The organism is Agrobacterium sp. 22-223-1 (assembly GCF_053522385.1).
This window is the reverse complement of the sequence record NZ_JBNWCN010000004.1, coordinates 342059-399114: the sequence shown is the minus strand read 5'-3', so window position 1 is coordinate 399114 and position 57056 is coordinate 342059. Positions and strand designations below refer to the sequence as shown.

Sequence of the window (57056 nt, the reverse complement as noted above, 5' to 3'; positions counted from 1 at the left end):
GTGTAGATCCGGTGTCGCTGGAATTAGGAGGGAAGCCGAGGCTGACTACACACTATCTCGACGTCATCCTCGGCCTTGTGCCGAGGATCTGCCAGCGTCGCATAGAATCGATACGCAGCAGATGCTCGGGACAGGCCCGAGTATGACGAAGGTGAAGGTGTTAGTCACGAGCGCCCGCTCGCTGCGCGCCTTCATTACTTCCCCGAAGGCGATTGCCGGCGTACCTGAAATGTATGTTCAGGCCCGGGAAACGCCCCCGAGCGAACTTCATCGGCATAGGCCGCCGCTGCTTCGGAGACCGTCGGGCCAAGATCGGCGAAACGCTTGACGAATTTCGGCTTGAAATCGGTGAAAAGGCCAAGCATGTCGTCGGAAACGAGCACCTGCCCATCGCAGGCCGGCGATGCGCCGATGCCAACCGTGGGCGCTGCGAGTTTTTCGGTCAGTTCGCGGGCGAGCGGCTCGACCGTGCCTTCCACGACGATGGCGAAGGCGCCCGCCTGATCCACCGCAATCGCATCGCGCCAGATATTCTGCGTTTCCGCATCCGAATGCCCGAGCGAACGGAAGCCGCCGGCGGTGTGCACCAGCTGCGGCATCAGCCCGACATGGCCGAATACCGGAATGCCGCGCGCCACCAGAAAGGCGATGGTCTCCGCCATTTCCTCGCCGCCTTCCAGCTTCACGCCATCGCAGCCGGTTTCCTGCATCAGCCGCACGGCATTGCGGAACGCCTGTTCCTTGGATTCCTGATAGGTTCCGAAGGGAAGATCGACGATGACGCAGGCATGTTCGACGCTGCGCATGACGGCGCGGCCATGGGCGATCATCATATCCAGCGTGACGCCGACGGTCGTATCCATTCCGTAAAGCACCATGCCGAGGGAATCGCCGACCAGGAGCAGATCGCAATGCGGATCGAGAAGGCGGGCAATCGGCGTGGTATAGGCGGTGAGGCAGACGATGCGCGCCCCGCCTTTCATCTGCCGGATGGAGGCCGTCGTCAGCCGCTTGTGTTTTCCATGGGCGCTCATTCGGCCGCCTCCCGTTGATTGATCCTGTCGCGCCCGATGACGCGGTTGTCGAGGAGCCTCGTGCTGCCGAGGCGCACGAACAGCGCCACCAGCACCGGTCCCGCCTGCAATGAAGCAACGGGGGCGAGCGTATCAGGATCACGCACCGCGACGACTTCCGGTGAGGCCAGCGGCTCGGCGGCGATGAATTTTTCTATGGCCGCCTCGAATGCGGCGGGGTCGTCGAAGCCCTCGCCATAAAGCCGTTCCGCTTCGTCCAGCGCGCGCGGCACGATCACGGCGGCGGCGCGTTCCGCTTGGCTCAGATAGACGTTACGCGAGGAGCAGGCCAGCCCATCCGCCTCGCGCACGGTGGCGACGGGAACGACCCTGACCGGCTGGGCAAGGTCCTCGACCATGCGGCGGATCAGCGTTACCTGCTGATAATCCTTCTCGCCGAAATAGGCGGCATCCGGCTGGACGAGGTTAAAAAGCTTGGTCACCACCGTTGCCACACCGGCGAAATGCCCCGGCCGCACCGCGCCTTCCAACTGGCTGCCCAGTTCGGGCACGTCCACGACGGTCTGCATTGGGCGCGGATACATCTCGGAGACTTCCGGTGCGAAAAGAATGTCGATGCCCGCCTCTTCCAGCAATGCGCTGTCGCGGGCGAGATCGCGGGGGTAACGGGCCAGATCCTCATTCGCACCGAATTGCAATGGGTTAACGAAGATCGAAACCACCGTCACATCGTTTTCCGCCTTGGATTGGGCAACAAGCGTCAGATGGCCGATATGGAGAAAGCCCATGGTCGGCACGAAGCCGATGGTTTTGCCCGCACGGCGAAAAGCGGCGGTGGCATCCCGCAATTCGGCGACGGTTTTTACAAGCTGCATGGGTCTCCTCCGGCTTCCCCGATCACCGCCCGGCGAAAGGTGCTGGATAGAACTCGATTTGCCGAACGGGGTCAACGGACGCACCGGGATTATATCGATTAACCCTATGACGGCTTTTAAGAAAACCGGTGCTCGAACAGATGACGGCGATCACTCCAACCAGAGCGGTTTCCTTTTTTCGGCAAAGGCCAATCGCCCCTCCCGCGCCTCGGTGCTGCCGCTGATCGTGGCGATGACGCTTTCGGCAAAGGCGAGCCGCTCGCTGGAGGGCATATCGCGCATTTTCAGCAACGCCGCTTTTCCGGCCGCGATGGCGCCCGGCGCATTCTGCCGCAACCGTGCGAGAACATCCTCGACCACGACATCGAGTTCGGCCGACGGGACGACCCGATTGACGAGGCCAAGGCGCTCCGCATCAGCGGCGTTTATCGCAGCGCCGAGATAGGCCATTTCCTGAAGCTGGCTAAGGGGAATCTTTGCCAGAAGCTTCGCCGCCACCATGGCCGGGAAAAGCCCGACGCGGACTTCCGGCAGGCCGAATTCGGCATTGTCGGCGGCATAGGCGAGATCGCAGGCGGCGACGAGGCCAAGCCCGCCGGCCAGAACCCGGCCGTTGATGCGGGCGATGACGGGCCTGTCGCAGCCCTCGATGGCACGCATCACATCGGCGATAGGGTTGGTTCCATCCCGCGAGAGGAACATGCCGCCGGCGCTTTCCTTCAGATCGGCCCCGGAGCAGAAGCTGCGGTCTCCCGCGGCCGTTATCACCACGGCGCGCAGGGCGTGGTTGCCAGATGCCGCGCGGATGGCCGTCGTCAGGGCGTCCGTCATCGCGGCATTCAAGGCATTGTGCACCTCCGGCCGGTTAAGCGTCAGCCAGAGAACGTCCTTGCGTCTTTCGCTCAGCAACTCATCCGCCATGCGCGTCACCCTCCTGTCTTGCCGCAAGCAGCGCCTTGCCGGCGCGGGCCGCATTCGGTCTGCCGAGATGCCGGCTGATCCAGTCTCCGGTTTTCGCCACCGCCATCAGGTCGATACCGGTTTTAATGCCAAGCCCCTGCAGCAGATAAACGACATCTTCGGTGGCGACATTGCCGCTGGCGCCCGGCGCAAAGGGGCAACCGCCCAGCCCGGCCAACGAACTGTCGAAGACAGAGATACCTTCATCAAGCGAGGCCAGAACATTGGCGACGCCCTGCCCATAGGTATCGTGGAAATGCATGGCGAGTTTTTCACGCGGGATGCGGGCAGACACCCGCTTGATGAGACTACGAATCTGGTCCGCCGTGCCGACGCCGATCGTATCGCCGAGCGAGATTTCGTAACAGCCAAGCGCGATGAGCGCTTCGGCCATCGCCGCCACGTCATCAGGTACAACCGTACCGTCATAAGGGCAACCGGCTATGCAGGAGACGTAACCGCGCATAAGGATGTTTCGGCCGGCTGCGACTGATGCGACATCGCGCAGGCGCTCGAGGCTTTCCGCACGCGAGCAGGCGATATTGTGCTGGCTGAAGCCTTCCGAGGCGGACACGAAAACCGCGATCTCGGTGACGCCAGCCTCAATGGCGGCCTCGAAACCTTTCATATTGGGAACGAGCGCAGGATAGGCCGTGCCGGGTCGGCGTTGAATGCCCTGAAACACATCTTTGGAACCTGCCATTTGCGGAACTTTGTTGGGAGAAACAAAGGCTCCGGCCTCTACAGCCGTCAGTCCGGCCGTAGCCAGTCGCTCGACCAGCTCGATCTTGATGGCGGTGGAAACCTGCGCAGTTTCATTTTGCAGGCCATCACGCGCACCCACTTCGACGATTTTGACGGTTCGGGGCCGGCTCATCTCAACCGGCCTCCGGCTCGAAATCCACCAGCACCGCACCGGCCGCGACCATATCGCCCTCAATGCAATTGATGGCCATGACGGTGCCTTTCGCCGGTGCACGGATCGTGTGTTCCATTTTCATCGCCTCCATCACCACAAGCGCTTCGCCAGCTTCCACCGCAGCACCGCTGCTGCTCAGCAGGGCGCGGATGACGCCGGGCATGGGTGCTTCCAGACCGCCGGTATGGGTAGCGGAATCCGCGATATCGACGGGATCCGGCTGGCTGACGCGATAATGTTCGCCATCCAGAAAAAGCGCGTAACGGCCATCCTCCGCAAAGAAATAGCCCTGCCTTTTCCTGCCTTCCACGGTCGCTCGGAATTTGCCATCGTCCGAGAGGCCGCCATGGGCGCTGATCGCCCGTCCGTCGATCTCCAGCGAAAAACCCTCCGCCGCATGCGTGACGCCGACACTCAGCGGCTGGTTGTCAAACACGAAATACAGCGTTTCCCTTGCCGGCGCGTTGAGGCGGAAGGCAGCCGTCATGTTCCAAGGGCTATGGGGATCGGCCTGTGAACCCGGCTTTCCGTTTTTCTGCCGCGCAAGCAGCAGGCCAAGCGCGGCCATGGCTATCTCGTTCCCGTCCGTTGCTGCCGGAGCAAACAGTGCCGCTTCGTTATGGGCGATGAAACCGGTGTCGAGATCGGCGTTCGCGAAGGCCGCCAGTCCCGCAAGCCGCGTCAGAAAGGCGGCATTGCTGATGACGCCGCAGATCGCCAGATTTTCGAGCGCCAACCGCAGACGCCGTACCGCCGAGGGGCGATCATGGTCCCAGACGATCAGCTTAGCGACCATCGGATCGTAATGCACGGTGATGGCGTCGCCGGCGCGGATACCGCTGTCGATCCTGACGTGAGGGCCCTGATCGGGAAAAACAAAATGGCTGACCGTGCCGATCGACGGCAGGAAATCATGCGCCGGGTCTTCGGCATAAATCCGCGTCTCGATGGCGTGGCCGTTTATGCTGAGATTCGCCCAATCTTCCGGCAGGGCCTCTCCATTGGCGACGCGGATCTGCCATTCGACCAGATCGAGACCGGTAATATATTCCGTCACCGGATGTTCGACCTGGAGCCTCGTATTCATTTCCATGAAATAGAAGTCGCCGGAAGGGTCGAGCAGGAATTCCACCGTTCCCGCGCCGTGATAATCGATGGCGCGGGCGGCGGCGACCGCCGCTTCATACATGCGCTGCCGAAGCGTATCAGGCAGGCCGGGGGCAGGGGCTTCCTCTATGACCTTCTGATGCCGGCGCTGAATCGAGCAATCGCGCTCGAAAAGCGAAACACAATTGCCGTGGCCATCGGCAAACACCTGCACTTCCACATGGCGCGGCCGCTCGAGATATTTTTCGATCAGCATGCGGTCATTGCCGAAAGCGGCCAGCGCTTCGCGTTTTGCGCCCGCAAGCTCCGCCGCAAATTCGCGCTTTTTCCGGACGATGCGCATGCCCTTGCCGCCACCGCCGGCCGAGGCCTTGAGCAGAACGGGATAACCTATGGCGTCCGCTTCGTTGCCCAGCCGCTCCTGCGCCTGATCCTTACCGTGATAGCCGGGAACGACCGGAACGCCGGCCTTTGCCATCAGCGCCTTTGCCTCGCTTTTCCCACCCATGGCGCGGATTGCCGCTGCAGGCGGGCCAATGAAAACGAGCCCGGCGGCGGCGCAGGCGTCGGCGAAACCGGCATTTTCCGAAAGGAAACCGTAACCCGGATGAATGGCCTGCGCGCCGCAGGATTTTGCGGCGGCGATGATTTTTTCGCCGTCGAGATAGGAGGCCCGCGCCGGCGCCGCACCAATGGCGATGGCCTCGTCGGCAAGCGCCACATGCATGGCGTCACGGTCGGCGTCCGAATAAACGGCGACGGTGCGGATACCCATCTTGGCGGCGGTGCGGATGATGCGGCAGGCGATTTCGCCCCTGTTGGCGATCAGTATTTTCGAGAACATGGTCGCCTCACATCCTGAATATGCCGAAACGGGTGGGTTCAATCGGTGCATTGAGCGCGGCGGACAGGCCAAGGCCGAGCACGAAACGGGTGTCCTTCGGGTCTATGATGCCATCGTCCCAAAGTCTGGCGCTGGCATAATAGGGATGTCCCTCCCGCTCGTATTTTTCCCGGATCGGCTGCTTGAACGCCTCTTCGCCTTCCTTCGACCAGTGGCGGCCATCGGCCTCGATGCCATCGCGACGGATTTGCGCCAAGACGGACGCCGCCTGTTCGCCGCCCATCACGGAAATGCGGGCATTGGGCCACATCCACAAAAAGCGCGGCGAATAGGCGCGGCCGCACATGCCGTAATTGCCGGCCCCGAAGGAGCCGCCGATGATGACGGTGAATTTCGGCACTTTAGCCGATGCAACGGCGGTAACGAGCTTGGCGCCGTCCTTGGCGATGCCGCCGGCTTCATAGGCCTTGCCAACCATGAAGCCGGTGATGTTCTGGAGAAAGACCAGCGGAATGCCGCGCTGGCAGCAGAGTTCGATGAAATGTGCGCCTTTGAGCGCCGATTCCGAGAAAAGAATGCCGTTATTGGCGACGATGCCGACAGGATAGCCATGGATATGGGCGAAACCGCAGACCAAAGTCGTGCCGTAAAGCGCCTTGAATTCATCGAATTCGGAACCGTCCACCAGACGCGCGATGATCTCCCGCACCTCGAAAGGTTTTCGCGTATCGGCGGGTACGATGCCATAAAGTTCATCTGCCGGATAAAGCGGCTCCGTCGGCTCGCGAATATCCAGCTCCACCTGTTTGCGGCGGTTGAGGGTGGAAACGATCCGCCGGGTCAGCGCCAGCGCGTGGCGGTCGTCGCGGGCATAATGATCGGTGACGCCGGATTGCCGGGAATGCACATCCGCGCCGCCCAGCTCTTCCGCACTCACCACTTCGCCGGTCGCGGCCTTCACCAGCGGCGGGCCGCCGAGGAAGATCGTGCCCTGATTTTTGACGATGACGGACTGGTCGCTCATCGCGGGCACATAGGCCCCGCCCGCCGTGCAACTGCCCATCACCACGGCAATCTGGGCGATGCCGGCGGCCGACATATTGGCCTGATTGTAGAAGATGCGGCCGAAATGATCGCGGTCGGGAAACACCTCGTCCTGATTGGGCAGGTTCGCGCCGCCGGAATCCACCAGATAGATGCAGGGCAGGCGGTTCTCCGTGGCGATTTCCTGCGCGCGCAGATGTTTCTTCACCGTCAGCGGATAATAGGTGCCGCCTTTCACCGTCGCATCATTGGCGACGATCACACATTCGCGGCCGGAGACCCGACCGATGCCGGTGACGATGCCGGCGGCGGGAACGGGTTCGTCATAGACCTCGTAAGCCGCGAATTGCGAGAACTCCAGGAATGGACTGCCGGGATCGAGCAGGGCTTCGATCCGATCGCGCGCCAGCAATTTGCCGCGGGAAAGATGCCGTTCGCGGGCCTTGTCGCCGCCGCCTCTGGAGATTTTTTCGACGTGCTGCCGCAGGTCATCCACCAGACCCGACATGAAATCGACATTGGTAGTGAAGGTGGGGTCGCGGTTCAGACTGGATGTAAGCTTCATCGCGTGTCCTCACCCGTTGCCCTTGACCAGTTCTCGGCCGATCAGCATCCGGCGAATTTCGCTGGTGCCGGCACCGATCTCATAAAGCTTGGCGTCGCGCAGCAGCCGTCCGGCCGGGCTTTCATTGACATAACCGGAGCCGCCGAGAAGCTGGATGGCATCCAGGGCCACCTGTGTCGCCCGTTCGGCGGCGAACAGGATCGCGCCCGCCGCATCCTGTCTTGTGATGCGGCCATTGTCGCAAGCGCGGGCAACGGCATAGACATAGGCGCGCGATGCATTCATGGCCGAATAGATATCGGCGAGTTTGCCCTGCACCAGCTGGAATTCGCCGATTGGTTTGCCGAATTGCTTGCGTTCGCGGGCATAGGGCAGCACCAGATCGATGGCCGCCTGCATGATGCCGACCGGGCCTGCGGCCAGCACGGCGCGCTCGTAATCCAGTCCGCTCATCAGCACCGTCACGCCGTCATTGAGGCGTCCGAGAATGTTCTCTTCCGGCACCTCGCAATCCTCGAAAACCAGTTCTGACGTAGGAGAGCCGCGCATGCCAAGCTTGTCGAGTTTCTGGGCCGGGCGAAACCCCTTGAAGCCTTTTTCGATCAGGAAGGCGGTGATGCCGCGTGGGCCGGCGGACATATCCGTCTTGGCGTAGACCACCAGCGTATCGGCCTCGTGGCCATTGGTAATCCACATTTTCGCGCCGTTCAGCACGTAGCGGTCGCCCCTGCGCTCCGCCTTAAGCCTCATCGACACGACATCCGAACCGGCTTCCGTCTCGCTCATGGCGAGCGAACCGACATGTTCACCGGAGACGAGTTTCGGCAGATATCTGTGCTTCTGCCCTTGCGTTCCCCAGCGGTGAATCTGGTTGATGCAGAGGTTGGAATGAGCGCCATAAGAAAGGCCGATGGAAGCGGAAGCCCGGCTTATCTCTTCCATCGCGACGCAATGGGCGAGATAGCCCATGTCGGCACCGCCGAACTCCTCCGAAACCGTGATGCCGTGCAGACCGAGCTGGCCCATTTCCGGCCAGAGCTTGCGTGGAAAACGGTCGTCGCGGTCGATCTCCGCCGCCAAAGGGGCGATTTTATCGTCTGCGAATGCGCTTGCGCTGTCGCGCAATGCTGCGATTTCCGGGCCGAGATCGGCATCGAAAATGGCGGCGAGGTTCAAACTCATCGCGTCTCCTCCTCCGGACGGCCTTTGCCGCCGTCCCTTTTGTCAGCAGCCGGCACCTCCTCCGCGCCGGCAACCCTTGATTTACGGCGCGTCACCCCCGGTGAAGGCGGCGGAACGGCGCACGAATGTCTTGATGGCGAAATTGGACTGGATGCGCGACACGCCGGGCACCGTGGTCAGGAAATCCAGTAGTTCCTGATAATGCGGCAGATCCCGCACCATGGCGTGGATCAGATAATCCGAACTGCCGCTGGTCTGGTAACCGCCGACCACTTCGGGAATGGACGCGACATGGTGCTCGAAGGTCGTCAGCGCTTCCTTGATCTGCCGCTCCAGCGTGACGGAAATGAAGACGCCCATATTGCCGAGCAGCCGGTTCTCATCGAACACGGCGGTATAACCACGAATGATGCCTTCCTCTTCCAGCTTGCGCACGCGCCGCAGCGTCGGCGTGAAAGAAAGGCCTATCCGCGCCGCGAGATCGCGCCAGCTCACCCGCCCGTCATCGCCAAGCACATGCAGAATCTTCCGGTCGAAACTGTCGAGCTCAATCATGGATCATTTGCTCTATAATATGACTATTTATTGGATCAAAGATATCGCTAATCAAAAAACTGTCAATCAAAATAGCTTTGAAATGAATTCGAGTTGGTGATAGCGTTCATGTCAGTCGAGGTCTGGAGGAGATCTCGATGATGGTTGTTTTCTCAAGCGGGAGAATGGCCAAGGGAGGTGAATTTGGCTGTGCATGACCCTGTCGTGATCGTCGGGGCCGCCCGTACTGCTATGGGTGGGTTCCAGGGCGAATTCAAATCGGTGGCCGCGCCCGATCTCGGTGCGGCGGCGATCCGCGCGGCCGTCGAACGGGCTGCGGTTCCGCCTTCTGATATTGACGATGTGCTGATGGGCTGCGTGCTTACGGCCGGGCAGGGGCAGGCTCCGGCCAGACAGGCGGCCATTGCCGCCGGAATCCCTAACTCGGTTGGCGCGACGACCATCAACAAGATGTGCGGCTCTGGCATGAAAGCGATCATGCTGGGGCATGACCAGATTGCGGCGGGAAGCTCTTCCATCGTGCTTGCAGGGGGCATGGAAAGCATGAGCAATGCGCCCTATCTCCTGGACCGCGCCCGCAACGGCTATCGTCTCGGCCACGGCAAGCTCACCGACCACATGTTTCTGGATGGCCTGGAGGACGCCTATGACAAGGGCCGGCTGATGGGGACTTTCGCGGAAGATTGCGCCGAAGCTTACCAGTTCACCCGCGCCATGCAGGATGACTATGCGCTTACCTCGCTGGAGCGCGCCCGGCGTGCTATCGCTGAAGGGGCTTTCGAAGCGGAAATAGCGCCCGTCGCGGATATCTCGGTGGACGAGCAGCCGGGCAAGGCGAAGCCGGAAAAAATCTCGCAACTGAAGCCCGCCTTCCGCGATGGCGGAACGGTGACGGCTGCCAATTCCAGTTCGATTTCCGATGGTGCGGCCGCTCTCGTTCTCATGCGTCGCTCCGAAGCGGAAAGGCGGGGCCTTTCACCGCTGGCGACCGTTATCGGTCAAGCCTCCCATGCGGATGCACCCGCCGGATATCCAACGGCTCCCATCGGCGCGATGAAAAAGCTGTTCGAAAAAACCGGCTGGGCGGCGAAGGATGTCGATCTCTTCGAAATCAACGAGGCCTTTGCCGTGGTGGCGATGGCGGCGATGCGCGATCTCGATCTGCCGCATGACAAGGTGAATGTGCATGGCGGCGCCTGCGCGCTCGGCCATCCGATCGGCGCTTCCGGCGCGAGGATCGTCGTCACCCTGCTGGCCGCTTTGCAGAGTCATGGTTTGAAACGCGGCGTGGCCGCCGTCTGCATCGGCGGCGGTGAAGCAACCGCGCTCGGCATAGAGCGATATTAAGGGGAGGCGGCGATGATCCTGAACGGAGCCCAGCAGCAGATCAGGGACATGGCCCGCGATTTCGCCCGGGAGCGGCTTGCCCCCGGGGCTGCTTCGCGTGATCGGGAAAGCCGGTTTCCGAAAGACGAACTGAAGGAGATGGGAGACCTCGGCTTCCTTGGCATGCTTGTCTCCGAGGACTATGGCGGGTCGGAAACCGGCGCTGTGGCCTATGCTTTGGCGCTGGAGGAAATCGCCGCCGGTGATGGCGCCTGTTCCACCATCATGAGCGTCCATAATTCGGTTGGCTGCGTGCCGATCCTGAAATTCGGCACGGAAGACCAGAAACAGCGTTTCCTGCCGAAACTCGCTTCCGGCGAGTGGATCGGCGGTTTTGCGCTGACCGAACCGCAGGCCGGTTCCGATGCGTCCAACCTCAAGACCCGCGCCCGGCGCGATGGCGACCGATACATTCTCGACGGCGCAAAGCAATTCATCACATCAGGCAAAAATGGTGATGTCGTCATCGTTTTTGCCGTTACCGATGCGGCGGCGGGCAAGAAGGGCATCACCGCCTTCATCGTGCCGACTGATACGCCGGGTTACGAGGTGATCAGGGTCGAGGAAAAACTCGGCCTGCATTCGTCCGATACCTGCCAGATTGCCTTTACCGACATGGCGGTGCCGGCCGAATTGCGGCTGGGCGAAGAGGGGCAGGGGTATCGCATCGCGCTTGCCAATCTGGAAGGCGGCCGCATCGGCATCGCCGCGCAGGCGGTCGGCATGGCGCAGGCCGCCTTCGAGGCGGCACGGGATTATGCCCGCGAGCGCAAGGCCTTCGGGCAGGCAATCGTGGAGCATCAGGCGGTGGCGTTTCGCCTCGCGGACATGGCGACGCGCATTGAGGCGGCACGGCAGCTGGTGCTGCATGCGGCGGCGCTGAAGGAAGCGGGTGAGCCCTGTCTTTCGGAGGCCTCGATGGCGAAGCTCTTCGCCTCGGAGATGGCCGAGCGTGTCTGCTCGGACGCCATCCAGATTCACGGCGGTTACGGCTACATGGCGGATTATCCGGTGGAGCGGATCTATCGCGATGTGCGCATCTGCCAGATTTACGAGGGGACTAGCGATGTCCAGCGGATGGTGATCGCGCGGAACCTTTGAGAGTTGTTTCGCGGTCTGGAGGAGACCGCGACGGGAGGAGTAGAATGGATATAACCGAAACGCCACGTCTCAGCCTGCATGTTCCCGAACCTGCGGTGCGGCCCGGCGGGGAGCCGGATTTCTCCAATGTGAAAATACCGAAGGCCGGCTCGGTGCCGCGCCCGGAGGTTGACGCCGCGCCGGAAAGCATGCGCGATCTTGCCTATTCGATCATCCGTGTCCTCAACCACCAGGGCGAGGCCGTCGGGCCATGGGCAGGGCTGCTCTCGGACGAGGAATTGCTCGTAGGCCTCAAAAACATGATGCGGCTTCGGGCTTTCGATGCGCGCATGCTGATGGCGCAGCGGCAGGGCAAGACCTCCTTCTACATGCAGCATCTGGGTGAAGAGGCGGTGAGCTGCGCCTTCCGCAAGGCGCTTTCCAAAGGCGACATGAATTTCCCGACCTACCGGCAGGCGGGTCTGCTGATCGCTGACGATTACCCGCTCGTCACCATGATGAACCAGATCTATTCCAACGAACTGGATCCGCTGCATGGGCGGCAGTTGCCGGTGCTTTATTCCTCGAAGGAGCATGGTTTCTTCACCGTCTCCGGCAATCTCGCCACGCAATATGTGCAGGCGGTCGGCTGGGCGATGGCGTCGGCCATCAAGGGCGATACGAAGATCGCAGCCGCCTGGATCGGCGACGGCTCGACGGCGGAGTCCGATTTTCACTCGGCGATGGTCTTTGCCTCCACCTACAAGGCTCCGGTGGTCCTCAATATCGTCAATAACCAATGGGCCATTTCCACCTTTCAGGGCATCGCGCGCGGCGGCTCCGGCACCTTTGCGGCACGCGGGCTGGGCTTCGGCATTCCCGCGCTCCGGGTCGACGGCAATGATTATCTCGCCGTTTATGCCGTGGCGCGCTGGGCGGTGGAGCGGGCGCGCCGCAATCTCGGCCCGACGCTGATCGAATATGTCACCTATCGTGTCGGCGCCCATTCCACCTCCGACGATCCGAGCGCTTACCGCCCCAAGACGGAGTCCGAGGCATGGCCGCTGGGCGATCCGGTTCTGAGGCTCAAAAAACACCTCATCCTGCGTGGCGTCTGGTCGGAGGAACGGCACCGGCAGACGGAGGCGGAAATCGCCGATGAGGTGCTTGAGGCGCAGCGCGAGGCAGAAAGCCACGGCACGCTGCATGAGGGCGGCAAACCGCCGAAAAAGGATATTTTCGAAGGCGTCTACGCCGAGATGCCGCCGCATCTCGCCCGCCAGCGCCAGAAGGCAGGGTGGTGACCATGGCAAGAATGACGATGATCGAAGCCGTCCGCAGCGCCATGGATGTGTCCATGGAGCGCAGCGATGACGTGGTGGTGTTCGGCGAGGATGTGGGTTATTTCGGCGGCGTGTTCCGCGCCACGCAGGGGTTGCAGGGAAAATACGGCAAGACCCGCTGTTTCGATGCGCCGATCAGTGAATCCGGCATTGTCGGCACGGCCATCGGCATGGCCGCTTATGGCCTTCGCCCCTGTGTCGAAATCCAGTTCGCCGATTACATGTATCCCGCCTATGATCAGATTACCCAGGAGGCGGCGCGTATCCGCTATCGCTCCAATGGCGATTTCACCTGCCCCATCGTTCTCAGAATGCCGACCGGCGGGGGCATTTTTGGCGGGCAGACGCACAGCCAGAGCCCGGAAGCGCTTTTCACCCACGTCTGCGGGCTGAAGGTGGTGGTTCCTTCCAATCCCTATGACGCCAAGGGGCTGCTGATCGCATCCATCGAAGACCCCGACCCGGTGATGTTTCTGGAGCCGAAGCGGCTTTATAACGGTCCCTTCGACGGCCATCACGACCGGCCGGTGACGCCCTGGTCCAAACACGAGATGGGGGAGGTACCGGAAGGGCACTACACCATTCCCATCGGCAAGGCCGAGATACGCCGGCCCGGAAACGCTGTCACCGTCATCGCTTATGGCACCATGGTGCATGTGGCGCTGGCGGCGGCGGAAGAGACGGGCGTGGATGCCGAGATCATCGATCTGCGCAGCCTGCTGCCGCTCGATCTCGATACCATCGTGAAGTCCGTTTCGAAGACCGGCCGCTGCGTCATGGTGCATGAGGCGACGCTGACCTCCGGCTTCGGGGCCGAAGTCGTGTCGCTGGTGCAGGAACATTGTTTTTATCACCTCGAGGCCCCCGTCGTCCGCGTTGCGGGCTGGGATACGCCTTATCCCCATGCGCAGGAGTGGGACTATTTTCCGGGACCTGCCCGTGTCGGGCGCGCCCTTGTCGAAGTCATGGAGGCCTGATTATGGCGGAATTTGTTCTCACGATGCCCGATGTCGGTGAAGGTGTGGCGGAAGCCGAACTGGTGGAATGGAACGTCAAACCGGGCGATCTCGTCCATGAGGACATGGTGCTGGCCGCGGTGATGACCGACAAGGCGACGGTGGAAATCCCATCCCCGGTGGCGGGCGTCGTCACGTGGCTCGCCGTGACGGTCGGAAATACCGTACCGGTGAAGGCGCCGCTCCTGCGCATCGAAACCGATGTCGCGGCCGCCGCTCCCAATGGCAGCGTGCCGGAAGCGGAAGCGCCGACCCAGATGACGGAAGCGCCTGCCGACATGACGGACACGCCGCCACCCGTTGAAGCCCAGCCGACGGTGCGAGAGGCCGAGGAAGCGCCGCCGGCGCCCGCCGCCGAACCGCATCATAAACCGTTGGCGTCTCCCGCCGTTCGCCAGCGCGCCGACGATCTCGATATCGATCTCACCAAGGTCAAGGGAACGGGGCCGGACGGGCATATCACCCATGCCGATCTCGACGGGTTTTTAACCGTGCGGGGACGGCCGGAACGCCCCGAGCCGATAGCGCCCCACGATAGCGCTGTCGAGGAGGTGAAGGTGACCGGGCTCAGGCGCAAGATTGCCGAGAAGATGGTGCTTTCCGCCTCCCGCATTCCCCACATCACCTATGTCGAGGAAGTCGACGTGACCGATCTGGAGGATTTGCGCGCGACCATGAACGGCAATCGCCGTTCCGGGCAGCCGAAGCTGACGATCCTGCCGTTCCTGATGCGCGCGCTGGTGAAAGCCGTTGCCGATCATCCCGGCATGAATGCCACCTTTGACGACGACAAAGGGGTCGTCAGCCACTATGAAGCGGTTCATATCGGCATCGCCACGCAGACGCCGTCGGGTCTCACCGTTCCGGTCGTGCGCCACACGGAAACGCTCGGTCTTTGGGAATGTGCGGACAAAGTCGCACGCGTCGCCGAAGCCGCCCGCACCGGCACGGCGCATCGGGAAGAGCTGATGGGCTCCACCATCACCATCAGTTCGCTGGGAGCCTTGGGCGGTGTGGTCTCGACACCCATCATCAATTACCCGGAGGTGGCGATCATCGGCGTCAACAAGATCATGACGCGGCCGGTGTGGGATGGGACGCGGTTTGTGCCGCGCAAGATGATGAACCTCTCATCGAGCTTCGATCACCGGGTTGTCGATGGGTGGGATGCGGCGGTCTTCATCCAGGCCGTCAAGGCATTGCTGGAGAAGCCCGCGCTTATTTTCATCGAGTGAAGGCGATCCGTGCTCCCTCATCCCTGTGCTCGTCACAGGGATCCAGCCCGCCCAAGTCTTTGGGCTGAAAGGGCTCTCTCCACCGCGCAGACGCGCGTCGGCCGGATTCCTGTGATGAGCACAGGAATGAGGGCGTATGCGTGTCATGCCCGCATTTCTTAGCCCGCGTTTTCGACCTTCACGGAACTGTTTCGCTGTCGGTATAGGCTTGCGTTCGTCATCTTCGGGTATAGAAGAGAAGAACGAGAAGCATGTTTTCTCATCATGATCATAGTGGCGGAAGAGGGCGCTCCGGTGCCCGGCGGTCCGCCCTCCGCCGGCAACCGAATGAAGAAGAAGGTCCTCCCATGCGCACTCCCAAACCCGTTGTCCTGACTATTCTCGATGGCTGGGGCCTGAACGAGGACACATCCAGCAATGCGCCGGTGCTGGCGAATACGCCCACCATGGACCGGCTTTTCGCCAGCTGCCCGAATGCGAGGCTCACCACCTTCGGCCCGAATGTCGGCCTGCCCACCGGGCAGATGGGCAATTCGGAAGTCGGCCACACCAATATCGGCGCCGGCCGCATCGTCGCCATGGATCTCGGCCAGATCGATCTGGCGATCGAGGATGGCAGCTTTTTCCGCAATGCGGCGATGCTTGATTTCGCCGCCACGGTGAAGGCCGCGGGCGGTGTGGCGCATCTGATGTGCGTCGTTTCCGATGGCGGCGTCCATGGCCATATTCTCCACGGCCAGGCGGCGGTGAGGCTGATGATCAGCCACGGTCTGAAGGTGGTGGTACATGCCATCACCGACGGCCGCGATGTCGCGCCGCAATCGGCTGAAGAATTTGTGGCGGCGCTGGTGGCAAGCCTGCCGCAGGGAGCAAGCATCGGCACGGTGATCGGCCGCTATTATGCGATGGATCGCGACAATCGCTGGGAGCGCGTTGAGAAAGCCTACGACGCCATGGTTCTGGCGAAAGGCGAACACGCGCGGGATGCGGTGAGCGCCGTTGCCCAGAGCTACAAAAGCAATGTCACCGACGAATTCATCCTGCCGACGGTGATCGACGGCTATGAGGGCTTCAAGGCCGGCGACGGCCTGTTCTGCCTGAATTTTCGCGCCGACCGTGCCCGTGAAATCCTGCTCGCCATCGGGGCGGACGATTTCGATGGTTTTTCGCGCGAAAAGCCAGTCCTTTCGGCGCTGCTTGGCATGGTGGAATATTCCACCCGGCACAATGACTTCATGACCACGGCCTATCCCAAGCGCGATATCGTCAATACGCTGGGCGCATGGGTGGCGAAGCAGGGGCTCACGCAGTTCCGCCTTGCCGAGACGGAAAAATATCCGCATGTCACCTTCTTCCTGAATGGCGGCAAGGAAGAGCCGGAAGTGGGCGAAGACCGCTTCATGCCGAAATCCCCGAAGGTTGCGACCTACGATCTGCAGCCGGAGATGAGTGCGCCGGAAGTGACGGAAAAATTCGTCGAGGCGATCGGCAAGGGTTACGATCTGATCGTCACCAATTACGCCAACCCCGATATGGTCGGCCATACCGGCGATCTGCAGGCCGCAATCAAGGCCTGTGAAGCGGTGGATCGTGGGCTTGGTGCGGTCGTTGCCGCCCTCGAAAAAGTGGGTGGCGCGATGCTTGTCATTGCGGATCATGGCAATTGCGAAACCATGGTCGACCCGGTGACCGGTGGCCCGCATACGGCGCACACCACCAATCCGGTGCCGGTGATCCTTTTCGGTGGCCCTGAAGGTGCCAAGCTGCATGACGGCATTCTCGCCGATGTCGCCCCCACCCTGCTGCAACTGATGAATGTGCCGCTGCCGCCGGAAATGACGGGCAAAAGCCTGATCGACCTCTAATCACACGCCGTCGCGCGGGAGCGTTCCAGCCCCGCGCGACTGCCCGTTCCCCGCGCGCTGAACGAGCGTTTGCGTTATGGCTGCTTTGCGTAGAGGCGGTCGTGGACCAGCATGCCGGCAATCATGGCGCTGACGAAAAGAACGACCGACATCAGCCCGAGGGCGAGAGCCGATAGTGCCGGGCCGGGGCAGAAACCGGCAAGCCCCCAGCCGACGCCGAAAATGGCCGAGCCTGTTATGAGCGGCCGGTCGATACGGGTTTTTGCCGGAAGACTGAAACCTTCTGCGAGGACCGGTTTGGCGAGACGTCGGCTGAGGAGCACACCCGGCACGGCGACCATCACCGCGCCGCCAAGAACGAACATCAGGCTCGGGTCCCAATGGCCGCTCGCCACGTCGAGAAAACCGGAAACGCGAGCCGGATCGACCATGCCGGAGAGCGAGAGGCCGAAGCCGAACAGCGCTCCCGCGACCAATGCCAGGACAACACGCGCCACGGCTGGATTTTTCATGACAGGGCTCCCACTATCGTCGCGGCGCAAATACCGGTGATCAGGAAGGTGGCGGTCGCGGCGATGGAGCGCCGGGAAAATCGCGCCAGACCCATGATGCCATGGCCGGATGTGCAGCCGGAGCCCATGCGCGTGCCAAAACCCACCAGCAGGCCGGCAATGAGGATGAGCGGCCATGGTGAAACTATGGTGACGGCAGGCAGCCGGCCGAATGCAGCGGCATGGATATAAGGCCCGGCCAGCAAGCCGGCGACGAAGGCGAGATCGGCAAGACGCCGCTCCCTGCCGAGCATTTTGCCCATTATCCCGCTGATGCCGGAAATACGGCCGTTGAAAAGAAACAGCAGAATGCAGGCAAGACCGAGCAGCATGCCGCCGAAAAGAGAGGGCCAGTAGGGGCTCACGGGGTCTCCTCCGGCGCGCAGAATATGGTGTAAAGGGCCTCGATCAGTTGCGCCGCTTTCGCTTCGCTCAGTTGGTAGAAGATTTGCTTGGCATCGCGCCGGGTTTCGACCACACCGGCTTCCCGCAGAACGCCCAGCTGCTGGGAAAGCGTCGGCTGGCGAATATCCAGCTTGACCTCCAGCTCACCGACGGAAAATTCCCCCTGCGCCAGTGTGCAGGCGAGCATCAGCCGCGCGGGATGGGCAAGCGTTTTCAGAAGCAGCGCGACCTCGACAGCCCGCTCCTCCATGGCGTGGAGAGGGATTTCTGCAATATGCGGGGGCTTTTCCAGCTCCTTTTCCTTTACCATATGCTGCCCTCCAGCACGTCGAGCGGAAGTTTCAGGTAACGCTTGCCATTCGCTTCGGGCTCCGGCAGGCGGCCGCCGCGAATATTGACCTGCAGGGCGTGGAGAATGAGCTTCGGCATCGGCAATGTGCGATCCCGCGCTTCTCTGAGGCGGATGAAGCCCTCCTCCGTCATGCCGGCAAGATGCGGATTGCTGCGTTTCTGTTCGCCGACCGTGCTTTCCCATTTAGGCGCGCGGCCGCCGGGCTGATAATCGTGGCCGGTGAAAAGCCGTGTTTCGTCGGGAAGGGCGAGAATGTCCTGGATCGACGCCCAGAGTTCCCTGGCGCTGCCGCCGGGGAAATCGGCGCGCGCGGTGCCGGAATCGGGCATGAAAAGCGTATCGTGCACAAAGGCGGCATTACCTACCACATAGGTCACGGAGGCGAGCGTGTGGCCGGGCGAAAACAGCACGCGCGCTTCAAGGGAGCCGATATTGAACCTGTCGTCCGCCTCGAACAGCCGGTCCCATTGCGAGCCGTCGGTTTTGAGATCCGGCCAGTTGTATTTCTCCTGCCAGAGCTTCTGCACGCCGGTGACTTTCGCGCCGATCGCCGTCTGCGCGCCGGTCTTCTGCTTCAGATAGTGGGCGGCGGAAAAATGGTCGGCATGCGGATGAGTATCGAGAATCCATTCCACCGACAGGCCCTGGCTCTCCACATAGTCCAGAATGGCGTCGGCATTCATCGTTCCGGTTGCGCCGGATTTCTCATCGAAATCATAGACCGGGTCGATAATGGCGCAGCGCCAGGTCGAGGGATCGGACACGACATATTGCACGCTCCATGTGCGCGGATCGAAGAATGCCTTGACGTGCGGAACCGCCGCAGCGCGCCGTTCCAGCCAGCGGGCGGCGCCGGAAAGGTCAAAGCCATGCGCCTTGCCGAAAGCCTCGATATCGTCCCTTTCGATGCGCCCATCCAGCGCTTCTCCGAGAACATGAAGCGTGAGCGCGCGGGTGCCGCCCTTGCAATGGGCAAAAACGGGGCCTTCCGCTTCCGCCATTTTCTGCTGGAAGGCGCGGATATCGGCTTCGGTAATGGTAGGGCCGCTGACCGGGATGAAACCATAATCCATGCCCGCCGCGCTGGCGGCGCTTTTTTCCTGCGCATTGCCCGGCTGACCGGGCTCTTCACCATCAGGCCGGGCGTTGATGATGCTTTTATAACCCTGGGCGGAGAGCGATGGGAAATCGGCGATCATCGGCTGGCCCGCAACTGTCAGACGCTCGTTGATCTTCACGGCATTCATCGGCATCTCCTGTTGTAATAATTTAATATATATTATCATATAATGTATATTGTATGTTTGCAAGGGCGCGAACCGCCTTCGTTTCCGAATGCCTCCTGCTGTATTTTCAGGAAAGGTTCGGAAGGAAATCCTAGAGACGGGATTTCTTCGTTTTGTGACGGGTGGGCGGAGATTGCCTGTATTTGATATGCAAAAACATGCCTTGCGCCCAAAATATTGGGGCACAAGGCATGTTTGCGAAAAGCGTTTCGAATTCAGGCTCGCTTCAGACGGCGAGCCTGCGGCGTGTCGCCTTCCAGCCAAGACAGATGGCTGCAACAAGCAGAACCGTCTGGGCGACCACGAAGGGCGGTTCATTGCCGTTCGGCGCCAGGTTGTTGAGTGTTTCGACCTTGAGAAAAGCCTGAACGATCAACACGAACATATTGAGATAAAGGCTGATCGTGGCGGTGATCGTATAAATGATGCGCGCCCTGCCATTCAGACCGTATCCATAAAGCGCAACCAGTGCGATTGCCAGAACAAGGGTAGAGATGATGCCGACGCCGAGTGCCGGTGTGAAATTTCCGATTGGAAACAGGAAGCCGGTAAGTGTGGTGGCGAGCGTGGTGACGAGGAAAATCGCCATCATGCGGGGCATCCACCGCCCCGCCGCATAAGCGGGCAGGGCGATCAGTCCGGTGGCAATGCCGATGAAGCTTAAGCCCACATGCAATGCAGTGAATTGGGGAATGGTCAGTCCGAGGATCATGATACGTCTCCCTCTATTCGGTTTTGGCTGCACGATACCGGCTGGCGGCAAGTGCATGCGACAGATTGGGCCTTAACGCCGCACGCGCTGCAAGGAAATTTTCGAGATCGGCCGTATCCGGCAGGGAAGGAATGGTCAGCGCTTCGCCGAGGTCGAGACCGGCAAGGGCCGCATCCACCATCTCGTAAACATCCATGACCATGGCGGCCGGAATGGCATCGAGCCGTTCCTCTTCCCAGATCGCCGTGCGGGTGATGCCCGGCAGGACGCCCTGAACCCGCACGCCGGAGGGCGAAAGCTGCGCCTGCAGCGCCTCGGTGAAGGCGAGCACGAAGGCCTTGGTGGCCGGGTAGACGGCGGTGAACGCCGCCGGCATCAGCGCCGTGACCGAAGTGATGTTGATGATCGTGCCCTTGCCATCGGCCGCAAGGCGCGGTGCGATGGCCGCCGCAAGCCGGGTAACGGCAAGAATGTTGAGGTTGATCATCGTCGTCACATAGGCCGGGTCCAGCGCCGTGATCGCGCCTTCACCGGCAATGCCGGCATTGTTGACGAGGCCGGTAATCCGTCGGTCCTCACGCAACCGTGCCTCTACCTTTTCGAGGTCTTCCGCCCTGGAAAGATCGGCGGAGAGAACCTCGACCGCGATGCGATGATCCTTTTCCAGCTGTGCGGCGAGCGCCTTCAGCTTTTCGGCACGCCGCGCCACGAGAATGAGATCATGGCCGCGTTTTGCCAGACGTTCGGCATAGACCGCGCCGATGCCATCCGATGCGCCGGTGATGAGAAATGTATTCTGTGTCATGTCCGTGTTTCCTTTGTGCGGCGGTTTCAGGCGTTGATGAAGGCGAGAAGGTCGGCGTTGAACCGGTCCTGATGGGTCTGCGTCAGGCCATGGTCGGCGCCCTCATAGATTTTGAGGACCGCGTGTTTGACGATTTTGACCGTGGAAAGCGCGGATGCGCCGACCGGCACGATCTGGTCGTCATCGCCATGCAGAACCAGCGTCGGTTTGTCGAAGGCCTTCAGGTCCTGATGGAAATCGCTTTCCGAAAAGGCGCGAATGCTGTCGAGCTGACCTTTCAGGCCGCCCATCATGCCCTGCCGCCAGAATTCGTCGCGGATGCCTTCGGATATCACCGCACCTTCGCGGTTGTAGCCGTAAAAGGGAATGGTCAGGTCCTTGAAGAACTGGCTGCGATTGTCATAGGTGCCCTTGCGGATACCGTCGAAAACACCGATCGGCAGGCCGATGGCATTGCTTTCCGTCTTCAGCATCAGCGGCGGCACCGCGCCGATGAGGGCGATTTTCGCGACGCGGGCCGTGCCGTGACGGCCGATATAGCGGGTGACCTCGCCGCCGCCGGTGGAATGGCCGACCAGAATGATGTCGTGAAGATCGAGCTGTTCGATCAGCTCGGCCAGATCGTCGGCATATTGATCCATGGTATTGTTGTGCCAGACCTGATCGGAGCGACCGTGGCTGCGGCGATCATGGGCGATGGTGCGGAAACCGTTGTTAGCGAAGAACACCATCTGCGCATCCCAGGCATCGGCGCTGAGCGGCCAGCCATGGGAGAAGATGATGGGCTGGCCGTCTTTCGGGCCCCAGTCCTTGTAGAAAATATGCGTTCCGTCTCTGGTGGTGATCGTTGTCATGGCTCTCTCTCCTGTTGCAGGGGGCTTGCTTGCGTCCCGTGGGAATAGAGATACTCTGGAGGCTGCCGGGGCTGGATTGGCGCCTCTGACAGAAAACGAGCCGAAACTGACAAAACGGGGTGTGGAGCGCATGGCAGGTGTAACGGGAAGCGCGCTGGAAGTGGGGCTGGTCCTCTATCGGGACTGTCAGATCGCCATGGTACATGGCATCACCGATCTTTTCGCCATCGCGTCGGTATTTTCACAGGATCGCGGCGGGCCGAAATTGCGGGTCAGCCACTGGAGCATGGGCGAGGGCGGTGAATTTTCTCGCTGTCATGATACCGAGCCCGACAGGCCGGGACATCCCGATATCTTCGTCGTGCCCGGCCGACTGACCGGGCCTGCCGAAATCGATGAGGCCGAGCCCTATGCCCGCTGGCTGCTGGATCGGCATGCGCAGGGCGCGACGCTGGCCGCCAGTTGCGGCGGTTCCTTCATCATCGCCGCAACGGGTCTTTTGTCCGGCCGCCCGGCCACCACCCACTGGCTGTTTGCCGAGCGGTTCCGCGACCGTTTTCCCGATATCCGGCTGGAGATCGACAAGATCGTCATCGAGGATGGAGATATCATCACGGCAGGCGGGCTGATGGCGTGGACCGATCTCGGCCTGCGCATCGTCGACCGGCTGCTCGGACCTTCGGTGATGATCGAGACCGGAAAGTTCCTGCTGATCGACCCTTCGGGGCGTGAACAGCGCCATTATAGCAGTTTCGCCCCGAGGCTGACGCATGGCGATGAGCCGATCCTGAAGGTGCAGCACTGGCTGCAGGCCCGCGCCGGGCGGGCGACGAGCGTTACCGACATGGCCGGCCATGCCGGGCTGGAGGAGCGGACCTTCCTGCGCCGCTTCAAGGCGGCGACCGGCATGAAGCCCATCGAATATGTCCAGCATCTGCGGGTCGGCAAGGCGCGGGAATTGCTGGAATTCACCCGCCGTTCGGTCGACCAGATCGCCTGGTCGGTGGGTTATGAGGATTCAGCCGCCTTTCGCCGGGTGTTCCACCGCATTCTCGGTCTCTCACCGGGTGAATATAGGAGCCGCTTTTCCAGCAGTTCGGCCATGGCTGCAGCGTGAGGGCGGCCAACCGTCCCGGCGGCGCGGAGGCCCGGCCCTTGCAATGTAGCGGGTGTTTGCTAACATGCCAGACAAGTTTAAAACAGGTGGGCCGGAATGGACGTTGAGAGCAGCACGAAGCAGGGGGTATCGCTCGCGGCGAAAATCAGTTCGGCGTTGCGGCGGGATCTGTCGGAGGGTGTGTTCCGCCCCGGCGACCGTCTTCCGAGCGAAAGCGAACTGACGCGTGAATATTCCGTCAGCCGAACGGTGGTGCGCGAGGCCATCGCCATTCTGCGCGCCGATGGCCTCGTTGAAGCCCGCAAGGGTGCGGGCGTTTTTGCCGTCGAAGTAAAACCGGCCAAGGAACTGCCTTTTAACGATCTGGCCGTGGGGCGAATTTCCTCGGTGATCGAATTGCTGGAATTGCGCACCGTTTTCGAGGTCGAATCCGCCGGGCTTGCGGCATCGCGCCGTTCCGCCGTGCAGGTGGAGGCGATTGTGGATGCGCATCGGCGTGTCGGCGATTGTCTCGCCGCCGGCCTGCCGACGCGGGACGCCGATTTCGAGTTCCATCTGGCCATTGCACAGGCGACGCAGAACAGGCGTTTCCCGGAATTCCTTCAGCTCATTCGCTCCGGCATCATTCCCCGCGGCGAATTGCAGGGTGCGGCACCCGGGTCGCGTCCCAAGGACTACAACCTGCATCTCCAGGAGGAGCATGCGAAGATCGTCGACGCCATCATCGAAGGCGATGCCGATGCCGCCCGCCAATATATGGCGGCGCATCTGCGCGGCAGCCTTGAGCGCTACAAGGTGCTTCTGCGCTCCCGCACCGCGGTGGAGTGATCCAGAAATGGCCTATAGGCCAATGGTTTACGCAGTTGCCCGCCGATAGAAGGCCAGCGAGGCGGCGAGCGTCAGAAGCGCGCCGCCGCAAATCCGGTCGAGCCACAGGGCTCCGGATTTCCGCAACAGCCGGACGGCCTGCGAGCCGAACAGGGCATATCCGAACATCACGATGAAATCGATGCCGGCGAAGATCAGCGCAAGCGCCGCATATTGCTGGAGCTGCGGCGCTGAGGGATCGATGAATTGCGGCAGGAAAGCCGAAAAGAACAGATATCCCTTGGGGTTGGTCGCCGCCACGAGAAAGCTCTTGAGAAAAATCGAGCGGGCGGAGGCGGCATTGCTGGCTTCTGCCGATTGAAGGACGCCATCGAGCGTGCCTCTGGAGCGCAAGAGCATGACGCCGAGGAAAGCAAGATAACAGACGCCCACCCATTTGACGACGCCGAACCAGAATTCGGAGGCCGCAAGCAGGGCGCCCAGTCCCAGTGCAACCGCGCCGATCAGGACGAAATCCGAGAGAACAGCGCCAGCCATGCCGATCATGGCGCGGCGTATTCCGAATCTCGAGCCATTGGCAAGCGCCAGCAAAACGGTGGGGCCGGGTGTCGCAATGCCAATAAAGGCGACGACGGCAAATGCCAGAAGCGTCATCTCAGCCATATTTTCCTCACCCTGAAGGCACGGACGTCATCGGCATCATAGCCGGGGGACAGGTATCCGCGCATTCTGCAAGACGGAGAATACAGGCTTTTGCGGTTGCGGCAACGCAGGCACCTTTCTCCAAAACAAAAACGAAAGCCGGGTGAGCCCGGTCTGAAATTTCCACCCCGGACACATATTTCGGAACCTCGGCCAATGCGGATTTCGCTGGCATGCGCTTGACAGCCTCCAACACCTGTGACAACTTGCGGATAGTTGTCAGACAGGATTGCGCCTTGGTCACTTGCGCGGTCGATCTCTGGCAAGGGAGGAATCATGTCAAAAAGACGCCTTTCGCTGTATGGCCTGTCCGGCCAGATCGGAAGTATTGCGGTTACGCTGCTTGGATTGCTGTTGCTGACCTTTTTTATCGGTCGCCTGATGCCCGCCGATCCCGTGCGCGCGATTGTGGGCGAGGATGCGACGCGCGAAACCTATGAACAGGTCTATCACACGCTCGGTTTCGACCGTCCGCTGTGGCAACAGTTCTTCTATTATCTCGGAGACGTGTTCACCGGCGATTTCGGAACCTCGATCCGCACCGGCCGTCCGGTCATCGAAGACATCATCAGGGTCATGCCGGCGACGATGGAGCTGGCGACCTTCGCGATCCTGATCGGTGCCGGCCTCGGCATTCCCATGGGCGTTTATGCCGCCGTCAACAAGGATCGCTGGCAGGACCATCTGGTGCGGGTGCTCAGCCTGTTCGGCCATTCCATGCCGATCTTCTGGACGGGCATGATCGCGCTGATCGTTTTTTACGCCCATCTCGGCCTTGTCGGCGGCGGCGGACGCATGGACCAGTTCTATATCGGTCTGGTCGAGGAGCGGACGGGCTTTCTGTTGATTGACAGTCTGCTCGCGGGTGACATGGAGGTCTTCTGGTCGGCGATCAACCACCTCATCCTTCCCGCCGCTTTGCTCGGTTATTCCTCCTCGGCCTATATCACCCGCATGACGCGCAGCTTCATGCTGGACCAGCTGGGCCAGGAATATGTAACGACCGCCCGCGTCAAAGGCCTGTCGCAGCGACAGACGGTATGGCTGCATGCCTTCGGCAATATTCGCGTGCAGCTCGTCACCATTATCGCGCTTGCTTACGGCTCGCTGCTGGAAGGGGCGGTTCTAATCGAGACCGTCTTCGCCTGGCCGGGTTTCGGGCAATATCTCACCAGCAATCTTATCATCGGCGACATGAATGCGGTGATGACCTGCGTTTTGATCGTCGGCGTCATCTTCATCGGACTCAATCTCCTGTCCGACATTCTCTACCGCTTTTTCGATCCGAGGACCCGCTGATGACGGCCCGTACAGAAACCTCCTTCCGCCTTCCCGTGCCCTTGAACGCGCTGAAGAACATCGTCGTTTTCCTCCTGAAAAGCCCGACATCGGCCTTCGGTCTGGCTGTGCTGCTGCTTCTGGTCATCGCCGCGATTTTCGCGCCCTGGCTTGCGACGCATGACCCCTACGCACAGGATCTCGCCAATACGCTGAAGGCCCCGGGTAATGGCCACGTCTTCGGCACCGATGAGCTGGGACGCGATATATATAGCCGTCTTCTCTGGGGCGCACGCATCACACTCACCATCATCTCGCTGGTGTCGATCATCGTCGGCCCCGTCGGCCTTCTGGTCGGCACGGCTTCCGGTTATCTCGGCGGCAAGTTCGATACGGTGATGATGCGCATCACGGATATCTTCCTGTCGTTTCCGAGCCTCATTCTGTCGCTCGCCTTCGTCGCAGCGCTCGGGCCCAGCCTCAACAATGCGATCATCGCGATTGCGCTCACCTCCTGGCCGCCGATTGCGCGCCTTGCCCGTGCCGAAGCCATGACCTTTCGAAAGGCAGATTACATTGCCGCCGCGCGGCTTCAGGGCGCGTCGCCGCTGCGCATCATCGTCAAGTCGATCATGCCCATGTGCCTGCCTTCTGTCCTCATCCGCCTGACGCTGAACATGGCGACCGTCATCCTCACTGCCGCCGGCCTCGGCTTCCTCGGCCTCGGCGCGCAGCCGCCGCTGCCGGAATGGGGGGCGATGATCGCCACCGGCCGGCGTTACATGCTGGATAGCTGGTGGCTCGTCACCTTCCCCGGCATCGCGATCCTCTCCGTCAGCCTCGCCTTCAATCTTCTGGGTGATGGCCTGCGGGATGCGCTCGATCCGAAGCAGATGAACCGGAGATAGGGCCATGGAAAAATCAATCCTCGACGTCGAAAATCTCCGCATCCGTTACGGTGGCTCGCCTACTGAGGCGGTGCGCGGCATCTCCTTCACACTCGGGCGTGAACGGCTCGGCATCGTCGGCGAAAGCGGCTCGGGCAAATCCACCGTCGGCCGCGCCCTGCTGCGCCTTCTGCCATCGGCGACGATCACCGCCGACAGGCTGGATTTCGATGGTCTCGATCTTCTCAAGCTCGATGAGAAGGAGATGCTGAAGGTTCGCGGCCGGCGCATGTCGATGATCCTTCAGGATCCGAAATTCTCCCTCAACCCCATCCGCCGGGTCGGCGACCAGGTGACGGAGACTTATCTGCGCCACTTCAAGGCTTCGAAAGCCGAGGCCCGGGAAAAGGCGCTGGCCATGCTCGATGCGGTGAAAATCCGCGATGCCGCCCGGGTTTACGAGCAATATCCGCATGAGATTTCCGGCGGCATGGGCCAGCGTGTCATGATCGCCATGATGCTGCTCGCCGACCCCGATCTCGTCATTGCCGATGAGCCGACCTCGGCGCTTGACGTGACGGTGCGGCTGCAGGTGCTGAATATTCTCGACGGTCTGGTGCGGGATCGCGGCATCGGCCTCATCATGATCAGCCACGACCTCAATCTCGTGCGCAATTTCTGCGACCGGGTGCTCATCATGTATTCCGGCCGGGTGGTGGAAACGCTCGCCGCACGCGATCTCGATCAGGCACAGCACCCCTATACGCGCGGCCTTTTGGCGGCGCAGCCGCGCATCGGCGGCACGCGCTCACCGCTCGCGGTGCTGGATCGCCGCCCCGAATGGCTGGAGGAGAACGTATAATGGCCGTTTCCGTTGAAACCCGCGATCTCTCCATAACCTTCGGCAGCGGCCATACGGCGCTGAAGGTGCTGCCTTCCGTATCCTTCCGTGTCGAGCCGGGCGAATGTTTCGGGCTGGTCGGTGAAAGCGGCTCGGGCAAATCCACCGTGCTGCGTTGTGTGTCGATGCTCAACGATTTCTGGACCGGCGATATTCTCATCGATGGCAGGTCGGTGCGCGATATGCCGCTGATCGAGCGGTGCCGCATGCTGCAGATGGTGTTTCAGGATCCCTACGGGTCGCTGCATCCGCGCCAGTCGGTGCGCACTGTGCTTTCTGAATCGCTTGCGATCCATAAGCTCGGCGACCGGGAAGAGCGCATGCGCAAGGTCATCACGGATGTCGGCCTGCCCGTCGCCTTTCTGGATCGTTTCCCGCACCAGCTTTCCGGCGGCCAGCGGCAGCGCGTGGCGATTGCCCGGGCGCTGATCCTCGAACCGTCACTGTTGCTGCTCGATGAGCCGACGTCTGCGCTCGATGTCTCGGTGCAGGCGGAAATCCTCAACCTCCTCCAGCGCCTGCGGGAAGAGCGCGGCTTCACCTATATCATGGTGACCCACGATCTCGCCGTGGTCGATCATATGTGCGACCGTTTCGCCGTGATGCTGCGTGGCGAAATCACCGAAATCCTGCCGCGCGACGCCATCGCCGGCAATGGCGCGACGCATCCCTATGCGCGCGAATTGATCGGCGCCTCGCTGGAATATGAAGGCGCGTGACGGCTCCAAGAACGTGATCGTCCTCCTCCGGGGCCTCACGGATAATAACATCCTCCTTCCTTGCCCGGCCTCCCTGCCGGGCATTTTTTTGGGATGGCTTGAGAGGGGCAGGCCGGCAACTGCGCCATCGGGTATTGACGTAATGATGAAGCAGGAACGGGCGATGTTTTGCTGAGCTCCCTCCAACCGTCATACCGGCCTTGAGCCGGTATCCAGCCAGCCCAAGTCCTTGGGCTGAAAGGCCTCTTTCCGCCGTGCAGACGCATGTCGGCTGGTTCCGGCTCAAGGCCGGAATGACGGAAGCGATATGTTTTCACCAGTCGGAGCCGTTCTGTGCAGTCTTGCCGCAAACAAAAAGGCGCGGGGGTAAGCCGCGCCTTTTCCTGAGTAACCGCTGTGTCGGCGAATTACCGCTCCTTGCTCACTTCTTCAAACCGCGAAAGCCAGGGGCTGACGATCATGCCCTTGACGTCACTGCGGAAGGCGGCGGTGTCGATGACCTCGGAGAAGGGCTGAATGGACATGACGATCTCGTCCATATAGCCCTGCAGGTCCTCATAAAGCTTCGTCTGTTTCGCCACGTCGCGCTCGACCAGCGCCTCCTCGATCATCTTGTTCAGCTTCTCATCGAAGAAACTGGTGCGCCAGCTCTGGTAATTGGTGAGCTTGGCGTCATCGGCATTGTTGGGGTTATAGGCGATGGAGCGCAGGTTGTTGTCCGGATGCGGCTGCTGGCCGCCGCCGCCGCGGCCGAGCAGCAGTTCGAAATTCCGCTCGCGCATGGCGCCGTAGATCTGGTCGCCGGAGCCGCTGATCAGTTCGGCCTGAATGCCGGCCTGAGCCAGCGTATTCTGGATCGCCGTTGCCGCCTTCATGAAAGGATCTTCCGAAAGCACGCGCAGCGTGGTCTTGAAACCGTTGGGATAACCGGCCTCAGCCAGAAGCGCCTTGGCTTTTTCGATGTCGAGCTTGTAGCCCTGATCCGGCAGCGCGCCCATGACGCCGGTGCTGAGGGAGCGCTGATGCAGCTTGCCGTAATAGGGCATGACCGCCTTGTCGAGACCGTCGTAATCGATCAGGTAACGCAGGGCCTCGCGCACCTTCTTGTTTGCGAATTTCTCATCCTTCATCGAAACGCTGAGGTAATAAAAACCGGAGCCGGGTGTGGATTCGATGGTGACGGCCTTGTCGGCCTCTAGCGATTTCAGGTCCGGGGCCTGCAGGGAATAGGCAACGTCGATATCGCCTTTTTCCAGCATCAGCCGCTGCGATTGCGATTCCGGCAGATGGCGCATCAGGATGCGCTTCATCTTGGCCTTCTCACCCCAATAATCGTCGTTGCGGGTGAGGATGATATATTCGTTGGATTTCCATTGCGTCAGCTTGAAGGGGCCGGAGCCGGCGGAATTCAGCGTCAGCCATGCGCCGCCAAGATCGCCGTCCTTTTCATTCTCAAGCGCCGTCTTGCTGTCGATGATCGAGCCGGGGCCGTTCTGTGCAAGGATCATCAGGAGCAGATTGGGATCGTCGGGCTTCGGAATATTCAGCACGAAGGTCTGGTCGTTTTCAGCGACGAAGAGCTTGTCGGCCTCTTCCAGCTTGAAGCCGCGGGTTTTGAGGAAAGACGATTGCGCCAGGTTGCGGGCGAGCAGCCGCTTCAGGCTCCACGCCACGTCCTTGGCCGTTACGGCATTGCCGGACGCGAATTTGGCATCGGCGCGCAGATGGAAACGGATGGATTTCCGGTCCTCGGCAATTTCCCAGCGTTCGGCAAGGCGTGGCTGAACGCTGCGATCTTTCGGGGAAAGCACGACCAGCGTGTCATAGACATTGTTCAGCACCTGCACGGTCTCGCGGCCGGTAATGGCGGCCGGATCGAGGGTGAGGATATTGCTCATGGTCGTGGCGACGATGAGCTGGTCCTTCGGCGTTTCGGCAAAGGCGCTGAGCGGCATGGCGCCGATCAGCAGGGCGCCAAGTGCTGCGGTTGCAAGAAAATGTTTCATCTTTCCTCCCAATACGGCCGGTTCATACGGCCTTTCCACGTTTTGATCCACACGCCCGGTTCCTCCTCGGGTGTTGCAGGATCAGCCAAGAATCTCTCTGACCGGAGCTGCGAGCGCCCGGCCGATTGCCGCCGTTGCCGGCGCATCCAGATGCACGCCATCCACCGGTGAGGCGCTGGCCACCGATCCGGCATCGAAAAAGGCATGTCCGAGTTCGGCGGCGAGCTTGCGATAAAGCGGCGCAAGCCTGAGCGATTGCCCTACATCCCGCCCGCCGGCAGGTTCGCCGCCCGGGCCTGCGACGCAGGGCGGCGGGGCGACGATCAGCAGTTTCGGCACGGCCTCGCGCGGTTTGTAAATGAAGGTCTCGACGATCTGCGCCAGCCGCCGCATGCCGGAAACCGCCGCTTCCGCCCGCCCGCCATGCACCGGCTTGATGTCGTTGGTGCCGAGCATGATGATGACGAGATCGAGCGGCATGTGGCAGGACAGCGCGACTTCAAGCGCCCGTGCGCCATTGCGGCAGGCCGGGCCGGCGTGGTCGTCGTAACAGGTGGTGCGCCCGCCAAGCCCCTCGGGGTGAACCTTAGCCTTCCCGGCAAGCGCGGCCTCCAGCACCTCCGGCCAGCGGTGTTCGGCGGGGTGTCGCAGACCCGTGGCGGGGTCCGCGCCCCAGGTGAGGCTGTCTCCGAAGGCGAGCACCGTTTTCATCGCCCGTTACCTCACCCGGTTGTTGTCGATGAAGGTAAAATCGATGTCCTCGCCAAGGCCGGGCCGATCAGGGACATGGACGAAGCCGTCGCGGTCCATCGGGTCGGACAGCGACTTCAGATAATCGTGGCCGTCATCATATTCGAGGAAGGGGTGCAACAGGCCGCGCTCATACCAGCGGCAATTCTTGGTGGCGGCGACAACATGCAGGTTCATGGCCGTATTGCCATGCACTTCGCATTCCATGCCGAAGGCTTCGGCCAGATGCATGGTCTTCAGCGCCGGGGTGATGCCACCGACATCGTTGACGCCGGTGCGCAGAATATCACAGGCGCCGGCCTTGATCCATTCGGCGCGATGCCAATGCTTGCCGGCAGCGCTTTCCGGGCCGACGACCGGAATATCGAGATTGTCGGAAAGCCATCTGTAGGAAGACAGCGACTGCTCATCCATCGGCTCCTCAATCCAGTCGAAACCGAGTTTTTCAAGGCCACGGCCCAGCGCCAGCGCATCGGTGCGGGAGTACCAGTGGAAGGCGTCGATCATCAGGCGAATATCGGGGCCGACCGCCTCGCGCACGGCCGCGCAGGCCTTGAGGTCCATCTTCACATCCGGCGCCCAGCTGACGGGCGGCATCCAGGTGTGCAGCTTGATGCCCTTATAGCCGCGCTTCACCAGCGTTTCGGCAAAGCGGCCGTAGTCTTCCGGCGTCGCCAGCCCGCCCTCTAGCTCGTCGCCGCACATGATGGAGCCATAGGCCAGCACTTTGTCACGATAACCACCGATCAACTTGTATACAGGTTGGTTGAGCGAGCGCCCGGCAAGGTCCCACAGGGCGCAGTCCACCACCGCCAGCGTGCGGTCGGTCAGCTGCGCGGCCGATCCGCGCTGCCAATGGGCAAGGTCCTGCCATAGCCGTTCGCGGTCGCGATGATCCTCACCGATCAGAACTTTCTTGACGAATTTTTCGATGACATGCGGGCGAACGATCTCCGGCGCGGTGAAGGAATGGCCTTCCTGACCGTCTTCGGTGCGGATGGTCAGCATGGCCTGTTCCACCTGATGCGCCGGACCCGGATGCGCGTGACCGGCACTGTCCGAGTGCCGACGGGTCGTCGTGCGGAAAACACGGACCTCGACGTCGGTGATGATCATAATTCCTCCCTAATGCAGGTATGGCAGCGTTTGTGATTGCTGCAATGTCATACATGTATGCGTTATTTGTCAACATGTATGATAATCTGTATTACATGTTGGTGCGGAAAATCAAGACCATTTGCGCACCGTGTTGCACAGCTCTTCAATGTGAGAGGGCGACTGAGGGATATCTTGCCTTTCGGAGAAGAAGGTCCGACGGGAGGCGTGAGCGCGGCCTATTCCAAAGGAGGGGTGTTAATCCATAATTTTAGTAGATTATTGAATCGCGCAATGATCTTTCAACAAAGGCCGGGACTATAAACGAACATGCCGTGCCAGCCGTGCCTGTCATCATGCATTCTGCGTGGGTATGCGCCGCATTGAACGGCTGTCCGGAACGGGGATGGCTGCATCTGCGCTGCTGAGCTTCAACACTCATTTCCGGACCTTACAGCCATGCCCCTTTCCCATATCTCCCACTTCGCCTTTCTGGTTCCCGGCAATTATCACGATGATGATCCTGCCGAGGGGCTGGAAGAAACTCTGCAGCTTTTCGAAGCCGGAGAGGCGCTGGGTTATCACAGTGCCTGGGTTCGCCAGCGCCATCTGGAACGGGGCGTGTCATCGGCGGCAACTTTCCTCGCGGCGGCATCGCAGCGCACGAAACGGATCGGCCTCGGCACCGCCGTCATTCAGCTTGGTTATGAAAATCCCTTCAGGCTGGCTGAGGATTTGGCCACCGTGGATGTCCTGTCGCGCGGGCGGCTGAATGTCGGGGTTTCGGTGGGCGCGCCGCCCTTCGCCCATCTTGTTTCGGATTATGTCGATACGGTTCACGATGCGGATTACAGCCACGCCCGCGCCGAAAAGCTGGCGAGGGCCTTGAGATCGGAACCGCTGTCCAGCGAGACGGAAGCGGGCAATGCGGCGGGCGCGCAGGTGCCGCGCCTGCGTCCAGTCGCCGAGGGGCTGACGGATCGGTTATGGTACGGCGGCGGATCGCAGAATTCCGCGCGCTGGGCTGGCAAGGCAGGGTTCAATCTTCTGACGGGCAATATCGTCAGCGGCGAAAATACCGATGATTTTTTGACCGCGCAGGCGGCGCTGGTCAGCCGCCTCCGGCAGGAATGGGCGCTTGAGCGCCAGCCGCGCGTCGCTCTTGGCCGCGTGATCCTGCCGACCGATAGCGCGAGCCCCGCGACCCGCCGCCGTTATCAGGAATTCGCCGCCGAGCGTGACAGGCGCACGACCACGCCGCATGGCGCGCGCCGCACGCTTTTCCTGCCCGATATCGTCGGGACGACCAACGAGATTCTGGAGAAACTGTCGCGCGATCCCGTTCTGCCGCACGTCTCGGAATTCCGCCTCGAACTACCCTATGAATTCCAGCCGGAAGATTATCGCCAGATCGTCACGGATTTCGCCTCCGTCCTGCCGCAGCTTTCCGGCGGGCGGCCGGTTTTGAAAGTGGCGACGGGCCAATAATATGTTCCGCTCCCGCTATTCCCGCCTCCAGCGGGACTAGCGGGAGGACACCTTCAACAGTGCCATATCTGCCGTTCAATCTGGATAAGGCAGGCCATAGCGGTCGCGGATCGTCGAACCTTCATATTCGCGCGGGTAAACTCCCCGATCCTGCAGCACCGGCACGACCTTTTCGACAAATTCAGCAATGTCGTCCGGCGCGCGCGGCGGCTGCAGGGTATAGCCGTCCACCGTGCCGTCCTGCCAGAGGTCGATAATGCCATCCGCCACCTCTTCCGGCATGCCGAGCAGCAGCCGATGGTGTCCCTCCGAGCGGCGCACGGCCTCGCGGGCGGTGAGTTTTTCATGGCTCAACAGGTCAGAAAGGCCAAGCCCCATGCCCACCGCCCATTGCCGGTTCTGGTCCGGGATGAAACGTTCCGCATCGAGTTTCACATCGGGATTGAAATCGCGGGGATCGATGCCGTTTTCCTTGGCGAAGCGCGCCAGCAGACCGTCTTCGGAGCCCGTTCCGCTATACAGTTCGTGTTTGCGCAACGCTTCTTCCCGGGTCTCGCCGAGAATGACGACAAGGCCGGGAACGATGCGGATGCCGGAGGGATCGCGACCGAGGGAGACGGCGCGGTCACGGACCTTCTTGCCGAAGGCCTGGCCCGCCGGGCGGGACAGGATGTTGCAATAGATGATCTCGCCATGGCGTGCCGCCAGATCGATGCCTCCTTCGGAGGCGCCGGCCTGTGCGATGACGGGATGTCCCTGCGGCCCACGCGGAACGTTGAGCGGGCCTTTCACATGGAAATATTGCCCCTCGTGATCGATGGTCTCGGCCGTCGCCGCATCCCAGAAGCGCTCTTCCGGCACTTCGCCTTCGCGGCGCGGATCCCAGCTCGACCAGAGTTTTTTCGCCACATCGAGAAATTCGGTGGCCTTGGCATATCTCTCGCTGCGCGGCGGCAGCGGATCGTTGCCGAAATTGGCGGCGACATTGGGATTGAAGGAAGAAACGATATTGACGATCAGTCGTCCGCCGGTAACGAGATCGATGGATTGGGTTCGTCTGGCGAAATTATAGGGCGAATTATAGGTGGAGGATATCGTTGCCACAAAGCCGATATCCGGCACCTGTGCGGCAAGCGATGTCGAGAGAATAAGTGGATCGATGGTGTGAAACGGGCGGCTTGCCGGGTCGGTCAGCAGCGCCGGGTGGTCGGAGAGGAAAACGGCGTCGAACCGGCCCTTATGGGCCAGCTCCGTCAGCCGCCGATAATAGCCGATATCGTTAATGTCGTGCCGGTCTCCGCTCCGGTATCTCCAGGCATTGGCGAGGTATCCGGTGGTGTTGATGCCGACATTGAGATTGAGCCGGCGTTTGGTCTTGCTCATGCTGCCACGTTTCTTTCAGGTCTGTTGGATTGCCGGCCTGTATGACCGGCGCAATTGCGGGAAGCGTAACAGCCGGAGGTCCGGTCGCGAGTTAAAAATCCTTGCTGCTCGGAGAAGAAAAACTTTCATCCGCAGTAGCACCCAAGCTGTGGTTGAAAGGGAGATAACGGGTGAGGCGGGGTGGGGGATGCGACCCGAAATCTTGCCATTCTCGAAAGGGTATTCCGTCGTCTTGGCGAAGCACTCACAAGATGGAAACGAATTTCCCCAATCGCGCCTGAAATAGTACACTTTATCTATAGAAAATATTTTATGGCGTGTAGCGTGCCGTTCAGATCGCAATTTCGAGGACGAACGCCATGGCTGATGCCGCCCTTCGCCAGATAACCCAACCCGTAACCGTGTGGTACACACGCTGCCCGGCGCCCACGCCGCTTTCCATCGCGGCGCAACTGGGCTGGATCGAGGACAGTTTCGGCGCCCACGGTATCTCTGTTTCCTCCATTCGCGATGCGGCCGATCCGGCCATTCGCCAGAGCCATTTCGATCATCGTCTGGACTGGTCCTTCCGTCAGGGCGGCAATATCCCGCCGATCTGGGCGAAATCAGGCGGCCGGAAAACACGGCTGGTGGGGCTGACGAGGACCGACGAGTTTCAGGCCATCATCGCCTTGCCAGCCAGTGGAATAAGCAGGGGCAGCGACTTGAAGGGGCGGCGCATCGGCCTGCCTAAACGACCGAATGAAACCATCGATTTCCAGCGTGCGACATCGCTGAAGGGCATCGTGTCGGCGCTGACGGTCTCGGGCCTCGCCGTCGCGGATGTCGAGCTTGTCGATCTCACGGCGAAAGAGCCGGTGTTGCTCGATCCTTCTGACGACAGGTTCCATGGTCTGCGCCGGCGGTTTCCTTATGGCGAGGAGATTGCAGCGCTGCATCGGGGCCAGATCGATGCGTTTTTCGTCAAGGGCGCGGAAGGCGTCACCGTCACCAATCTGATCGGTGCGCAGGTCGTGGTGTCGACAGGTTTCCACCCCGATCCGAAAATCCGCATCAACAACGGCACGCCGCGCCCCTTGACGGTGGACGCCACCTTCGCCGATGAGCGGCCCGATCTGGTGGCGGAACTCGTCGCCACCGTACAGCGGGTTGCCCAATGGGCAAATGACAATCCGGCGGAAGCCGTGCGTTTCATCGCCCGTGAGATCGGCGTCAGCGAGGAGGCGGTTCTGGCTGCGAATGGTCCGGATGTATACCGCAATCTGAGGCTTGATCTCGATCCGGCCGAGCTGGATGCACTGAGCCACTTCAAGGATTTCCTGCTGGAATGGAAATTCATTCCGGCGGATTTCGATGCGCAGGACTGGGCCGATCCACGCGCCCTTTCTCTACAGCAAGATGCTGCGCAACGCAGTGCGGGAAAGTGAGGGCGTCATGACAGCCACCATTCTTGTAACGGGCGCAACCGGCAAGCTCGGCAAACGTGTCGTCAGCCGTCTTTTGCAGAGAGAGGCGAAGGTTCGGGTGCTGACCCGCAGGAGCGAGGATGCGCTCAAGCTCTGGGGCAACAGGGTTGAGATTGCGGAGGGAAATTTCTCCGACCCGGCCAGCCTGAAGGAGGCCTCGCGCGGTATCGAGACCGTCTTTCTGCTTTCCCCCATCGGTGAAACGCTGGCGGCGGACCAGAATGCGGTCATCGATGCCGCCCTCTCAGCCGGTGCGTCGCGGATCGTGAAAATCTCCGGCTCCGACTGGACCATTGAGAATGCCGGATATTCCATTTCGGGGGCGGCGCATGCTGAGGTGGAACGGCATCTGGCCGCAAGCGGTATCGCGCATACCGTGCTGCGGCCGAATGCGTGGATGCAGGTTGCGCTGGAACCCGTTGTCGCCGCGCTGCGCAAGGGAGAGGATGTGCCCGCCCGCTTTGGCGACGCGGCTGTCTCCTTCATCGATGCGGACGATATTGCCGATGTCGCGGTTCATGCGCTCACCACAAGCGCACCTGTTTCCGGCACCCTGGTGCTGACCGGTGGTGAAGCCCTGTCGGCGCTGGAAATCGCCCGCATCGCGGCACGCATCCAGCATCGGCCCGTGGGAATTTCGGACAATACCGCCCCGGCCTTGCCGCCGCATATAGGCGCGTTTGAACAGAAGGCGATCGGCGAATTCGGCCAACTCATCCGCAACGGCCTTGCGGCATCCGTCAACAATACCGTCCAGCAGATTACCGGCCGGTCGCCCCGCAGCGTGGAGTACTATCTGCGTGTCCGGCTGGCAACCACCCCGCAGGATCATTCCGAGGGAGAAAAGACATGGCGTTGACTGTTCCGCTGCCTGAAGGTTCCGAGCTGAAAGGTCTCGACCTAAAAAGCCCGGTCGATTTCGAAGACAGCCCGCTTAGCCGGGCGGTGAAACAGCCGCTGATGCTGGGCCTGTTCCTCAATCTGCAGGACATCAATTTCTCCAGCCTGCCGACCAGCAACAGCTGGACCTTCGATTATAATGTCGAACTGGTGAAGCGCGCAGAGGAGCTTGGTTTCGAAATCGCCTTCAGCCGCACGCAATGGCTGCCCAAGGGCGGTTATGACGGTGAATCCTCGCTCGACAGTTTTATCGCGCTTGGCGCCATGGCGGCGGTCACGAAGAACATTCTGCTGATCTCCACCATCCATGTGCTTTATGGGCCGCTGCATCCGCTACATCTCGCCAAATATGGCGCGACGCTGGATCATATCGCCAAGGGACGCTGGGGCATCAATATCGTCACCGGCCACCGTGCCATCGAGCATGAAATGTTCGGCTGGCAGCGTATCGACCACGACAAGCGTTACGACATGGCCGGCGAATTGTTCGATGTGTTGCATCGCCTGTGGGGTGAGACTGAGAACTTTTCCTACGAGGGAAAACTCAATCCCTGGGCGATCAACAATGGCTGGATCACGCCGAAACCCGCTTTCGGACGCCCGCCGCTGGTGACGGCGACTGGATCACCTGCGGGTATCGATTTCGCCGCCCGTCATTCCGATCTGGTTTTCGTCACTTCGCCCGGCGGCGCGCATATAGACAGCGCGCTGGAAACGCTTCCCGATCATGTCACAAATATTAAAAACCGCGCAAAGGCCTATGGCCGGCAGGTGAAGACGATCATCAATCCGATCATCGTTAGCCGCGATACGGAGAAGGAGGCGATCGCCTATGCCGATGCCATCGAGGCTGGAAAACCGCAGCCCGGCACCCGAGCCTTCGCCACCAATAATTACAGCAGCGATGCCCATGCCTGGCGCGGCCGTGGCGATGCGCGCCACAAGCAGGGCCGCAATCTTGGTGGCAATATTGAGATCATCGGTTCGCCGGAGCAGGTAGTAGAGCAGCTTGTCGGTCTGAAAAAGGCCGGGATCGATGGGGTTCAGCTGAATTTCTACGATTTCCGCGAAGACCTCGATTATTTCGCCGAGCGCATTCTGCCCCTGATGAAGGAGGCGGGCCTGAGGCTCTGACGCCTCTCCCGCTGCATTTTCCAGTTCCGAAACCCACACTTCGCAATCGCCTGATTGCGGAAACGATATTTTTTGCCCTGAGGAGATACCGTGAATATCGCCGTCGATCCCGTCAAAACGCCCGCACCTAAAATCCTGGATCGGATCGGGACCTATGTTCCCGAACTCGTCTCCATCCGCCACGATCTGCACCAGCATCCGGAAATCGGTTTCGAGGAGGTCCGCACCTCCGGCATCGTCGCCGAAAAGCTCGCCTCCTGGGGCATTGAGGTGCATCGCGGTTATGGCAAGACCGGCGTGGTCGGCGTGCTGCGTGGCCGCCATGCGGGCAATCGCTCCATCGGGCTGCGGGCGGATATGGATGCCCTGCCGATGCCGGAGGAAACCGGTCTGCCCTATGCGTCGGTCTATCCCGGCAAATTCCACGGCTGCGGGCATGATGTGCACACCACCATCCTGCTCGGCACCGCCCGTTATCTGGCGGAAACCCGCGATTTTGCCGGCACGGTGGTGTTCATTTTCCAGCCGGCCGAGGAAGGTCTCGGCGGGGCGCGCGCCATGATCGCCGACGGGCTGTTCAAGGACTTCCCCGTTGACGAGATTTACGGGCTGCACAATTCCTCCCATGCCGCGCCCAATCATCTGAAGGTTTCACCCGGCACCATTCTGGCGGGGGCGGATTTCTTCGATATCCGGCTTAAGGGCAGGGGTGCCCACGCCGCTCACCCCGATGTTTCGCGTGATCCGGTGCCGGCGACGGGTGAACTGATCCAGGCACTGCAAACCATCGTCAGCCGCAACGTGCCGCCAACCGATCCTGCCGTCCTGTCGATCACGCGTATCGAGGCGGGATCGGCCTATAACGTCATTCCCGAAACGTCAGCGATTGCCGGGACGGTGCGGGCCTTCTCCGACAGCGTGCGCGAAACCATAAGAGAGCGCATCCGCACGATTTCCGATCATATTGCCGCAGCACATGGCCTCACCGCCGAGGTGGATATTCGCGACATATTCTCGGTTCTTACCAATGACGATGCATCTGTGGGGATCGTCGCCGGCGTGGCGCGCGAGGTTCTGGGAGACGAGCGCGTTTCCACCGAGCCCGGCCGCTTCATGGGTAGCGAGGATTTTGCCGATCTCCTGAAACACGCGCCCGGCGCGTTTTTCACCCTCGGCCATTCCGGCACGGTGCCCGCCCATAATCCCGGTTTCATCGTCGACGACGCCATCCTGCCGGTTGGCGCCACTCTGTTTGCCCGGCTGGTGGAAACCCGGCTGAAACCTGCGTGAAAATTTAAAAACAAGCCTGCAAGAGGAAACATCCATGAATATTACAAGACGTAAAACATTGCTTTTGAGTGCAGCGCTAACCGGGGCAATGCTGTTGCCCTCCCTGCCGGCTCTGGCGGCGGAAACGCCGAAAAAAGGCGGCATAGTCACTCTTGCGGGTCTCGGCGAGCCGACGACGCTGGTGCCGCTTTCCGATTCCAATACGCGCACCCGCGCCATTTCCACGAAAATCCTCGAAGGGCTGGTGCGGTTCGACAGCGAATTCAAACCGCACCCGGTTCTGGCCGAAAGCTGGGAAACATCGGCCGACGGGCTGCGCCACACTTTCAGGCTGCGCAAGGGCGTCAAATGGCATGACGGCAAGGATTTCACGTCGCAGGACGTCAAATTTTCCCTGCTGGCCTTCAAGAAGGTCGGTCCACGCGGGCGCATCACCTTCGCCAATGTTGCCGATATCGAAACGCCCGATCCGCTGACGGCCGTGGTGGTGCTTTCCAAGCCCGCGCCCTATCTCCTGCGGGCGCTGACCGGTGGCGAAACACCCATCCTGCCGGCCCATGCCTATGCTTCGGAAAATTACAATGAAAGCCCGAATGGGAACGCGCCAGTCGGCACCGGCCCCTTCGTCTTCGAGGAATGGAAGCGCGGCAGCTATGTGAAGCTGAAGAAGAACCCGAACTACTGGCAGGCCGATCTTCCCTATCTCGACGGTTTCGTGGCCCGTTTCGTCGCCGATTCGGCTTCCACCACCATTTCCGTGGAGACGGGCGAGGCGGATTATACCGCCGATGTGTCCTACAGCGATCTGGAGCGTCTGCGGCAAAATCCGAAGCTTGCGGTGGAGGTCTATACCGACTCCTATCTCAACAATGCCGCCGTCTTCGAATTCAATCTCGAAAATCCGATCCTTGCCAAAAAGGAGGTCCGGCACGCGCTGGCACATGCCATTGATCGCAATTTCATCAACGACGCCATTTTCTTCGGGACGGCGAAACCCGCCGGTTCGAACATTCCGGCTGTTTTCACCGCCTATAATGACGAGAAGCCTTTCACCTATCCCTTCGATCTCGCCAAAGCGAACGAATTGCTGGACAAGGCCGGCTACCCGAAGGGCGCGGATGGCACCCGTTTTTCGTTGCGACTGGCCTTTCTACCTTCCGACGTCTTCCGTAAAACCTCCGAATATCTACGCTCGTCCTTCGGCAAACTCGGCGTGAAGGTGGATATTGTCGAAGGCGATCTCGCCACCTTCATCAAGCGGGTCTATACGGAGCGCGGTTTTGACCTGACGGTGAATGGCATCAGTCGGCTGTTCGATCCGACGGCGGGCGTGCAGCGCCTCTATTGGTCCGACGGGATCAAGAAACCTGCGCCCTATGTCAACGCCGCTCACTACAATAATCCAAAGGTGGATGATCTTTTCCGTGCCGCCGCGATTGAAGTGGACGAAACGAAACGGGCGGAGCAGTTCCACGATATCCAGAAAATCACCGGCGACGATCTGCCGAATTTCTCTATCGTAGCCCTGCCGACCGTCATTCTGCGAAATACCAGCCTGAAATCGCTCGTGACGACCATCGATATTGCTTATGGCGATCTGGCGACGGCCTGGAAAGGCGAGTGAGGACAGAAATCCGGCGATCCTGCGGTGCGAGAGTTATGACGAATTTTTCTCCGCATTCGACGTCATCCTCGGTCTTGTACCGAGGATCTGCCAAGGCATCCTCGCCTTGTAGGTTGCAGATGCTCGGGACAGGCCCGAGCATGACGAAGGAGAGGTTTTACGCCAACAGCATCTCCCCAGAACCCGGCAATTCTGCCGGGTTTTTTATTGCCGAAATCCGCCTTTCATCCCTTTTTGCACCTTCGCGCCGCACGCCCGTTTCACGGAAAAACTTTGCGCATGAAACAGGTCGGGCGAAACAGCGATGCCATCTGCGAAAATTTCAAAAAAATAAGTTTCATCAATAATTTAGCGCAAAGGAATTCTTCGTTTCAAAGCAAGAATTGCTTTCTGGACCCGCGCTCTGGCCGCCTGCACTGTGAGCTGGAAATCTCACCCTCACATGACGGATGCCATGGCCAAGGATACACTTTTTTTGATCGCCCCCGGTTTTGAGGACCCCAAGCACCCCGGTGTCCGCTTCGTCTGCCCGCATTGCAACCAGATCGAAGGCCTGCTTGCCGCCTTTCCGGATCTTGCCGCCGGGATCGATATCCGCCGCGTCGGTTTCCAGCGCCCGCGTGAGGCTGTCATCGCCGCTGTGGGTGAGGAAAACCAGTCGCTGCCGCTGTTCATCTTTGCCGGCGACGCACCCAGCGACGCTACGGCCAAGGGCGAGACACATTTCATTCAGGATACCAAACGCATTTTGCAAATCCTCGCCGAGCGCCACGGTTTCCCGCAGCTGCACTGAATTACCGCGCCCGCTATCGGATTTTTTCGGAGACAGACATGACCATTTCCAGACGCCAGTTTCACAAAATTGCACTTGCCGCCGGCGCTTTCGTCGCCCTTCCGGGCGGTTCCTTTGCGGCTGCCGAAGAGCCGGTTTCGGGCGGCACGCTCAAGATTGTTTATTTTCCCGAGCCGACCCAGCTCGTGGCGATCAATACCAGTGCGGGCGGTCCGCAGTTTATCGGTTCGAAGATTTATGACGGGCTTTTGACCTATGATTACGAGCTTTTGCCCAAGCCGAGCCTCGCCAGGGAATGGAGCGTTTCGGCCGATGGGCTGGAATATGTCTTCCACCTGCAGCCGAAGGCGAAGTTTCACGATGGCAAACCGGTGACATCGGCAGATGTGGAATTTTCCATTCTGCGGCTGAAGGAAGCCCATCCGCGCGGCCGCGCTACTTTCTCGCATGTTGAAAGTGTCGATGCCTCCGATCCGCTGGTCGCGAAAGTGAAGCTTTCCAAGCCGGCGCCGGGCCTCATCACCGCGCTCGCCTCGTCGGAATCGCCAATCGTGCCGAAGCACATCTTCGAGACCTTCAAGCCGACCGATAATCCAAAACCCGCCCAGATCATCGGCAGCGGCCCCTTTGTGCTCAAGGAATGGGTGCCGGGCAGTCATATTCTTCTGGAGAAGAATGCGGACTACTGGGATGCGCCGCGCCCCTATCTCGACCGCGTCATCATCCGCCTCATCAACGATGCGGGCGCACGCGCAGCGGCGCTGGAAACCGGGGAAGGAGATATCGGCCCCAACCCTGTGGCGCTTGCCGATCTGGAACGGCTGAAATCCATTCCCACGCTGAAGGTGGATGACCGCATCTATGCCTATGCCGGCCAGCAGAACCAGCTGGTGATCAACCTTGAGAATGAATATCTTAAGGAATTGAAGGTCAGGCAGGCCATCGCCCATGCCATCGATGTCCCGGCGCTCATCGATACCGTGCTTTATGGCTACGCCGTGCCATCGCCGACGCCGATCAGCCCCGGCCTTGCGAAGTTCCACAATCCGGATATCGGTTTCGCCAAGTTCGATGTCGCACAGGCCGAAAAGCTGCTGGATGAGGCCGGTTTCCCGCGCAAGGATGGCGGCAAGCGCTTCAAGCTCCGGGTTACCACCAACCCCTTCAATCCACAGACCTATTCGGATTTCATCGCGCAGGCGCTGTCGAAAATCGGCATCGAGGCGGATATCCAGAAATTCGATTTCGGCACCTATGTGAAGGTTGTCTATACCGACCGCGCCTGGGACCTTTCGGTGGAATCCCTCTCCAACACTTTCGATCCGACAGCGGGCGTGCAGCGCGTCTATTGGAGCAAGAACTTCAAGATCGGCCTGCCCTTCTCCAATGCCAGCCACTACGCCAATCCCGAAGTGGACCGGCTGCTGGAAGCGGCGGCGGTGGAGCCGGATATCGAAAAACGCGCCGCCTTCTTCAAGGAGTTTCAGGCCGTTATCGCAAAAGATCTTCCCGTCATCAATCTTGTCTCCCCCATCCAGCCGGTCGTCGGAAGCGTCCGCATCAAGGATTATGCGACCGGGGCGGAGGGGCTGAGCGGCAATCTCGCCAAGGCCTGGGTGACGAAGGAGGCGTGAGAGCCTCCCAACCCTTCGGTTCAGAGCGAATAAGAGGTCATTTCCATGAGCAGAAAATCCGAGAAGCTGGTTCTCAATGCCTTCATCTATCCGGGCGGACATCACGAGGCGGCCTGGCGGCATCCGGACTCCGAGCCGCATCGCGTCACCGATATAAAGCTCTATCAGGATATCGCCCGCAAGGCCGAGGCGGCCAAGCTGGATGCCATCTTCTTCGCCGATGCGCCGGTGCTGGACGCCAATATCCGCTATGCCGCCCGCCACCGGCTGGAGCCGATCACCATGCTTTCGGCACTCGCCGCCGTCACGGAAAAGATCGGCTTCATCGCCACGGCCTCCACCACCTATTACGAGCCTTACAATCTCGCGCGGCTGTTCGCGTCCGTCGATCATATCAGCGGCGGCCGGGTGGGCTGGAACATCGTCACGACTTCGGCCGATGCGGCCGCCGGCAACTTCAATCTCCAGAAGCATCCGCCGCATGCCGATCGTTATCGTCAGGCGATTGAGTTCGTGGATGTGGTGACGAAGCTCTGGGACAGCTGGGAAGATGACGCCATTGTTGCGGATAAGGAAAGCGGCCTTTTCGCCGATACCGACCGCATCCATCCGGCCAATCACGACGGCGAATTTTATCGGGTGCGGGGCGCGCTGAACGTGCCGCGTTCACCGCAGGGTCGGCCGGTCTATGTGCAGGCCGGCTCCTCGGAGGAAGGGCGTGGTTTCGCCGCCCATTATGCCGAGGCAATCTTTACCGCGCATCAGACTCTGGAGAGTGCGCGGTCTTTTTATTCCGACATCAAGCGGCGCGTCGCGGCCACGGGGCGCAATCCCGCCCATGTGAAAATACTGCCGGGCATCAGCCCCTTCATCGCGTCAACCGAAGAGGAGGCGTTGAGGCTCGAGGCGTCTTTCAACGATCTCATCCAGCCGGCCTTTTCGCTCGGCCAATTGCAGCGCATCACCGGCATCGATCTCTCATCGGCCGATCTCGACCAGCCCTTGCCGAAGGAGGCCGTGGAGGCGACGCGGGCGCAGGCGGATAGCAGCCGCCATCAGCTGGTTCTCGATGTCATCGACCGGGAAAATCCGACGATCCGGCAATTGCTGCACCGGCTTGCCGGCGGACGTGGCCACAAGGTGATTTCCGGAACGCCGGAACAGGTGGCGGACTGGATAGAGACCTGGTTCCGTGAGGGTGCGGCCGATGGCTTCAATATCATGCCGCCATGGCTGAATGGCGGGTTCGACAACTTCGTCGACGGGGTCGTGCCGATCCTCAAACAGCGAGGTCTGTTCCGCGAAGATTATGAGGGCGATACGCTGCGTGACCATTATGGCCTGCCTCGGCCGGAAAATATCTATGTGGCGAGAGAGTTGCAAAGGGAACGCGCCTGAGGTGGGACGGGCGTGTTCAGGCGGCGGCCTCGAGAGAGCGCATATCCTCGCGCAACAGGGCGAGTAGAGATGCGACCTCCGGCAGCCGCCGCCTGTCAGGACTGGTCAGCAGGTGATAACGGCTGGCGGTCGGCTGCGGTGCGCCAAAAGGAGCGATCAGCCGGCCGTTTCTCAGCTCTTCCGAAATCAGGGAATGGCGCACGAGGCCGATACCGTGGCCGGATGAAATCGCCTCTATCAGCGCGGTCTGGCGTGAAAAACGCGGGCCGGTCACAGAGAGCCTGAGCGGAATGCGGCAGGCGCGAAGCCAGTTCGCCCATTCGAAGGCCGGGTCCAGGCCATTGCCACGCAACATCGCAAAACCGAGATCCCGCAAGCGCTCCGGTTCGTCTGCAAGCTCGTGGCGAGTAGCGAATTCCGGGGTGCAGACGGCGTTGACGGTATCGGCGAAAAGCGGCTCATGAATGAAGCCGGGAATTTGTGCGTGAGTGGCGACGATGGCGCAATCGGCATCGAAATGGGTGAGGTCGATGGTTTCGCTTTCAAGGGATTCGATGGAAAGCTCCACGTCTCCGAGCGCCGGAACGATGCTGCCCAGCCGCGGCGCCAGCCAGCGGGCGGCAAAGCAACCTTCGGCGAGAACCTTCAGCTGCGGCCGGGCGTTTGAAACCATCAGGTCGGAAAGACTGCCGATCATGGTTTCGAAAGCATCGGCAAGGCCGGGATAAAGCGCGCTGCCGGCATCCGTCAGCAGCAATTCTCCGCGCTGGCGGCTGAAGAGCGGCTGGCCGAGATGGGTTTCGAGAATTCGCACCTGTTGACCGATGGCGGCGGTCGAGACATGCAGCTCCTCCGCCGCCCGCGAGAAGCTCGCATGGCGGGCGGCGACGACAAAGGCGCGCAAGGCGGTCAGCGGTGGCAGCCGGGAAAGTGTCGGCAGGCGAAAAGCCGCCCGGCTCCCGGCGGGAGCGATAAACTCCGTTCTCATTGCTGTTCCTCCTTTGCCGCCTGCATCTTCCGCATGGTCAGAACACCCGGCCTTCACGGAGATGCGTCGTGGTGCCGTTCAGGTAATAGTCCCCGATCACCCGCGCCTTGTGGGCAAGCGGATTGTGATTGTAGACCGTGCGGATATTGCGCCAGTGGCGGTCGAAATTCCGCTCGCTCGATGTCGCCGAGCCACCGCCGAGTTCATAGAGATTGGTAGCGACCGTCAAAGAAAGCTGCGAGGCGATGATCTGGGTGCGGGCGGTGGCGAGCGAACCTTCCAGCAGGGCCGCCTCTATCGCCTCTTCGTCCCCGGTGGCGAAGGCGGCGGCGGTGCGGTCGAGCGTTCTTGCCGCTTCGCGGATCAGGGTCTTCACGGCGAAAGCGCCGGCGCTGATTTCGCCGAGCATCTTTTGCACGAAGGGGTCCTGATTGGCGGTTTCGGCGCTGCTGTGAAGCGTGGTGCGCGCCTGGCGCAGAACATATTCCACGCCGTCCTTCAGCGCGCCCTGAACGGCGCCGGCGGCCGAGGCGGCCAGGTGTAGCTGCCGCATGGCCGAGCTGTGGCGGCCGATCTGGCTGCCGAGCTTGCGCGTCGTCAGCTCATGCGGCAGCACCTCGACATTTTCTAGCAGAACACCGCCGCTTGCCGTCATGCGCTGGCCCATGCTGTCCCAGTCGTCAAGAATGGTGATGCCGGCGCGGTCAAGCGGAATGAGCACGCCGATCGGCTGCTCGTCATCGCCAATGGCGCTGAAGGTGCCGAAATCGGCAAACGCCGTACCTGTCGCATACCATTTGCGGCCATTCAGCCGGTAACGGTCACCATCCGCACTCAGCCGCGTGGTGATTTCGCCGGGGCGCTTGGTGCCCTGTTCGGTGCTGGCGCCCGCAAAGAGCTTGCCGGCAAGCACATGCTCGAGATGCCGCCGGTCCTCCAGCTCGATGGGTGCGAGAGCGAGGTTTTCGGTGAAGTTGAAATGGCTGCGCAGCGCGTGCGGAATATTGCTGTCGGCTTCGCCGAGGATCATCAGCACTTCGATATAGTCGGTAATCGAACCGCCCGGTCCGCCCTTGGCTTCGGGAACGCGCAACGTGCCGATCTTCGCTTCCTTGATGAGGGCGAAGATATCGAAAGGAAGTTCCCGCTGGCGTTCGCGGCGGGCGGCATCCTTGGCCGCGATGGCCGCAATGTCCTTTGCCCGGGCCAGAATCTCGTCACGGCTCGGTACGCCGGAATTGTCGGTGGTGGTTGTCTGCAGTTTCGGATTGGACATTGCGGTTTTCCCTGAGCGGATGTGAGGGCTTGCGGCACGGGCGCGCCGCAGGCATGGTCTTCTGGACGATCAGGCGACCGCGCGCGGCTTGAGCGCCGGGCGGTGTGCGGGTTCGAGATTGCGCGGCACGCGGCCTTCGACGGGATGGCTCGGATCGTTGAAACCGGGTGTCGAGGGATGGCCGGTGGTAACGAGGCTGTCGACCAGCGCTTCATCTTCCGCATCGATCTTCACATCGAGCGCGCGGATATATCCGTCCCAGTGCTCTTCGGTGCGCGGGCCGGTGATGGCGGCGGTGACGAACTTGTTGTTCAGCACCCAGGCAAGCGCGAAATCCGCCGCCGAAACACCCTTCGAAGCGGCATGGGCTGCGACCTTCTGGGCGATTTCGACAGATTCCGGACGCCATTCCGTTTCCAGAACACGCTTGTCGCCACGGCCGACGCGGGTATCGGCGCCCGGCTGTTCGCCCGGCTGGTATTTGCCGGTCAGTACGCCGCGTGCGAGCGGCGAATAGGAGACCACGCCAAGGCCATAATGATTGGCCGCAGGCAACTGCTCGGCCTCGGCCGTGCGGTTGACGATGTTGTAGAGAGGCTGGCTGGCAACGGGCCGGTCGATGCCGAGCTGGTCGGCCAGATGCGAAATTTCGGCGATACGCCAGCCACGGAAGTTCGACACGCCGAAATAACGCAGCTTGCCGGCGCGGATGAGATCGGCGATGGCGCGCACCGGCTCTTCCAGCGGCGCATCGAAGACGGCGCGGTGGAAATAGAGGATGTCGATATAGTCGGTGTTGAGGCGACGCAGCGAATTTTCGACGGTCTCGATCACCCATTTGCGCGAATGGCCGCCGAGGTTCGGACCCTTGGTGTGGGAATTGACGAATTTCGTCGCCAGAACCCAGTGATCGCGACTGGCCTTGATGCCACGGCCGACGACTTCTTCCGACTTGCCGTCGTGATAGACATCGGCCGTGTCGATGAAATTGATGCCCTGCTCGCGCGCCTTGTCGATGATGCGGAAGGCCACGTCATCCGGCGTCGGGCCTCCGAACATCATCGTGCCGAGGCTCAGCGGTGAAACTTTCAGCGCGCTGCGTCCGAGATAGCGATAGTCGACCATTATGGTTGCTCCTTCAGTTTATTGGGCATGGTGGCAGGCCACGGCGTGGTTCTTGCCGAAAAGGGTGTAATCCGGCGCTTTTTCGCGACAGAGATCGGTGGCGAGCGGGCAGCGGGTGTGAAACCGGCAGCCGGATGGCGGATTATGCGGGCTCGGCAGGTCGCCGGAAATCGGTGCTGCCTGCTTGCGGCGGGCGGGATCGGGAACGGCAGCGAGAAGGGCGCGCGTATAGGGGTGTTTCGGGGAAGCCCAGAGTTCCGATGTCGGCGCGCTTTCCACGATCTTGCCGAGATACATGACGAGTACGCGGTCGGAGAAATAACGCACCACGGACAGATCGTGGGAAACGAAGAGATAGGAGAGCGAAAGCCGCTTCTTCATCTCCACCAGAAGATTGAGGATTTGCGCCTGTATCGAAAGATCGAGCGCCGAAACCGGCTCGTCGCAGACCACCAGTTCCGGTTCCAGAACCAGCGCGCGGGCAATGCCGATGCGCTGGCGCTGACCGCCGGAAAATTCATGCGGATAACGGTCGAGCGAATCCGCGGGCAGGCCCACCTGCGCGACGATGGCCTCGACGATCTCCCGCTGGCGCGCCCGGTCGCCGATGCCATGCACTTTCAGCGGCCCGGTCAGGATGGTACGCACCGTCTGGCGCGGGTTGAGCGAGGCGAAGGGGTCCTGAAAGATCATCTGGATGCGACGGCGGATGCCGCGCAGTTCAGATGAAGTCATTGCCGTGACATCGGCACCCTTGAAGGTGATCTTGCCCGAAGACGGCTCGACCAGCCGCATCAGCGATTTGCCGAGCGAGGATTTGCCGCAACCGGATTCACCCACCAGCGCCACGGTCTCGCCCGCCTCGATATCGAGGGAAACGTCATCGACAGCGCGCACGGTGCCGCGTCCGCCCGCATAATGGGTGGAAAGACTATGCACTGACAAGAGCGCCATCGGGTACCTCGTGGGATATGGGAGCAACGAAGGGGCAGGCGGCGTAACGGCCTTGCGAGATTTGCCGCAGCGGCGGTACGAACTGCCCGCAGAAGCCGCGGGCGCTCGGACAGCGTGGCCGGAAGGCGCAGCCGCGTTCCCCCGTGGCGGAAACGATGGAGCCCGGAATCTCGATGAGCGGCCCATCGCGATAATGCTGCCCGTCTTCCGCACGCGGAGAGGCGGCGAGCAGGCCGCGCGTATAGGGATGGTAGGGGTTGGAGAAAACCGGCTCCGGCAATCCCTCTTCCACCTTGCGGCCGGCATACATCACCATCACCCGGTCCGCCCATTGCGCCACGATGCCAAGATCGTGGGTGATGAGGATGACGGCCATGTTGAGATCGCGGCGCAGATTGTCGAGCAGCTGCAGGATTTGCGCCTGTATCGTCACGTCGAGCGCGGTCGTCGCCTCGTCGGCGATCAGCAGTTTCGGATTGCAGGCGACGCCGATGGCGATCATCACGCGCTGGCGCATGCCGCCGGAAAGCTGGTGCGGATAATCGTCCATCCGGCGGCGGGCGTCTGGAATATTGACCAGTTCCAGAAGCTCGATGGCGCGTTTGCGCGCCTGATGCCGGTCGATCTTCTCATGGATGCGCAGCACCTCGATGATCTGTTCGCCGACCGTCAGCACGGGGTTGAGCGAGGTCATCGGCTCCTGAAAGATCATGCCGATATCCCGGCCGCGAATGCCGCGCCATTGCCGCTCGGAAAGCGGCAGCAGGTCACGACCCTCAAGCAACACCCGCCCGCCGGTCTTGGCGTGGGAGGGCAGGAGGCCGATCAGGCCGAGCGCGGTCAGGGATTTGCCGGAGCCGCTTTCGCCGACGATGGCCAGCATTTCGCCGGGGCTGACATCGAAACTGACGCCTTTGACCGGCTGGGCGGAGCCGAAGCTGACGGAGAGATCATGGACTTCGATCAGTTTGCTCATCGGCGTTCCTCCGAAAAACGGGGATTGAGCGCATCGTTGAGGCCGTCGCTGATGAGGTTCAGCGAAATGACGGTGAAGACGATGGCAAGGCCGGGAAGGGCTGTCAGATACCAGGCGGTGCGGATGACATCGCGGCCGGAACCGATCATCGAACCCCAGGACACACGGTTTGGGTCGCCAAGGCCCATGAAGGAGAGTGCCGCCTCCATGAGGATCGCACCCGCCACCATGACGGAGGAGGTGACGATGATCGGCGGCAGGGCATTGGGCAGGATTTCCTGAAAGACGATGCGCGCATGGCCGTAACCGAGGCTGCGGGCGGCGAGCACATAGTCCTTCTCGCGGATGGCGCGGAATTCGGCGCGGGTAAGTCGTGCAACGAGCGGCCAGGTGATGATGCCGATGGCCGATGTGACCGTGGTGACCGACGGCTGGGCGATGGCGACGAGCACCACCAGCAGCACGAAATTCGGCAGGGTCTGGAAGATTTCGATCAGCTTGACGAGGATATCGTCAATGACGCCGCCGAAATAACCGGCGAAGGCGCCGACCGCGATGCCGATCGTCAGGCCGATCAGCGTCGCCACGACACCGACAGTGAGCGAGATGCGCGCGCCGTGCACGATGCCTGCCAGAACATCCCGGCCCATGGAATCTGTGCCGAGCGGATAGGCGGCATTCTGGCCGGGCCACAGGAACGGGCGGGCCACCATTTCCAGGGGATCACCGGGATAGATCAAGGGGGCGATCAGCGCGGTGACGATGACGGTTGCGAGAAACAGCAGCCCGACGATGGCATTGGGATTGGTAAGGAAGATTTTCAGTTCCCGCCGCAGTCCACGCCGGGGCACGGAAACGGAGCGAGCCGAAAGCGCATCCGGCGCATGGATATAGGGCCAGGCTTTTTCTTCCGGTTTCTTCGGTTTGGGATTGTTGTCTTCGGCGCCGAGGTCGGCCGTGTCGAGGACAGCGGTGGTCTGGGAGGAATTCATCGGCTTTCTCCGATGCGAGGGTCAAGCCATGCCTGCAACAGGTCCACGGCTGCATTGACGATGATGACGACGAGGGAGGAGAGAAGCAGAATGCCGAGCAGCACGCTGAAATCCCGCGCCATGACGGCTTCGAAAGCGAGACGGCCAAGGCCCGGCCAGCTGAAGACCGTTTCGACCACGACAGCGCCGCCGAGCAGGCCGCCGATATGCATGCCGGCCATAGTGGTGATTGGGATGAGCGCATTGCGCAGGATATGGCGCGTCGTGAGCCGGAGCGGAGAGACGCCCTTGGCGCGCGCCGTGCGCACATAGTCCTGGGATTTCACTTCCAGCATCGCCGCGCGGGTAAGGCGGGCATAGATCGCCAGAAAATAAAGCGCCAGCGAAAGTGCAGGGAGAACGATATAACGCAGCCGGTCCAGCAGGGCGTCGAAGCCGGTTAGGCTGCTGCCGATGGTGCTGTCGCCGCCCGAGGGAAGCCAGCCGAGCTTCACTGAGAACGTCAGGATAAGCATCAGGCCGATCCAGAAACCCGGCACGGAATAAAAGATCAGCGAGCCGATGGAAATGATCCGGTCCGGCAGCTTGCCGGAAAAAAGCGCCATGATCGAGCCGAGAAACACGCCGACGAAAATCGCAATGCCAAGTGCGGCGCCCATCAGGGCGAGTGTACCGGGCAGACGCTGGCCGATGAGGTCTGCCACCGGCATGCCGTAACGCGGCGAAAAGCCGAGGCTGAATTGCGCAAGATTGCCGAGATAATTCATCAGCTGATGCAGAACCGGCAGATCGAGCCCGAAGCGGTTGCGGATTTCAGCCATGGTTTCGACGGTCGCCGAACCCGCTTCCGCGGCCAGCACATCGGCGGCATCGCCGGGCGCCAGTTGCAGCAGGAAAAAGTTCAGGATGACGATACCGAGGACCGTCGGGACGGCCTGAATGGCCACCCTTTTTGCCTGCGATAAAATCCGTTTCGAATTCGACATCGGCTCCGGTCCGTAAGCGTGGAAATATGAAATCGGCCCCTCAAGGCGTTGGTATTGGTTGACTAATTTTATGGAATTTGTCAAAGAGTAATAGAATTATTTTCTGAAATTTACGGAAATATGCGCCATAAAGAAAAGATAATTCCTGTTTATGAGAATGGTTGGTTCTTCATGCCAAGCTCGCTCTCGTCTGCGGAACAAACTTCTTCCTAAACGCGGCCGTTCAGTTTGCCGGTTTTTCGCCGGTTCAATCAAGGAGAGGGTATCGAATGACTATTTTCAACCAGACGACGCGGCGTGGATTTCTGCTGGCGTCCGTGGCGCTTGGCGTGGTGTCGCTGCCGGGGCTGAAGCTCAACGCGGCAGAGCCGGCAAGCGGTGGCACGGCTACCCTGCTCATCTCATCGGAGCCGCCGGTGCTGACGACCATCGCACACACAGCCTATAATTCCGTCTATATATCGCCCAAGGTCACCGAAGGTCTGCTGACCTATGATTTCGACCTCAATCCCAAACCGCTCTTGGCCAAATCATGGGAAGTGAGCGCGGATGGTCTGCGTTACACCTTCAATCTGAGGCCCGGCGTGAAATGGCATGACGGCAAGCCCTTCACATCCGCCGACGTGGCGTTCTCCGTCAATACCATCAAGGAAGTGCATCCGCGCGGCCGCAATACATTCCTGAACCTCACTGCTGTCGAGACGCCGAACGAGCTGACGGCGGTTCTGGTTCTTTCCAAACCCGCGCCCTATCTGATTACGGCGCTTGCCGCCGCGGAAACGCCCATCGTGCCGAAACATCTTTATGAGGGTACGAAGGTGACCGAAAACCCGGTCAATCTCGCACCCATCGGCACCGGCCCGTTCAAATTCAAGGAGTGGGTGCGCGGCAGCCATATCGTTTTCGAGCGCAATGCCGATTATTGGGATGCGCCGCGCCCCTATCTCGACAAGCTTATCGTTCGCTTCATTCCTGATGCCTCGGCCCGCGCGATTGCCATCGAAACCGGTGAGATCGATCTCGCGCCCAGCACGCCGGTCGCCTATAGCGATCTCGACCGGCTGAAGGAACTGCCGGGCCTCGGCTTCGAAACCAATGGCTATCAATATACCAATTCGATCAGCCGCGTGGAATTCAACCTCGAAAAGGACGTGTTCAAGGATGTCCGCGTCCGCCGCGCCTTCGCGCATGTGATTGACCGCAACGTCATCTTTAACACCGTCAATTTCGGTTATGGCGCGACGATTACCGGGCCGATCAATCCGAAGCTGACGAAATGGTTCGTGGACGATCTGAAGACCTATCCGATCGATCTGAAGGCAGCGGAAGCGCTGCTGGACGAGGCCGGATACAAGCGCGGTGCGGATGGCATCCGTTTCAAGCTCAATCTGGATTATGTGCCGAGCACCGAGGCCTATCCGCGCGGTGCGGATTATATTCGTCAGGCGCTGGCAAAGGTCGGCGTGGACGTGACGGTGCGGACGCAGGATTTCGCCACCTATACCAAACGCATCTACACGGATCGGGATTTCGATTTTGCCTATGAGGGCATGAGCAATCTCTTCGATCCGACTGTCGGCGTGCAGCGGCTCTACTGGTCGAAGAACTTCAAGAAGGGCGTGCCCTTCTCCAACGGCGCTGCCTACAGCAATCCGAAGGTGGATGCGCTGCTGGAGGCCGCCGCCATCGAGATCGATCCGGACAAGCGCGTCGCGCAATGGAAGGAAATCCAGCAGATTCTCGTCGATGATGTGCCGGCAATCGACATCGTCGCGGCACCGGAGATCACCATCTTCAACAAGCGCATTGCCGATCACACCATCGGCGCGGAAGGTGTGGCGGGAAGCCTCGCCTTCGCGCATATCGCCGCATCCTGATCGTCTCGCCAGACCCGGCCCCCTTTGCGGCGGGCCGGGACCTTTCCCTTTCATCGAGGCCAAAGCCATGAGCACGACACTTTCTGAAATCTGGTACACACGCTGCCCGGTGCCCACCCCGGTGGGGCTGGCGGCACAGCTCGGTTATCTAAGCGAGACCTTCGAGGAGGTCGGCATAGCGTTGAAATCCATCATCGATTCGCCTGACCGTTCCGTCCGGCAGAGCCATTTCAACCACACGCTGGAATGGTCCTTCCGCCACGGTGGCAATGTGCCGCCCATCCGCGCCCGTTCCGAAGGGCGCAATACGCGCCTTATCGGGGTGACCTGGACGGATGAGTTTCAGGCCATCATCACCCTGCCAGAGACCGGTATCCGCTCGCTCGCCGATCTCGTCGGCCGCCGTTTCGGCGTGCCGCGCAGACCGGAAGGCATCGTCGATTTCATGCGCGCGACGGCGCTGAAAGGCATCGTTTCGGCGCTTTCGCTGGAAGGGCTGAAGGTCGAGGATGTCGAGCTTAAGGACATCGTCATCAGGGATTCGGTGCTGGCCTCGCAGGAAGGGCCGTCGTTGTTCGGCCTGAAGCGCCGGCAGTCCTTCGGTGAGGAAATTATCGCACTGCTGCGGGGTGAGGTCGATGCGATTTTCGTCAAGGGAACGGCCGGTATTGCCGCCGCGAACCTGATCGGTGCGGTGCAGGTGGCGGAGTTCGGTTTCCACCCCGACCCGAAGATACGCATCAATTCCGGTTCGCCACGGGTGCTGACGGTTGACGGACGGCTTGCCGATGAGCGCCCCGATCTGGTGCAGCGGCTGGTTGGCGCCATTGGCCGGGCCTCGCTATGGGCGGAACAGCACCCGGAGGAGACGCGCCGTTTCATCGCGCGCGAGGCCGGCGCGACGGAGGAACAGGTTCTGGCCGCCAATGGAACTGAGGTTCACCGCCATCTCGGTCTCGGCCTCGATGCCGATCTTGTCGGTGCCGTCGGCCACTACAAGGACTTCCTGCATCAATGGGGCTTCCTTGAAAACGACTTCCATCTGGGCGACTGGATCGACGACCGTTTCGTCACGGCAAATGAAAGGGCGGTGGCATGAGCGTTGCACTTTCCGCCGTTGCGAACGAGCCGGCGCAGCGGCCAGATCCCGCCGCCGTTGCAACCGCGCTGGCCGGGGATTTCAGCCTGACCGCTGCGGACCACGACAAAAGCGGCGAATTCGCCGCCGGTAATTTCGAGGTGCTCTTCAAGTCCGGCCTGCTGGGTCTCGTCACGGCTGAAAAGGATGGCGGCTGGGGCGAGGGCATGGAAACGGCCCATGTCGTCATTACGGCCATTGCCAGGGGCGATCCATCGACCGCCCTCATCCTTGCCATGCATTACAGCGTTCATGCCGCGATCCGGCGCGGCAAGTGGCCGGCAGCACTTGCTGCAAAGGTACTGGCCGCCAATAGCAGGGAACCGGCGCTCCTGAACAATGCTCAGGCGGAGCCGGGTGTCGGTTCGCCGGCCCATGGCGGCCTGCCGGAAACGACAGCGCGGATCGAGGGCGATGTCTGGGTGGTCAATGGCCGCAAGAGCTTCGTCACCGGCCTGCCGGGCCTGAAATGGGCGATCGTGCTTGCAGTGACTACGGAAGAGACGCCGCGCCTCATCCAGCTTCTGGTCCCTCTCGATGCGGCTGGCATCGCCCAGGAAAAAGCATGGGGGGCGACCGGCATGTACGCCACAGCCAGCCATGATCTGGTGCTGGAAGACGTGAAGGTGCCGCTTGCCGATATCGTCGCCGAGCAGCCGGCGGATGAGCCGCTGCGGCGCGATGAAGCGGACGGGTATAATTTCTTCGTGCTGCTGGCTTCCGTCTATCACGGTGTCGCGCTTTCGGCGCGGGACGATCTGTTGCGCCATCTGAATGGCCATGTTCCGGCAAGTCTTGGCGCACCGCTGTCCTCCATCCCCCGCATTCAGGAAGGTCTCGGCCAGATCGAAGTGCTGCTGGCGGCGAACCGACGCCTCCTTCTCTCCGTCGCGCGCGATGTCGATGCGGGGGAGAGGGTGGGAACCGATGCACTGGCCGTTCGCCATGTGGTCATCGACAATGCGGTGGCGGTGACGGATCTGGCGCTGGAGCTTGGCGGCAATCGCGGCCTGCGCCGGGACTACGACCTTGAGCGCCATCACCGCGATGCCATAACGGCAAGGGCGCATGCGCCGCAGAGCCATATGATCCGAACGATTCTCGGCCGTCAGCGCATCAAGGCGGCGGGCGGTTGACCGATGAAGCAAAAGGGCGGCCTTGTCCGAGGCGGGCCGCCCATCTTCAAGCCACGCCCATCAATCCCGCAGCAGCGGCAGCAAGCTGTCGCCCTGCCGTTCGATTTCCTTGAGATAGGGCGTGTCGGAAAGCACAAAATGGCTGATGCCCAGCGCGCGGTATTTGCGCAGTGACGCGGCGACATCTTCCGCCGAACCGACAAGCCATGTGGTTCCGGCCCCGCCGCCGCCGAATTTGCC

The 57056-nt window shown here is 61.1% G+C and carries 52 protein-coding genes (1 of these 52 cut by a window edge); 24 read left to right on the top strand and 28 right to left on the bottom strand.

Going from position 1 to position 57056, the window contains the following annotated elements; genetic code table 11:
* Positions 1-194 precede the first annotated feature (194 nt).
* The 8 genes from panB to ACQZ60_RS19265 form a co-directional block, all read right to left on the bottom strand.
* Complete coding sequence (panB, locus tag ACQZ60_RS19300) at positions 195-1034, bottom strand: 3-methyl-2-oxobutanoate hydroxymethyltransferase (protein WP_035262541.1); 840 nt, start codon at positions 1032-1034, stop codon at positions 195-197.
* On the bottom strand, positions 1031-1909 hold the full coding sequence (gene panC / locus ACQZ60_RS19295) for a pantoate--beta-alanine ligase (protein WP_059762685.1): 879 nt from the start codon (positions 1907-1909) through the stop codon (positions 1031-1033). The genes panB and panC overlap by 4 nt, the downstream gene beginning before the upstream one ends.
* Positions 1910-2059: 150 nt before the next feature.
* Positions 2060-2830, bottom strand: coding sequence for an enoyl-CoA hydratase-related protein (locus ACQZ60_RS19290; protein WP_035259772.1), 771 nt, complete (start codon positions 2828-2830; stop codon positions 2060-2062).
* Positions 2820-3746 (bottom strand): hydroxymethylglutaryl-CoA lyase, encoded by a 927-nt coding sequence (locus ACQZ60_RS19285; RefSeq protein WP_448735911.1) that lies wholly within the window; start codon positions 3744-3746, stop codon positions 2820-2822. Before ACQZ60_RS19285 ends, ACQZ60_RS19290 begins: the two co-directional genes overlap by 11 nt.
* Before the next feature lies 1 nt (position 3747).
* A complete protein-coding gene (locus tag ACQZ60_RS19280) occupies positions 3748-5739 on the bottom strand; it encodes an acetyl-CoA carboxylase biotin carboxylase subunit (protein WP_448735910.1) in 1992 nt (663 codons plus the stop codon).
* A gap of 7 nt (positions 5740-5746) precedes the next feature.
* The gene (locus tag ACQZ60_RS19275; RefSeq protein ID WP_448735909.1) at positions 5747-7348 is read right to left on the bottom strand and encodes a carboxyl transferase domain-containing protein; all 1602 of its coding nucleotides are present in this window, start codon (positions 7346-7348) and stop codon (positions 5747-5749) included.
* 9 nt (positions 7349-7357) lie between these two features.
* Positions 7358-8530 (bottom strand): isovaleryl-CoA dehydrogenase, encoded by a 1173-nt coding sequence (locus tag ACQZ60_RS19270; RefSeq protein ID WP_448735908.1) that lies wholly within the window; start codon positions 8528-8530, stop codon positions 7358-7360.
* A gap of 81 nt (positions 8531-8611) precedes the next feature.
* Entirely contained in the window at positions 8612-9085 is a 474-nt protein-coding gene (locus ACQZ60_RS19265) for an Lrp/AsnC family transcriptional regulator (RefSeq protein WP_035221263.1), read from the bottom strand.
* Positions 9086-9316: 231 nt separating this feature from the next.
* On the opposite strand from ACQZ60_RS19265, the gene ACQZ60_RS19260 reads away from it, so the two are divergent.
* The 6 genes from ACQZ60_RS19260 to gpmI all read left to right on the top strand — a co-directional run bounded on the left by ACQZ60_RS19260 (position 9317) and on the right by gpmI (position 17010).
* Positions 9317-10432 (top strand): acetyl-CoA C-acyltransferase, encoded by a 1116-nt coding sequence (locus tag ACQZ60_RS19260; RefSeq protein WP_035260902.1) that lies wholly within the window; start codon positions 9317-9319, stop codon positions 10430-10432.
* A gap of 12 nt (positions 10433-10444) precedes the next feature.
* Entirely contained in the window at positions 10445-11572 is a 1128-nt protein-coding gene (locus tag ACQZ60_RS19255; protein ID WP_448735907.1) for an acyl-CoA dehydrogenase family protein, read from the top strand.
* Between the two features lie 44 nt (positions 11573-11616).
* Positions 11617-12855 carry a 3-methyl-2-oxobutanoate dehydrogenase (2-methylpropanoyl-transferring) subunit alpha gene (locus ACQZ60_RS19250; RefSeq protein ID WP_137004843.1) on the top strand — a complete coding sequence of 413 codons (1239 nt, stop codon included), beginning with the start codon at positions 11617-11619 and terminating at the stop codon, positions 12853-12855.
* 2 nt (positions 12856-12857) lie between these two features.
* Positions 12858-13871: an alpha-ketoacid dehydrogenase subunit beta gene (locus tag ACQZ60_RS19245; RefSeq protein ID WP_059753514.1), complete on the top strand. Its 1014-nt coding sequence runs from the start codon at positions 12858-12860 to the stop codon at positions 13869-13871.
* Positions 13872-13873: 2 nt separating this feature from the next.
* On the top strand, positions 13874-15145 hold the full coding sequence (locus tag ACQZ60_RS19240) for a dihydrolipoamide acetyltransferase family protein (protein ID WP_448735906.1): 1272 nt from the start codon (positions 13874-13876) through the stop codon (positions 15143-15145).
* A 347-nt stretch (positions 15146-15492) separates the two neighbouring features.
* Positions 15493-17010 carry a 2,3-bisphosphoglycerate-independent phosphoglycerate mutase gene (gene gpmI / locus ACQZ60_RS19235; RefSeq protein ID WP_448735905.1) on the top strand — a complete coding sequence of 506 codons (1518 nt, stop codon included), beginning with the start codon at positions 15493-15495 and terminating at the stop codon, positions 17008-17010.
* Between the two features lie 74 nt (positions 17011-17084).
* On the opposite strand, the gene ACQZ60_RS19230 is transcribed toward gpmI, so the two are convergent.
* From ACQZ60_RS19230 to ACQZ60_RS19200, 7 genes are all read right to left on the bottom strand, one after another.
* Positions 17085-17522 carry a YeeE/YedE family protein gene (locus ACQZ60_RS19230; protein WP_035260898.1) on the bottom strand — a complete coding sequence of 146 codons (438 nt, stop codon included), beginning with the start codon at positions 17520-17522 and terminating at the stop codon, positions 17085-17087.
* Positions 17519-17926, bottom strand: coding sequence for a YeeE/YedE family protein (locus tag ACQZ60_RS19225; RefSeq protein ID WP_035260900.1), 408 nt, complete (start codon positions 17924-17926; stop codon positions 17519-17521). Before ACQZ60_RS19225 ends, ACQZ60_RS19230 begins: the two co-directional genes overlap by 4 nt.
* Positions 17923-18276, bottom strand: a complete 354-nt coding sequence (bigR, locus tag ACQZ60_RS19220) for a sulfite-sensing transcriptional repressor BigR (RefSeq protein ID WP_448735904.1) — start codon at positions 18274-18276, stop codon at positions 17923-17925. The genes ACQZ60_RS19225 and bigR overlap by 4 nt, the downstream gene beginning before the upstream one ends.
* On the bottom strand, positions 18270-19565 hold the full coding sequence (blh, locus tag ACQZ60_RS19215; RefSeq protein WP_448735903.1) for a bifunctional sulfur transferase/dioxygenase Blh: 1296 nt from the start codon (positions 19563-19565) through the stop codon (positions 18270-18272). The genes bigR and blh overlap by 7 nt, the downstream gene beginning before the upstream one ends.
* 265 nt (positions 19566-19830) lie before the next feature.
* Positions 19831-20316 (bottom strand): hypothetical protein, encoded by a 486-nt coding sequence (locus ACQZ60_RS19210; protein WP_003524730.1) that lies wholly within the window; start codon positions 20314-20316, stop codon positions 19831-19833.
* 13 nt (positions 20317-20329) lie between these two features.
* Positions 20330-21121 (bottom strand): SDR family NAD(P)-dependent oxidoreductase, encoded by a 792-nt coding sequence (locus ACQZ60_RS19205; RefSeq protein ID WP_448735902.1) that lies wholly within the window; start codon positions 21119-21121, stop codon positions 20330-20332.
* Positions 21122-21147: 26 nt separating this feature from the next.
* Positions 21148-21975: an alpha/beta fold hydrolase gene (locus ACQZ60_RS19200; RefSeq protein ID WP_448735901.1), complete on the bottom strand. Its 828-nt coding sequence runs from the start codon at positions 21973-21975 to the stop codon at positions 21148-21150.
* Between the two features lie 130 nt (positions 21976-22105).
* Here ACQZ60_RS19200 and ACQZ60_RS19195 point away from each other — a divergent pair, with 130 nt between their 5' ends.
* Positions 22106-23092, top strand: a complete 987-nt coding sequence (locus ACQZ60_RS19195) for a GlxA family transcriptional regulator (RefSeq protein WP_269831842.1) — start codon at positions 22106-22108, stop codon at positions 23090-23092.
* Positions 23093-23188: 96 nt separating this feature from the next.
* Positions 23189-23920: a FadR/GntR family transcriptional regulator gene (locus ACQZ60_RS19190; protein WP_035261197.1), complete on the top strand. Its 732-nt coding sequence runs from the start codon at positions 23189-23191 to the stop codon at positions 23918-23920.
* Between the two features lie 27 nt (positions 23921-23947).
* On the opposite strand, the gene ACQZ60_RS19185 is transcribed toward ACQZ60_RS19190, so the two are convergent.
* On the bottom strand, positions 23948-24583 hold the full coding sequence (locus ACQZ60_RS19185; protein WP_448735900.1) for a LysE family translocator: 636 nt from the start codon (positions 24581-24583) through the stop codon (positions 23948-23950).
* 315 nt (positions 24584-24898) lie between these two features.
* On the opposite strand from ACQZ60_RS19185, the gene ACQZ60_RS19180 reads away from it, so the two are divergent.
* From ACQZ60_RS19180 to ACQZ60_RS19165, 4 genes are read left to right on the top strand one after another with little or no spacing between them, the layout of a single operon-like run.
* Positions 24899-25921, top strand: coding sequence for an ABC transporter permease (locus tag ACQZ60_RS19180; RefSeq protein WP_448735899.1), 1023 nt, complete (start codon positions 24899-24901; stop codon positions 25919-25921).
* Positions 25921-26808, top strand: coding sequence for an ABC transporter permease (locus ACQZ60_RS19175; protein WP_003524723.1), 888 nt, complete (start codon positions 25921-25923; stop codon positions 26806-26808). The genes ACQZ60_RS19180 and ACQZ60_RS19175 overlap by 1 nt, the downstream gene beginning before the upstream one ends.
* A gap of 4 nt (positions 26809-26812) precedes the next feature.
* On the top strand, positions 26813-27649 hold the full coding sequence (locus ACQZ60_RS19170) for an ABC transporter ATP-binding protein (protein WP_448735898.1): 837 nt from the start codon (positions 26813-26815) through the stop codon (positions 27647-27649).
* On the top strand, positions 27649-28407 hold the full coding sequence (locus ACQZ60_RS19165) for an ABC transporter ATP-binding protein (RefSeq protein ID WP_003524721.1): 759 nt from the start codon (positions 27649-27651) through the stop codon (positions 28405-28407). Before ACQZ60_RS19170 ends, ACQZ60_RS19165 begins: the two co-directional genes overlap by 1 nt.
* Positions 28408-28814: 407 nt before the next feature.
* Here ACQZ60_RS19165 and ACQZ60_RS19160 read toward each other — a convergent pair whose 3' ends face one another.
* The 3 genes from ACQZ60_RS19160 to ACQZ60_RS19150 form a co-directional block, all read right to left on the bottom strand.
* The gene (locus ACQZ60_RS19160) at positions 28815-30413 is read right to left on the bottom strand and encodes an ABC transporter substrate-binding protein (protein ID WP_020813126.1); all 1599 of its coding nucleotides are present in this window, start codon (positions 30411-30413) and stop codon (positions 28815-28817) included.
* A gap of 81 nt (positions 30414-30494) precedes the next feature.
* The gene (locus ACQZ60_RS19155) at positions 30495-31124 is read right to left on the bottom strand and encodes an SGNH/GDSL hydrolase family protein (RefSeq protein WP_020813127.1); all 630 of its coding nucleotides are present in this window, start codon (positions 31122-31124) and stop codon (positions 30495-30497) included.
* Between the two features lie 6 nt (positions 31125-31130).
* Entirely contained in the window at positions 31131-32279 is a 1149-nt protein-coding gene (locus ACQZ60_RS19150; RefSeq protein WP_020813128.1) for a mandelate racemase family protein, read from the bottom strand.
* 438 nt (positions 32280-32717) lie between these two features.
* Here ACQZ60_RS19150 and ACQZ60_RS19145 point away from each other — a divergent pair, with 438 nt between their 5' ends.
* Positions 32718-33746: an LLM class flavin-dependent oxidoreductase gene (locus ACQZ60_RS19145; RefSeq protein WP_020813129.1), complete on the top strand. Its 1029-nt coding sequence runs from the start codon at positions 32718-32720 to the stop codon at positions 33744-33746.
* 75 nt (positions 33747-33821) lie between these two features.
* On the opposite strand, the gene ACQZ60_RS19140 is transcribed toward ACQZ60_RS19145, so the two are convergent.
* Entirely contained in the window at positions 33822-35129 is a 1308-nt protein-coding gene (locus ACQZ60_RS19140; RefSeq protein WP_448735897.1) for an NtaA/DmoA family FMN-dependent monooxygenase, read from the bottom strand.
* A gap of 359 nt (positions 35130-35488) precedes the next feature.
* On the opposite strand from ACQZ60_RS19140, the gene ACQZ60_RS19135 reads away from it, so the two are divergent.
* The 8 genes from ACQZ60_RS19135 to ACQZ60_RS19100 all read left to right on the top strand — a co-directional run bounded on the left by ACQZ60_RS19135 (position 35489) and on the right by ACQZ60_RS19100 (position 45368).
* Positions 35489-36556: an ABC transporter substrate-binding protein gene (locus ACQZ60_RS19135; RefSeq protein ID WP_020813131.1), complete on the top strand. Its 1068-nt coding sequence runs from the start codon at positions 35489-35491 to the stop codon at positions 36554-36556.
* Between the two features lie 7 nt (positions 36557-36563).
* Complete coding sequence (locus ACQZ60_RS19130; RefSeq protein WP_448735896.1) at positions 36564-37454, top strand: NmrA family NAD(P)-binding protein; 891 nt, start codon at positions 36564-36566, stop codon at positions 37452-37454.
* A complete protein-coding gene (locus tag ACQZ60_RS19125; protein WP_448735895.1) occupies positions 37445-38629 on the top strand; it encodes an LLM class flavin-dependent oxidoreductase in 1185 nt (394 codons plus the stop codon). The genes ACQZ60_RS19130 and ACQZ60_RS19125 overlap by 10 nt, the downstream gene beginning before the upstream one ends.
* Positions 38630-38719: 90 nt before the next feature.
* Positions 38720-39919 carry a M20 aminoacylase family protein gene (locus tag ACQZ60_RS19120; protein ID WP_448735894.1) on the top strand — a complete coding sequence of 400 codons (1200 nt, stop codon included), beginning with the start codon at positions 38720-38722 and terminating at the stop codon, positions 39917-39919.
* A gap of 34 nt (positions 39920-39953) precedes the next feature.
* Entirely contained in the window at positions 39954-41543 is a 1590-nt protein-coding gene (locus ACQZ60_RS19115; protein WP_448735893.1) for an ABC transporter substrate-binding protein, read from the top strand.
* A 442-nt stretch (positions 41544-41985) separates the two neighbouring features.
* Positions 41986-42336, top strand: coding sequence for a DUF3088 domain-containing protein (locus tag ACQZ60_RS19110; RefSeq protein WP_448735892.1), 351 nt, complete (start codon positions 41986-41988; stop codon positions 42334-42336).
* 38 nt (positions 42337-42374) lie between these two features.
* Positions 42375-43970 (top strand): ABC transporter substrate-binding protein, encoded by a 1596-nt coding sequence (locus ACQZ60_RS19105; protein ID WP_448735891.1) that lies wholly within the window; start codon positions 42375-42377, stop codon positions 43968-43970.
* Positions 43971-44015: 45 nt separating this feature from the next.
* On the top strand, positions 44016-45368 hold the full coding sequence (locus tag ACQZ60_RS19100) for an LLM class flavin-dependent oxidoreductase (RefSeq protein WP_448735890.1): 1353 nt from the start codon (positions 44016-44018) through the stop codon (positions 45366-45368).
* A gap of 16 nt (positions 45369-45384) precedes the next feature.
* On the opposite strand, the gene ACQZ60_RS19095 is transcribed toward ACQZ60_RS19100, so the two are convergent.
* The 7 genes from ACQZ60_RS19095 to ACQZ60_RS19065 form a co-directional block, all read right to left on the bottom strand.
* A complete protein-coding gene (locus tag ACQZ60_RS19095) occupies positions 45385-46356 on the bottom strand; it encodes a LysR substrate-binding domain-containing protein (protein ID WP_448735889.1) in 972 nt (323 codons plus the stop codon).
* A gap of 37 nt (positions 46357-46393) precedes the next feature.
* On the bottom strand, positions 46394-47632 hold the full coding sequence (locus ACQZ60_RS19090; RefSeq protein ID WP_448735888.1) for an acyl-CoA dehydrogenase family protein: 1239 nt from the start codon (positions 47630-47632) through the stop codon (positions 46394-46396).
* A gap of 69 nt (positions 47633-47701) precedes the next feature.
* On the bottom strand, positions 47702-48757 hold the full coding sequence (locus ACQZ60_RS19085) for an aldo/keto reductase (protein WP_003524705.1): 1056 nt from the start codon (positions 48755-48757) through the stop codon (positions 47702-47704).
* An 18-nt stretch (positions 48758-48775) separates the two neighbouring features.
* A complete protein-coding gene (locus tag ACQZ60_RS19080) occupies positions 48776-49711 on the bottom strand; it encodes an ABC transporter ATP-binding protein (RefSeq protein ID WP_035262254.1) in 936 nt (311 codons plus the stop codon).
* The gene (locus ACQZ60_RS19075) at positions 49689-50687 is read right to left on the bottom strand and encodes an ABC transporter ATP-binding protein (RefSeq protein ID WP_020808894.1); all 999 of its coding nucleotides are present in this window, start codon (positions 50685-50687) and stop codon (positions 49689-49691) included. Before ACQZ60_RS19075 ends, ACQZ60_RS19080 begins: the two co-directional genes overlap by 23 nt.
* A complete protein-coding gene (locus ACQZ60_RS19070) occupies positions 50684-51679 on the bottom strand; it encodes an ABC transporter permease (protein WP_020808893.1) in 996 nt (331 codons plus the stop codon). Before ACQZ60_RS19070 ends, ACQZ60_RS19075 begins: the two co-directional genes overlap by 4 nt.
* Positions 51676-52665: an ABC transporter permease gene (locus tag ACQZ60_RS19065; RefSeq protein ID WP_020808892.1), complete on the bottom strand. Its 990-nt coding sequence runs from the start codon at positions 52663-52665 to the stop codon at positions 51676-51678. The genes ACQZ60_RS19070 and ACQZ60_RS19065 overlap by 4 nt, the downstream gene beginning before the upstream one ends.
* A gap of 269 nt (positions 52666-52934) precedes the next feature.
* On the opposite strand from ACQZ60_RS19065, the gene ACQZ60_RS19060 reads away from it, so the two are divergent.
* The 3 genes from ACQZ60_RS19060 (at position 52935) to ACQZ60_RS19050 (ending at position 56816) form a co-directional block, all read left to right on the top strand.
* Positions 52935-54542: an ABC transporter substrate-binding protein gene (locus ACQZ60_RS19060; protein ID WP_448735887.1), complete on the top strand. Its 1608-nt coding sequence runs from the start codon at positions 52935-52937 to the stop codon at positions 54540-54542.
* Positions 54543-54609: 67 nt separating this feature from the next.
* A complete protein-coding gene (locus ACQZ60_RS19055) occupies positions 54610-55641 on the top strand; it encodes an ABC transporter substrate-binding protein (RefSeq protein ID WP_448735886.1) in 1032 nt (343 codons plus the stop codon).
* Entirely contained in the window at positions 55638-56816 is a 1179-nt protein-coding gene (locus ACQZ60_RS19050) for an acyl-CoA dehydrogenase family protein (RefSeq protein ID WP_448735885.1), read from the top strand. The genes ACQZ60_RS19055 and ACQZ60_RS19050 overlap by 4 nt, the downstream gene beginning before the upstream one ends.
* Before the next feature lie 60 nt (positions 56817-56876).
* Here ACQZ60_RS19050 and ACQZ60_RS19045 read toward each other — a convergent pair whose 3' ends face one another.
* Positions 56877-57056: the final stretch of an LLM class flavin-dependent oxidoreductase gene (locus ACQZ60_RS19045; protein WP_020808888.1), read on the bottom strand. The gene runs 891 nt beyond the window's last position; 180 of the gene's 1071 nt are visible here — the last part of the coding sequence; its start codon lies off the right edge, out of view; the stop codon is at positions 56877-56879.

Excerpts from the sequence above, each read along its gene's own strand:
- ACQZ60_RS19115 (WP_448735893.1), top strand. The coding sequence starts at position 39,954 with ATGAATATTACAAGACGTAAAACATTGCTTTTGAGTGCAGCGCTAACC.
- ACQZ60_RS19170 (WP_448735898.1), top strand. The coding sequence starts at position 26,813 with ATGGAAAAATCAATCCTCGACGTCGAAAATCTCCGCATCCGTTACGGT.
- ACQZ60_RS19130 (WP_448735896.1), top strand. The coding sequence starts at position 36,564 with ATGACAGCCACCATTCTTGTAACGGGCGCAACCGGCAAGCTCGGCAAA.
- ACQZ60_RS19265 (WP_035221263.1), bottom strand. The coding sequence starts at position 9,085 with ATGATTGAGCTCGACAGTTTCGACCGGAAGATTCTGCATGTGCTTGGC.
- ACQZ60_RS19150 (WP_020813128.1), bottom strand. The coding sequence starts at position 32,279 with ATGATCATCACCGACGTCGAGGTCCGTGTTTTCCGCACGACGACCCGT.
- ACQZ60_RS19055 (WP_448735886.1), top strand. The coding sequence starts at position 54,610 with ATGAGCACGACACTTTCTGAAATCTGGTACACACGCTGCCCGGTGCCC.
- gpmI (WP_448735905.1), top strand. The coding sequence starts at position 15,493 with ATGCGCACTCCCAAACCCGTTGTCCTGACTATTCTCGATGGCTGGGGC.
- ACQZ60_RS19180 (WP_448735899.1), top strand. The coding sequence starts at position 24,899 with ATGTCAAAAAGACGCCTTTCGCTGTATGGCCTGTCCGGCCAGATCGGA.
- ACQZ60_RS19100 (WP_448735890.1), top strand. The coding sequence starts at position 44,016 with ATGAGCAGAAAATCCGAGAAGCTGGTTCTCAATGCCTTCATCTATCCG.
- ACQZ60_RS19145 (WP_020813129.1), top strand. The coding sequence starts at position 32,718 with ATGCCCCTTTCCCATATCTCCCACTTCGCCTTTCTGGTTCCCGGCAAT.
- ACQZ60_RS19230 (WP_035260898.1), bottom strand. The coding sequence starts at position 17,522 with ATGAAAAATCCAGCCGTGGCGCGTGTTGTCCTGGCATTGGTCGCGGGA.
- ACQZ60_RS19270 (WP_448735908.1), bottom strand. The coding sequence starts at position 8,530 with ATGAGTTTGAACCTCGCCGCCATTTTCGATGCCGATCTCGGCCCGGAA.
- panB (WP_035262541.1), bottom strand. The coding sequence starts at position 1,034 with ATGAGCGCCCATGGAAAACACAAGCGGCTGACGACGGCCTCCATCCGG.
- ACQZ60_RS19095 (WP_448735889.1), bottom strand. The coding sequence starts at position 46,356 with ATGAGAACGGAGTTTATCGCTCCCGCCGGGAGCCGGGCGGCTTTTCGC.
- ACQZ60_RS19110 (WP_448735892.1), top strand. The coding sequence starts at position 41,986 with ATGACGGATGCCATGGCCAAGGATACACTTTTTTTGATCGCCCCCGGT.
- blh (WP_448735903.1), bottom strand. The coding sequence starts at position 19,565 with ATGAATGCCGTGAAGATCAACGAGCGTCTGACAGTTGCGGGCCAGCCG.
- ACQZ60_RS19245 (WP_059753514.1), top strand. The coding sequence starts at position 12,858 with ATGGCAAGAATGACGATGATCGAAGCCGTCCGCAGCGCCATGGATGTG.
- ACQZ60_RS19075 (WP_020808894.1), bottom strand. The coding sequence starts at position 50,687 with ATGAGCAAACTGATCGAAGTCCATGATCTCTCCGTCAGCTTCGGCTCC.
- panC (WP_059762685.1), bottom strand. The coding sequence starts at position 1,909 with ATGCAGCTTGTAAAAACCGTCGCCGAATTGCGGGATGCCACCGCCGCT.
- ACQZ60_RS19285 (WP_448735911.1), bottom strand. The coding sequence starts at position 3,746 with ATGAGCCGGCCCCGAACCGTCAAAATCGTCGAAGTGGGTGCGCGTGAT.
- ACQZ60_RS19205 (WP_448735902.1), bottom strand. The coding sequence starts at position 21,121 with ATGACACAGAATACATTTCTCATCACCGGCGCATCGGATGGCATCGGC.
- ACQZ60_RS19250 (WP_137004843.1), top strand. The coding sequence starts at position 11,617 with ATGGATATAACCGAAACGCCACGTCTCAGCCTGCATGTTCCCGAACCT.
- ACQZ60_RS19255 (WP_448735907.1), top strand. The coding sequence starts at position 10,445 with ATGATCCTGAACGGAGCCCAGCAGCAGATCAGGGACATGGCCCGCGAT.
- ACQZ60_RS19185 (WP_448735900.1), bottom strand. The coding sequence starts at position 24,583 with ATGGCTGAGATGACGCTTCTGGCATTTGCCGTCGTCGCCTTTATTGGC.
- ACQZ60_RS19280 (WP_448735910.1), bottom strand. The coding sequence starts at position 5,739 with ATGTTCTCGAAAATACTGATCGCCAACAGGGGCGAAATCGCCTGCCGC.
- ACQZ60_RS19085 (WP_003524705.1), bottom strand. The coding sequence starts at position 48,757 with ATGGTCGACTATCGCTATCTCGGACGCAGCGCGCTGAAAGTTTCACCG.
- ACQZ60_RS19105 (WP_448735891.1), top strand. The coding sequence starts at position 42,375 with ATGACCATTTCCAGACGCCAGTTTCACAAAATTGCACTTGCCGCCGGC.
- ACQZ60_RS19200 (WP_448735901.1), bottom strand. The coding sequence starts at position 21,975 with ATGACAACGATCACCACCAGAGACGGAACGCATATTTTCTACAAGGAC.
- ACQZ60_RS19210 (WP_003524730.1), bottom strand. The coding sequence starts at position 20,316 with ATGATCCTCGGACTGACCATTCCCCAATTCACTGCATTGCATGTGGGC.
- ACQZ60_RS19190 (WP_035261197.1), top strand. The coding sequence starts at position 23,189 with ATGGACGTTGAGAGCAGCACGAAGCAGGGGGTATCGCTCGCGGCGAAA.
- ACQZ60_RS19140 (WP_448735897.1), bottom strand. The coding sequence starts at position 35,129 with ATGAGCAAGACCAAACGCCGGCTCAATCTCAATGTCGGCATCAACACC.
- ACQZ60_RS19155 (WP_020813127.1), bottom strand. The coding sequence starts at position 31,124 with ATGAAAACGGTGCTCGCCTTCGGAGACAGCCTCACCTGGGGCGCGGAC.
- ACQZ60_RS19160 (WP_020813126.1), bottom strand. The coding sequence starts at position 30,413 with ATGAAACATTTTCTTGCAACCGCAGCACTTGGCGCCCTGCTGATCGGC.
- ACQZ60_RS19260 (WP_035260902.1), top strand. The coding sequence starts at position 9,317 with ATGGGTGGGTTCCAGGGCGAATTCAAATCGGTGGCCGCGCCCGATCTC.
- ACQZ60_RS19125 (WP_448735895.1), top strand. The coding sequence starts at position 37,445 with ATGGCGTTGACTGTTCCGCTGCCTGAAGGTTCCGAGCTGAAAGGTCTC.
- ACQZ60_RS19090 (WP_448735888.1), bottom strand. The coding sequence starts at position 47,632 with ATGTCCAATCCGAAACTGCAGACAACCACCACCGACAATTCCGGCGTA.
- ACQZ60_RS19135 (WP_020813131.1), top strand. The coding sequence starts at position 35,489 with ATGGCTGATGCCGCCCTTCGCCAGATAACCCAACCCGTAACCGTGTGG.
- ACQZ60_RS19080 (WP_035262254.1), bottom strand. The coding sequence starts at position 49,711 with ATGGCGCTCTTGTCAGTGCATAGTCTTTCCACCCATTATGCGGGCGGA.
- bigR (WP_448735904.1), bottom strand. The coding sequence starts at position 18,276 with ATGGTAAAGGAAAAGGAGCTGGAAAAGCCCCCGCATATTGCAGAAATC.
- ACQZ60_RS19050 (WP_448735885.1), top strand. The coding sequence starts at position 55,638 with ATGAGCGTTGCACTTTCCGCCGTTGCGAACGAGCCGGCGCAGCGGCCA.
- ACQZ60_RS19165 (WP_003524721.1), top strand. The coding sequence starts at position 27,649 with ATGGCCGTTTCCGTTGAAACCCGCGATCTCTCCATAACCTTCGGCAGC.
- ACQZ60_RS19240 (WP_448735906.1), top strand. The coding sequence starts at position 13,874 with ATGGCGGAATTTGTTCTCACGATGCCCGATGTCGGTGAAGGTGTGGCG.
- ACQZ60_RS19065 (WP_020808892.1), bottom strand. The coding sequence starts at position 52,665 with ATGTCGAATTCGAAACGGATTTTATCGCAGGCAAAAAGGGTGGCCATT.
- ACQZ60_RS19195 (WP_269831842.1), top strand. The coding sequence starts at position 22,106 with ATGGCAGGTGTAACGGGAAGCGCGCTGGAAGTGGGGCTGGTCCTCTAT.
- ACQZ60_RS19060 (WP_448735887.1), top strand. The coding sequence starts at position 52,935 with ATGACTATTTTCAACCAGACGACGCGGCGTGGATTTCTGCTGGCGTCC.
- ACQZ60_RS19275 (WP_448735909.1), bottom strand. The coding sequence starts at position 7,348 with ATGAAGCTTACATCCAGTCTGAACCGCGACCCCACCTTCACTACCAAT.
- ACQZ60_RS19175 (WP_003524723.1), top strand. The coding sequence starts at position 25,921 with ATGACGGCCCGTACAGAAACCTCCTTCCGCCTTCCCGTGCCCTTGAAC.
- ACQZ60_RS19070 (WP_020808893.1), bottom strand. The coding sequence starts at position 51,679 with ATGAATTCCTCCCAGACCACCGCTGTCCTCGACACGGCCGACCTCGGC.
- ACQZ60_RS19290 (WP_035259772.1), bottom strand. The coding sequence starts at position 2,830 with ATGGCGGATGAGTTGCTGAGCGAAAGACGCAAGGACGTTCTCTGGCTG.